This is a genomic window from Proteus sp. MB838, from assembly GCF_054767435.1.
In genome coordinates this window covers 57,672-113,052 of the sequence record NZ_BAABMO010000009.1, presented here as the reverse complement: position 1 = coordinate 113,052, position 55,381 = coordinate 57,672, and the positions used below count along the sequence as shown (strand labels likewise).

At 37.3% G+C, this 55,381-nt stretch carries 54 protein-coding genes and 3 tRNA genes (1 of these 57 running past the window's edge); 24 read left to right on the top strand and 33 right to left on the bottom strand.

Annotated elements, in window-relative coordinates:
- Positions 1-2,064: 2,064 nt before the first annotated feature.
- The 3 genes from ACYUCW_RS06145 to cspE all read right to left on the bottom strand — a co-directional run bounded on the left by ACYUCW_RS06145 (position 2,065) and on the right by cspE (position 3,644).
- The gene (locus ACYUCW_RS06145; protein ID WP_151252885.1) at positions 2,065-2,763 is read right to left on the bottom strand and encodes an MgtC family protein; all 699 of its coding nucleotides are present in this window, start codon (positions 2,761-2,763) and stop codon (positions 2,065-2,067) included.
- 365 nt (positions 2,764-3,128) lie between these two features.
- Positions 3,129-3,323, bottom strand: a complete 195-nt coding sequence (gene dsrB / locus ACYUCW_RS06140) for a protein DsrB (protein ID WP_004243572.1) — start codon at positions 3,321-3,323, stop codon at positions 3,129-3,131.
- A 108-nt stretch (positions 3,324-3,431) separates the two neighbouring features.
- A complete protein-coding gene (gene cspE, locus ACYUCW_RS06135; RefSeq protein WP_004243573.1) occupies positions 3,432-3,644 on the bottom strand; it encodes a transcription antiterminator/RNA stability regulator CspE in 213 nt (70 codons plus the stop codon).
- A 455-nt stretch (positions 3,645-4,099) separates the two neighbouring features.
- Here cspE and ACYUCW_RS06130 point away from each other — a divergent pair, with 455 nt between their 5' ends.
- The 7 genes from ACYUCW_RS06130 to ACYUCW_RS06100 all read left to right on the top strand — a co-directional run bounded on the left by ACYUCW_RS06130 (position 4,100) and on the right by ACYUCW_RS06100 (position 8,207).
- Positions 4,100-4,606: a YlaC family protein gene (locus tag ACYUCW_RS06130; RefSeq protein WP_004243574.1), complete on the top strand. Its 507-nt coding sequence runs from the start codon at positions 4,100-4,102 to the stop codon at positions 4,604-4,606.
- A gap of 165 nt (positions 4,607-4,771) precedes the next feature.
- Positions 4,772-4,847, top strand: a tRNA-Asn gene (locus ACYUCW_RS06125).
- 337 nt (positions 4,848-5,184) lie between these two features.
- Positions 5,185-5,260 (top strand) — tRNA-Asn (locus ACYUCW_RS06120).
- A gap of 248 nt (positions 5,261-5,508) precedes the next feature.
- Positions 5,509-5,584: transfer RNA gene (locus tag ACYUCW_RS06115), tRNA-Asn, on the top strand.
- A gap of 186 nt (positions 5,585-5,770) precedes the next feature.
- On the top strand, positions 5,771-6,823 hold the full coding sequence (pyrC, locus tag ACYUCW_RS06110) for a dihydroorotase (RefSeq protein ID WP_460408278.1): 1,053 nt from the start codon (positions 5,771-5,773) through the stop codon (positions 6,821-6,823).
- Between the two features lie 212 nt (positions 6,824-7,035).
- A complete protein-coding gene (gene bssS, locus ACYUCW_RS06105) occupies positions 7,036-7,290 on the top strand; it encodes a biofilm formation regulator BssS (protein WP_004248355.1) in 255 nt (84 codons plus the stop codon).
- Between the two features lie 314 nt (positions 7,291-7,604).
- Complete coding sequence (locus tag ACYUCW_RS06100) at positions 7,605-8,207, top strand: response regulator transcription factor (RefSeq protein WP_004243578.1); 603 nt, start codon at positions 7,605-7,607, stop codon at positions 8,205-8,207.
- Positions 8,208-8,546: 339 nt separating this feature from the next.
- Here the strand turns inward: ACYUCW_RS06100 and ttrA are convergent, their stop codons facing one another.
- From ttrA to ttrB, 3 genes are read right to left on the bottom strand one after another with little or no spacing between them, the layout of a single operon-like run.
- Positions 8,547-11,630 (bottom strand): tetrathionate reductase subunit TtrA, encoded by a 3,084-nt coding sequence (gene ttrA, locus ACYUCW_RS06095; protein ID WP_163748563.1) that lies wholly within the window; start codon positions 11,628-11,630, stop codon positions 8,547-8,549.
- Positions 11,623-12,651 (bottom strand): tetrathionate reductase subunit TtrC, encoded by a 1,029-nt coding sequence (gene ttrC, locus ACYUCW_RS06090; protein WP_104731699.1) that lies wholly within the window; start codon positions 12,649-12,651, stop codon positions 11,623-11,625. The genes ttrA and ttrC overlap by 8 nt, the downstream gene beginning before the upstream one ends.
- Entirely contained in the window at positions 12,648-13,388 is a 741-nt protein-coding gene (gene ttrB, locus ACYUCW_RS06085) for a tetrathionate reductase subunit TtrB (protein ID WP_004243581.1), read from the bottom strand. Before ttrB ends, ttrC begins: the two co-directional genes overlap by 4 nt.
- Before the next feature lie 163 nt (positions 13,389-13,551).
- Here ttrB and ttrS point away from each other — a divergent pair, with 163 nt between their 5' ends.
- The 7 genes from ttrS to ACYUCW_RS06050 all read left to right on the top strand — a co-directional run bounded on the left by ttrS (position 13,552) and on the right by ACYUCW_RS06050 (position 22,503).
- Complete coding sequence (gene ttrS, locus ACYUCW_RS06080; protein ID WP_163748565.1) at positions 13,552-15,315, top strand: tetrathionate respiration histidine kinase TtrS; 1,764 nt, start codon at positions 13,552-13,554, stop codon at positions 15,313-15,315.
- A gap of 10 nt (positions 15,316-15,325) precedes the next feature.
- A complete protein-coding gene (gene ttrR / locus ACYUCW_RS06075; protein WP_163748567.1) occupies positions 15,326-15,928 on the top strand; it encodes a tetrathionate respiration response regulator TtrR in 603 nt (200 codons plus the stop codon).
- A 74-nt stretch (positions 15,929-16,002) separates the two neighbouring features.
- Positions 16,003-16,944 carry a Kdo(2)-lipid IV(A) acyltransferase gene (locus ACYUCW_RS06070; protein ID WP_004243585.1) on the top strand — a complete coding sequence of 314 codons (942 nt, stop codon included), beginning with the start codon at positions 16,003-16,005 and terminating at the stop codon, positions 16,942-16,944.
- Between the two features lie 284 nt (positions 16,945-17,228).
- On the top strand, positions 17,229-18,392 hold the full coding sequence (gene mdtG / locus ACYUCW_RS06065) for a multidrug efflux MFS transporter MdtG (RefSeq protein ID WP_460408277.1): 1,164 nt from the start codon (positions 17,229-17,231) through the stop codon (positions 18,390-18,392).
- Between the two features lie 466 nt (positions 18,393-18,858).
- Entirely contained in the window at positions 18,859-20,394 is a 1,536-nt protein-coding gene (locus ACYUCW_RS06060) for a peptide MFS transporter (RefSeq protein ID WP_004250754.1), read from the top strand.
- Between the two features lie 806 nt (positions 20,395-21,200).
- Positions 21,201-21,980 carry a PhzF family phenazine biosynthesis protein gene (locus ACYUCW_RS06055; RefSeq protein WP_036895248.1) on the top strand — a complete coding sequence of 260 codons (780 nt, stop codon included), beginning with the start codon at positions 21,201-21,203 and terminating at the stop codon, positions 21,978-21,980.
- A gap of 100 nt (positions 21,981-22,080) precedes the next feature.
- Positions 22,081-22,503, top strand: coding sequence for an acyl-CoA thioesterase (locus tag ACYUCW_RS06050; RefSeq protein WP_004243592.1), 423 nt, complete (start codon positions 22,081-22,083; stop codon positions 22,501-22,503).
- A 229-nt stretch (positions 22,504-22,732) separates the two neighbouring features.
- Here ACYUCW_RS06050 and ACYUCW_RS06045 read toward each other — a convergent pair whose 3' ends face one another.
- From ACYUCW_RS06045 to ACYUCW_RS06030, 4 genes are all read right to left on the bottom strand, one after another.
- Entirely contained in the window at positions 22,733-23,050 is a 318-nt protein-coding gene (locus tag ACYUCW_RS06045; RefSeq protein WP_104731701.1) for a hypothetical protein, read from the bottom strand.
- A 153-nt stretch (positions 23,051-23,203) separates the two neighbouring features.
- Entirely contained in the window at positions 23,204-23,842 is a 639-nt protein-coding gene (locus tag ACYUCW_RS06040; RefSeq protein ID WP_063108403.1) for a CatB-related O-acetyltransferase, read from the bottom strand.
- Positions 23,843-24,110: 268 nt separating this feature from the next.
- Complete coding sequence (locus ACYUCW_RS06035; RefSeq protein ID WP_012368075.1) at positions 24,111-25,202, bottom strand: NADH:flavin oxidoreductase/NADH oxidase; 1,092 nt, start codon at positions 25,200-25,202, stop codon at positions 24,111-24,113.
- 268 nt (positions 25,203-25,470) lie between these two features.
- The gene (locus tag ACYUCW_RS06030) at positions 25,471-25,737 is read right to left on the bottom strand and encodes a DUF2798 domain-containing protein (protein WP_036905573.1); all 267 of its coding nucleotides are present in this window, start codon (positions 25,735-25,737) and stop codon (positions 25,471-25,473) included.
- A gap of 982 nt (positions 25,738-26,719) precedes the next feature.
- Here ACYUCW_RS06030 and ACYUCW_RS06025 point away from each other — a divergent pair.
- Together ACYUCW_RS06025 and ACYUCW_RS06020 are read left to right on the top strand one after the other, a co-directional pair.
- Complete coding sequence (locus ACYUCW_RS06025; RefSeq protein ID WP_004243597.1) at positions 26,720-27,385, top strand: response regulator; 666 nt, start codon at positions 26,720-26,722, stop codon at positions 27,383-27,385.
- The gene (locus tag ACYUCW_RS06020; RefSeq protein WP_004243598.1) at positions 27,386-28,789 is read left to right on the top strand and encodes an ATP-binding protein; all 1,404 of its coding nucleotides are present in this window, start codon (positions 27,386-27,388) and stop codon (positions 28,787-28,789) included.
- Between the two features lie 33 nt (positions 28,790-28,822).
- Here the strand turns inward: ACYUCW_RS06020 and ACYUCW_RS06015 are convergent, their stop codons facing one another.
- Entirely contained in the window at positions 28,823-29,176 is a 354-nt protein-coding gene (locus tag ACYUCW_RS06015) for an AzlD domain-containing protein (protein WP_163748568.1), read from the bottom strand.
- Positions 29,173-29,835 (bottom strand): AzlC family ABC transporter permease, encoded by a 663-nt coding sequence (locus ACYUCW_RS06010; RefSeq protein WP_004243600.1) that lies wholly within the window; start codon positions 29,833-29,835, stop codon positions 29,173-29,175. Before ACYUCW_RS06010 ends, ACYUCW_RS06015 begins: the two co-directional genes overlap by 4 nt.
- Positions 29,836-29,919: 84 nt before the next feature.
- On the opposite strand from ACYUCW_RS06010, the gene ACYUCW_RS06005 reads away from it, so the two are divergent.
- The gene (locus tag ACYUCW_RS06005; RefSeq protein ID WP_004250737.1) at positions 29,920-30,480 is read left to right on the top strand and encodes a helix-turn-helix domain-containing protein; all 561 of its coding nucleotides are present in this window, start codon (positions 29,920-29,922) and stop codon (positions 30,478-30,480) included.
- A gap of 62 nt (positions 30,481-30,542) precedes the next feature.
- Here the strand turns inward: ACYUCW_RS06005 and ACYUCW_RS06000 are convergent, their stop codons facing one another.
- Positions 30,543-31,400, bottom strand: coding sequence for a D-amino-acid transaminase (locus ACYUCW_RS06000; protein ID WP_036971140.1), 858 nt, complete (start codon positions 31,398-31,400; stop codon positions 30,543-30,545).
- A gap of 186 nt (positions 31,401-31,586) precedes the next feature.
- On the opposite strand from ACYUCW_RS06000, the gene ACYUCW_RS05995 reads away from it, so the two are divergent.
- The 5 genes from ACYUCW_RS05995 to ACYUCW_RS05975 all read left to right on the top strand — a co-directional run bounded on the left by ACYUCW_RS05995 (position 31,587) and on the right by ACYUCW_RS05975 (position 38,335).
- Positions 31,587-32,165: an HdeD family acid-resistance protein gene (locus ACYUCW_RS05995; RefSeq protein ID WP_004243604.1), complete on the top strand. Its 579-nt coding sequence runs from the start codon at positions 31,587-31,589 to the stop codon at positions 32,163-32,165.
- Between the two features lie 712 nt (positions 32,166-32,877).
- The gene (locus tag ACYUCW_RS05990; protein ID WP_004250735.1) at positions 32,878-34,134 is read left to right on the top strand and encodes a mechanosensitive ion channel family protein; all 1,257 of its coding nucleotides are present in this window, start codon (positions 32,878-32,880) and stop codon (positions 34,132-34,134) included.
- Positions 34,135-34,487: 353 nt separating this feature from the next.
- On the top strand, positions 34,488-36,926 hold the full coding sequence (locus ACYUCW_RS05985; RefSeq protein ID WP_460408276.1) for a DMSO/selenate family reductase complex A subunit: 2,439 nt from the start codon (positions 34,488-34,490) through the stop codon (positions 36,924-36,926).
- Positions 36,927-36,937: 11 nt separating this feature from the next.
- The gene (locus tag ACYUCW_RS05980) at positions 36,938-37,555 is read left to right on the top strand and encodes a DMSO/selenate family reductase complex B subunit (RefSeq protein ID WP_004243609.1); all 618 of its coding nucleotides are present in this window, start codon (positions 36,938-36,940) and stop codon (positions 37,553-37,555) included.
- A 3-nt stretch (positions 37,556-37,558) separates the two neighbouring features.
- Positions 37,559-38,335 carry a dimethyl sulfoxide reductase anchor subunit family protein gene (locus ACYUCW_RS05975; RefSeq protein WP_004243611.1) on the top strand — a complete coding sequence of 259 codons (777 nt, stop codon included), beginning with the start codon at positions 37,559-37,561 and terminating at the stop codon, positions 38,333-38,335.
- A gap of 115 nt (positions 38,336-38,450) precedes the next feature.
- On the opposite strand, the gene ACYUCW_RS05970 is transcribed toward ACYUCW_RS05975, so the two are convergent.
- Positions 38,451-38,993, bottom strand: coding sequence for a DUF924 family protein (locus ACYUCW_RS05970; protein WP_004243612.1), 543 nt, complete (start codon positions 38,991-38,993; stop codon positions 38,451-38,453).
- Positions 38,994-39,561: 568 nt separating this feature from the next.
- Here ACYUCW_RS05970 and ACYUCW_RS05965 point away from each other — a divergent pair.
- Complete coding sequence (locus tag ACYUCW_RS05965; protein WP_017628013.1) at positions 39,562-39,741, top strand: GhoT/OrtT family toxin; 180 nt, start codon at positions 39,562-39,564, stop codon at positions 39,739-39,741.
- A gap of 192 nt (positions 39,742-39,933) precedes the next feature.
- Here ACYUCW_RS05965 and ACYUCW_RS05960 read toward each other — a convergent pair whose 3' ends face one another.
- From ACYUCW_RS05960 to ACYUCW_RS05875, 18 genes are all read right to left on the bottom strand, one after another.
- Positions 39,934-41,175: a hypothetical protein gene (locus ACYUCW_RS05960; protein WP_239506423.1), complete on the bottom strand. Its 1,242-nt coding sequence runs from the start codon at positions 41,173-41,175 to the stop codon at positions 39,934-39,936.
- A 5-nt stretch (positions 41,176-41,180) separates the two neighbouring features.
- Positions 41,181-41,837 carry a DUF2612 domain-containing protein gene (locus ACYUCW_RS05955; RefSeq protein ID WP_004243615.1) on the bottom strand — a complete coding sequence of 219 codons (657 nt, stop codon included), beginning with the start codon at positions 41,835-41,837 and terminating at the stop codon, positions 41,181-41,183.
- Positions 41,834-43,021 (bottom strand): baseplate J/gp47 family protein, encoded by a 1,188-nt coding sequence (locus ACYUCW_RS05950; RefSeq protein WP_036907817.1) that lies wholly within the window; start codon positions 43,019-43,021, stop codon positions 41,834-41,836. The genes ACYUCW_RS05955 and ACYUCW_RS05950 overlap by 4 nt, the downstream gene beginning before the upstream one ends.
- On the bottom strand, positions 43,014-43,358 hold the full coding sequence (locus ACYUCW_RS05945; RefSeq protein WP_004243617.1) for a hypothetical protein: 345 nt from the start codon (positions 43,356-43,358) through the stop codon (positions 43,014-43,016). The genes ACYUCW_RS05950 and ACYUCW_RS05945 overlap by 8 nt, the downstream gene beginning before the upstream one ends.
- The gene (locus tag ACYUCW_RS05940; RefSeq protein ID WP_460408275.1) at positions 43,355-44,047 is read right to left on the bottom strand and encodes a Gp138 family membrane-puncturing spike protein; all 693 of its coding nucleotides are present in this window, start codon (positions 44,045-44,047) and stop codon (positions 43,355-43,357) included. The genes ACYUCW_RS05945 and ACYUCW_RS05940 overlap by 4 nt, the downstream gene beginning before the upstream one ends.
- A 2-nt stretch (positions 44,048-44,049) precedes the next feature.
- Positions 44,050-44,862 (bottom strand): baseplate hub protein, encoded by an 813-nt coding sequence (locus tag ACYUCW_RS05935; protein ID WP_004243622.1) that lies wholly within the window; start codon positions 44,860-44,862, stop codon positions 44,050-44,052.
- Complete coding sequence (locus ACYUCW_RS05930; RefSeq protein WP_460408274.1) at positions 44,831-45,151, bottom strand: phage baseplate plug family protein; 321 nt, start codon at positions 45,149-45,151, stop codon at positions 44,831-44,833. Before ACYUCW_RS05930 ends, ACYUCW_RS05935 begins: the two co-directional genes overlap by 32 nt.
- A gap of 12 nt (positions 45,152-45,163) precedes the next feature.
- The gene (locus ACYUCW_RS05925) at positions 45,164-45,652 is read right to left on the bottom strand and encodes a phage baseplate protein (RefSeq protein ID WP_004250719.1); all 489 of its coding nucleotides are present in this window, start codon (positions 45,650-45,652) and stop codon (positions 45,164-45,166) included.
- Positions 45,653-45,654: 2 nt separating this feature from the next.
- Positions 45,655-47,046, bottom strand: coding sequence for a hypothetical protein (locus ACYUCW_RS05920; RefSeq protein WP_460408273.1), 1,392 nt, complete (start codon positions 47,044-47,046; stop codon positions 45,655-45,657).
- The gene (locus ACYUCW_RS05915; RefSeq protein WP_460408272.1) at positions 47,027-47,959 is read right to left on the bottom strand and encodes a hypothetical protein; all 933 of its coding nucleotides are present in this window, start codon (positions 47,957-47,959) and stop codon (positions 47,027-47,029) included. Before ACYUCW_RS05915 ends, ACYUCW_RS05920 begins: the two co-directional genes overlap by 20 nt.
- Positions 47,960-48,041: 82 nt before the next feature.
- A complete protein-coding gene (locus tag ACYUCW_RS05910) occupies positions 48,042-48,500 on the bottom strand; it encodes a hypothetical protein (RefSeq protein WP_004243627.1) in 459 nt (152 codons plus the stop codon).
- A 59-nt stretch (positions 48,501-48,559) separates the two neighbouring features.
- Positions 48,560-49,012 carry a phage tail fiber protein gene (locus ACYUCW_RS05905; protein ID WP_460408271.1) on the bottom strand — a complete coding sequence of 151 codons (453 nt, stop codon included), beginning with the start codon at positions 49,010-49,012 and terminating at the stop codon, positions 48,560-48,562.
- A 10-nt stretch (positions 49,013-49,022) separates the two neighbouring features.
- Positions 49,023-50,510, bottom strand: a complete 1,488-nt coding sequence (locus ACYUCW_RS05900; protein WP_004248362.1) for a DUF3383 domain-containing protein — start codon at positions 50,508-50,510, stop codon at positions 49,023-49,025.
- Positions 50,511-50,518: 8 nt separating this feature from the next.
- Complete coding sequence (locus ACYUCW_RS05895) at positions 50,519-51,031, bottom strand: phage gateway protein (protein ID WP_074924010.1); 513 nt, start codon at positions 51,029-51,031, stop codon at positions 50,519-50,521.
- A 36-nt stretch (positions 51,032-51,067) separates the two neighbouring features.
- Positions 51,068-51,517, bottom strand: coding sequence for a lysis system i-spanin subunit Rz (locus tag ACYUCW_RS05890; protein WP_036918597.1), 450 nt, complete (start codon positions 51,515-51,517; stop codon positions 51,068-51,070).
- Positions 51,514-51,918 (bottom strand): hypothetical protein, encoded by a 405-nt coding sequence (locus ACYUCW_RS05885; RefSeq protein ID WP_017628006.1) that lies wholly within the window; start codon positions 51,916-51,918, stop codon positions 51,514-51,516. The genes ACYUCW_RS05890 and ACYUCW_RS05885 overlap by 4 nt, the downstream gene beginning before the upstream one ends.
- A gap of 2 nt (positions 51,919-51,920) precedes the next feature.
- Positions 51,921-52,220, bottom strand: a complete 300-nt coding sequence (locus ACYUCW_RS05880; protein ID WP_004248367.1) for a phage holin, lambda family — start codon at positions 52,218-52,220, stop codon at positions 51,921-51,923.
- A 380-nt stretch (positions 52,221-52,600) separates the two neighbouring features.
- Positions 52,601-53,416: an antitermination protein Q gene (locus ACYUCW_RS05875; protein ID WP_004248368.1), complete on the bottom strand. Its 816-nt coding sequence runs from the start codon at positions 53,414-53,416 to the stop codon at positions 52,601-52,603.
- Positions 53,417-53,661: 245 nt separating this feature from the next.
- Between ACYUCW_RS05875 and ACYUCW_RS05870 the strand changes: the two genes are divergently transcribed.
- A complete protein-coding gene (locus tag ACYUCW_RS05870; RefSeq protein WP_004248370.1) occupies positions 53,662-54,399 on the top strand; it encodes a LexA family transcriptional regulator in 738 nt (245 codons plus the stop codon).
- A 99-nt stretch (positions 54,400-54,498) separates the two neighbouring features.
- On the opposite strand, the gene trpS is transcribed toward ACYUCW_RS05870, so the two are convergent.
- Positions 54,499-55,381, bottom strand: partial view of a tryptophan--tRNA ligase gene (gene trpS, locus ACYUCW_RS05865; protein WP_036907807.1) — the 3' portion only. 137 nt of this gene lie beyond the right edge of the window; only the last 883 of its 1,020 coding nucleotides appear in the window; its start codon lies beyond the right edge, outside the window — the gene reads right to left on this strand; the stop codon is at positions 54,499-54,501.

Below are 55,381 nucleotides of genomic sequence, written 5' to 3'. Positions count from 1 at the left end.
ACATAGTATCAATAAGTAAAAAAAACAGATTGATTTTATTAAAATAATAAATAATTAATTTATTATAAATAATCAGTGTGATTTTTTTATTTCTTATCCGTTATTCTGATAAAAATAGACTACAAATGAAATAACTATTTCATTTTCAGCAAAAAAGTTTTACCGATCTCTTCTTTCAAAATGATTGAGACATAGAAAATTTAGAATGGAAATTCCAACTTACTCATTTGCAATTTGATCAATCCCTATCCTGCTTTAACGCTCACCACCTAAATATTAACATTTGTATAAATCATTTATCCAATGTCAATATTAACAACTATTTTTGATCAAAATAACCTCTTATTGCCTACTCAATCATCATCATTAATAAACTGTAAAATAGCAAATGTTACTTTTTTTATATATGACAGATAAGATAGCTTAATTTACGACCAAAAATAATACGTTTTTTATTTTTATTTGTCTTTTTTTAAGCATGTTTTCCGATGGTTTGAGAAGAGTAGCCTTAGCCATTTCTTAGCGCTAATCAGCTAATATCAATGCTTAACAAAAGAGATGATGGGTTCTTCTAAGAAAGGTATTGATAAAAAGACTGCTTTTTTAAACAAAAAAGCAAACTTATTTTTATCATTTTTATTTATTGTGATATTGATTATCATCAACATTACTCAAATAAAGAGTAGAATTGGTGGGAAATAACTTTTTGACAGACAACACACAATAAGCAGATTGATATAACAAATTTATTCAAAATAGTTATTTATCACTATTTTTTATCATAAAAACAAATAACCTCAGTTACGCAACTCATTACTCAACGATCTCATTTTTATGTAACAAATAAGATAAAAATATTGTTAGCCATCTTTCTGTCACCATCAACTATAATTATTTACGTAACAACGCCCAATAACATGAGCAATAGTTTAGAAGTCGATTAGCCTTTTATCGACCATGCTCTTTTTGATTCTCGCTAACCTTTAGTATTTTCTTTTCCCCGTACTTTTACTTAATCTTTTTAATCATTTTTGTATCATGATATAATACGAAAAATAAGCCTCTAATTATTTCTAATAGAAATTACAATGGTGCATTTATTTCGTTATTCGATGATTTTTTTCTTCTATAAGTCAGACTCATCTTCTTGATAAAGATATAAATAATGTAATATTGAAATAGATATTTTATACAATAAATAGATTAGTATGTTTTTTCAACCAGTATAATAAGATTACTTATTGGTAGCATTTCCCCTACAGCTTGTTTACAAAAAAGAATTTATATCCTAATGATATGTATCAACAATCAACACTTCCCCCCATTCATCAGCTTTACTGTAGCCCCCTGCGGTGTCATCTACACAACTTTTCTCCTCCCCTGACTTGCTTTAAGTGCACTTTTATCAAAAATATTTCTCAAAAAGCAGTAGGTTAACGATCGTCAAATAAAGAATAATGATAAATAATTCATCGAATATATTGAAATTGTTTGAGAATATCATCGAGTGATATGTACGACACCAAAGTTTTCAATAGAGGCATGTAAGTAAATGCATCTTGTCTTAAGCCCTTTAGTAACGATTTTGTGTGCTAGGACAATTAATAGACTCATCAAATGGGTTTTTAGTAGGAAAGCCTACCCGCCTACTCGGCTTAACATAATTTTAAAATGCGTTTTTTGATTTAAAATAAGTTTCCATTGATAAATGGTTTTTTATTATAGATAACTTTATTCTTTCATCTAAACAAAGATTGATGATACATGTTATCGATCTTATTCAGCCATAAACATAGTTTCACAATGAATAATTACACATATGAAATAGGTTACCTTTAACCACCAGTATTAATACTTAGTTAATTTTCTATTATTTATAATGCTAAACTGTATTAAATAGCGTTTAAAATAAGCTAAATTCCCTCGTTTTCAGTTATTGTTTTATATTCTACTTTTGTTGATATTATCCCCACTATTCTTATAAAACACATTAACAAGCTCTATTGCTGTGGGGATAACCTCTATTTATACTCACAAAGTATTATATTTTATATCCATAAAGTATTAAGCAGGATGCTCAGAAGCAATTTTCCAATTAATTGCACTGACACTTTTTTCTAAACTTATCCTGCAAACAATGGCTTCTATCTCTTTTTGCTCAGCTGGAGTAGCCAACACTTCAGCACAAACTTCTAATTGACTAGGCATTGGTGTATCTGCGCTACTTAACGATTGTAATCTCACGTGTAAACCATTTATGGCTTGCAAAATAAGTGTTCTTACCAAAACTTCATCGTGGGTATCACAAACAATACGAATAGAATAGCGTTGTTCAATATCTGTCGCTTGATATTGCGGTTGGGCATTTATTCGTTGAGCCGCTTCCCGTAATAGAATATTGGCACAAAGAATAAGCAATGTCGCTACGGTAGCAAGTCGATAGAGTCCAAGTCCACATAACACACCAATGCCCGCAGAGCACCAAAGTGTCGCCGCGGTATTAAGACCTCGAATATTCATTCCTTCGCGCATAATCACCCCTGCGCCTAAAAAACCAATACCAGAAACCACTTGTGCAGCAATCCGTCCTGGGCTATCGGGTGAAGTTTCAATGGAGCTTAAGATAAATACCGCAGCACCGGTCGCCACTAAAGCATTGGTGCGAAGTCCTGCCATTCTTTGACGCCATTGTCTTTCGGCACCAATCAAAGCACCAAGACACATTGCAACAACCAAATTTAAGATATAAGGAGTCATAGCCATTTTAATTTCCTCCATAAACAATGGCTAAAAAAAACACGCCGTTATACGGCTAATGAAGTAATACAACAACGGATCTTTGGCTACAGCAATCTAGGAGGAGGAAATAAGGAGAAAAAAACATAGCACATAAAATCACCTCTTAGTAATAAGAGCATCTCAAGGTTAGTGCGATTCTATGTAAAACGAGGTTCAAGAAGTGCACTGCCCACCGATAGGTAAGCAGTTTTAGCGGAGAAAACGGCTTACCTATTTATTTTTTGCATTAATTTACTACTTTGCGTATCCATCTGTTTTCTCTTCGTCAAAATTTGGCTGGTAGTATAAATAGACCATTGCACAATGTAAATGAACGCTTCCTAAACCAATCATTTTTGTTGTACTGGTCGAACAAAAGTGCCTTCACCACCTTCTTTTTCATTAAAAAACCAAATACCATTCGGATATTCAGGCAGTGAAACCAAGTACATAATGCCTTCATTAAATTCTTCAATCAGTAAAATGGTTCCTTGACGATCTTCACAGCCGTCCGTTTTTACTACAACATGATCATTAACGTTCATTTTTACTCCTGATAAAAATTCTCATTACCTTCTTTTTATTTTACCCATAAAGAAAAAGCCTGCCACCAGAAGGTGACAGGCTTGAAGAAAATTTTTAAAAGGCTTTTATTACAGAGCTGTTACGTTAGCAGCTGCTGGACCTTTTGCACCGTTTTCAATTGTGAATTCTACGTTCTGACCTTCAGCCAGAGTTTTGAAACCGTTACCTTGAATGGCAGAAAAGTGAACGAATACGTCTTTGCTTCCGTCTGCTGGAGTAATAAAACCAAAGCCTTTAGACTCGTTGAACCACTTAACTTGACCTTTCATTTTGTCAGACATGTGACTTTCCTATATATCAATAAAACGTTGCCTTCTCGGCATCTACTGGCCTGAACTACCTATAACTTATGGGCACACATGAAGAAAACGGTCAAAAAGCGATGCTGTTTAAAACTCATTAACTTAGAATGTCAATCATAAATCAGGTCTGTATTTAGGCCTTACTCATTAACGCATGAGACAGGGTTAATAGCAATAGTTTTATGCATTGAAAGATTAAAAAAATGCAAATTGCACATAAAAAATACAAATTCGCCTCTATTTTTGTCACTGTGTATAAAATTTATTTGATATTTTATAGCAATTATTAACAGCAAGTAGGAATAGTCTTAAGAGACTAACAATAACAGTTAAGCGTCGAATTTAAAAAAACTGTTCTATCTGCTGATCCTGTCTCCATGATAATCTATTCTTAAGAAACAAATTTGCAACATTCATCTTTTAAGGTATTTACAATGAATGTATTAAAAGACATTTTAGAGCGTGATTTAGCACGTATTAATGCCGCAGAAAAGCGTGATGGCAAACCACACTTTAATAGCCAATTTTTAAAAAATCATATTTGGCTTTGCGTCAGTATGGTGTTGTCATATTTATTACTGGCCGCTTTGCTTATTTACTCTCCTTACTTTGGGGTCATTTCGCTGACTCTTTTCACTTTGATGTTTATTGTGATGGCAGGAATACTGCTATTTGATATCAAACCTATTTATAAGTTTGATGATATCGGCGTTCTTGACCTTAGAGTTTGCTATAACGGTGAATGGTATACTTTTGAAAAATTATCTGATGAAGCGATTAATGAGATACGCCAGCACCCGGCTATCCCAGCGCAAATAAAAGAAGACATCAATGACATTATACGCACAAAACAAGAGATACACTTTTATGACGTGTATCTAATCGCATTCGATCCCATCACCAAACCGATTTCGTCAGAAAAATTATCACCCCAAGTCTAATACTATGAGAAATTCTCCGTGTTATTGCACACAACACGGAGAACCTTAATCATTTTTTAGCCATATTGTCCATAAACCAATCAAACAGTTAATTAATCTATTTTTTAACGTTGACACCCTAATATATCATCGCTATTATGCGCCTCGTTCTCAAGAGAACACAATTCCTCCATAGTTCAGTCGGTAGAACGGCGGACTGTTAATCCGTATGTCACTGGTTCGAGTCCAGTTGGAGGAGCCAAATTTAGAAAAGCCCGCTTTATGCGGGCTTTTTGCTTTTTTAATGCCCATTATTTCTTTTCTTATATTTATCACTTTTATTCATTGTCTAATTTTAAGACACTGCTGCAAAATGATCTTTAAGTGACTCTTTTCTTACTTATGATATGGCAGAATGTGGCTTTTTAGGGCGGTAAGAATATCAACACAGTATATATACTGTGCCCAAATAGGTATAATTTTAGATAAAACACATAAATCAGTTATTTTTTAACCACTTAAGCTATTATTTTATTTTTTTTACTTTACAACTGCCCTCTCTCTCGCTATTATTCACCTCGTTCTCAAGGGAACACAATTCCTCCATAGTTCAGTCGGTAGAACGGCGGACTGTTAATCCGTATGTCACTGGTTCGAGTCCAGTTGGAGGAGCCAAATTTAGAGAAGCCCGCTTTATGCGGGCTTTTTGCTTTTTAACCGATAGCATCTCACACTGAGCATACTGAAAAATAAATTTTTCTCTGTTTCATCCTATAAATCCCGGCATCTTTTTCATTATCTTGTTCATTATTCGCTGATAATTGATGCAACTTGCTGTTTATCTATCCATTTAAACAAATATCTACGATTGGCCTTTGACATCTCAATTTTACCACTATATGATACACGCCACTTAATGATGTTCCTCCATAGTTCAGTCGGTAGAACGGCGGACTGTTAATCCGTATGTCACTGGTTCGAGTCCAGTTGGAGGAGCCATTTCTATTAGTATTACCCTCGTAACTATTTGATTTTATTCTCTGTTTTCCCTCACACACAATAAAAAAATACCATTAAAAGGTAGCTATTTAATCGTTTTCGTATTACTATTCATTTCCGGCTTGACTATCCAGTCCAATCCAATCGTTGATCTTTCGATTTTCCTAAGACACACGGAGCCGGTATATGACCACTGCACAACCTATCACCCTCACTATTCGCCGTCCTGATGATTGGCATGTTCACTTTCGTGATGATGACATGCTAAAAACCGTTGTTCCTTATACCAGTCGTTATTTTGGCAGAGCTATCGTAATGCCAAATCTTGTTCCCCCGATCACCACCATTGAAGCCGCCCGTCGTTATCGTGATCGCATAAAAGCAGCTATTCCAAGTGGCGATAAATTCGAACCATTAATGACCTGCTATTTAACGGATAGCACTCTGCCATCAGAAGTTGAACAAGGTTTTTTACAAGGCGTATTTACTGCTTGTAAACTTTATCCTGCCAATGCGACGACAAATTCTAGTCATGGTGTTTCCGATATCAATAAAATCTATCCTATTCTTAGTGTGATGGAAAAAATAGGTATGCCATTGCTTATTCATGGGGAAGTTACTGCATCAGATATCGATATTTTTGATAAAGAAGCTCGTTTTATTGATAACGCGATGGCTCCCGTTCGCAAACAATTTCCTGCCTTAAAAATTGTTTTTGAACATATCACCACCAAAGAAGCGGCACAGTATGTCTTAGAGGGAAATGAATTTCTTGGTGCAACTATTACACCACAACACTTAATGTTTAACCGTAATCATATGCTTGTCGGTGGTGTGAAACCGCATTTGTACTGTTTACCTATCCTTAAGCGTAATGTACACCAAGAGGCATTAAGGCAAGCCGTTGCATCAGGCCATTCGCGTTTCTTCTTAGGTACTGACTCCGCACCTCATTTACAACATCGCAAAGAATCATCTTGTGGATGCGCTGGCGTGTTTAACGCCCCCACCGCTTTAGCAGCTTATGCTAGCGTATTTAAAGAGCTCAATGCCCTTTCTCACTTTGAAGCCTTCTGTTCACTCAATGGCCCACGTTTTTATGGTTTACCGGTTAATGAAGGCTCTATTACCTTAACGGAAAAATCTGTTACTGCACCTGCAAAAATTATGAGTGGTGATGAAGCATTAATCCCCTTCTTAGCAAATGAAGATATTCATTGGGATATTAGTGTCGATTAATCAATTAGTGACTTGATATCTTCTCTTTATGCACCATATAACCCCTTATCTGGGATAGTTATGGTGCATATTTTTTGCTATTCCTCGTTGTACTTTTTCATTTTTCATCAAAATTTAGCTTTTTTATTGCGCCAAATTTCGTATACTGGAAAGTAACCACTTAGTGGGGGCTTCTCTCTTAGTCAAAACCGGTTGTATGATTAGGAGGTATTATGAGTAGAAAAAATGAAGTTATTCAAACACATCCTGTTGTAGGCTGGGATATTAGCACTGTAGATATCTATGATGCGATGATGCTACGTTTACATTATCTTCCTGAAAACGAACACCATCCAGACAATGCAGTGGTTGATAAAACACTTTGGCTTACTACTGATGTAGCAAAACAGTTGATTTATATTCTTCAAGCAGGTATTGATAAAATTGAATCATCTGAAGATTTTGTATCAGACAACACCAAGCATTGATAAAAAGATAAGTTCGAGAAAAGCATTAAGACACCAAGCAGGAGTACTTTCGTACTCCTGTCTCGTTTTTATTGTTATAATCACCTTTCATTTTTATTTCGTTTATCTCTATTATCTATCCCTAACATTTTAATTTTTCATACTGTTTTTTTTAATTAGTTATTATTATAAATTAATTTATATTTAATTAAGTTATTATAATTTTCTTTTTATTCGATATATCTTTCACAAAATGATATATAACCCGAATTGACATAAAACTATGTTATCTTTATTTTAATAACTTGAAAATAGATATCACAAGGAAGTTATTAGTGAAAATATTAATTATTGATGAGTGTTACTTTACTCGTAATGGTATTCGGCATTTCTTCTTAAAAAAAAATGTAAGGCATGAAATTATTGATATGTCTTCTATTGAAGAAGCTAATCATTATATTAATAACTCTATGCCTGATATTATTTTTATTGATCTCACTAAATATTGTCGTGAAGTGGCACATTGTCAGCACTTACAATATTTCTTTTCACTGACTCAAGAGTGTCGTTTATACCTCTATATTGATGCCAACTATCCGGACAAAGATAGACCTATCGCCTTGACAAATAACTGTTTTATCCTTGCTAAACGAGTACTACCTTGGGTATTAGAGAGAACATCAACATTAACTTCTCGTTGCCAAGTTTTTTTCCCCACTTATAAACATTCTCTTTGCTCAATATTTAGCATACAAGAACAAAAAATCATAAATTACTGGATGGGAGAGTTGCCTAACTATCAAATTGCCAAAAAATTAAAAATTAGCAATAGCACCGTTTATTCGCATAAAAGACATATTACTGAAAAAATAAATGTAAAAAATAGAATTGAACTCTTCTTTATATATAATATATTAAAATATATCTATGAGAAATAAATACAAACTTATCGTTTAATGATTGATATATTTTATGAAATAAAATCATGAAGCTAATAGTTTAATTAATTGGAGGAATAACAAATTCCTATTACTTAACATTGAACTCTATAATAGGATTATAAATATGGGTGAACATATCAAAAATTAAAAATATTTAATCACCTAAGAGCAACGTTTTATAACATAAAAAATCTTCTTCATATTCAATATGACACTAAACATATTAATAAGCACAATATGTCATAGCATGACTCACTTCACTCTTACAGCTATCCTAGAGTGAAGTGAGCACCAATAGAGTCATCAACAACAAAAAGACACTATTGCTACATACTATTAGGCGATACGCTCAATCTTTGCCGGTAATCCTTGACGTACAGAGGCACCAGAAACCCAATCTAACCAAGTATTCGTTATTTCTCGTGTTGGATCAGCAAAGCCTAAGTCGTTTAAGTTAATACCACTACCTATTGCTTTATCCATAGCTAATGGTTGCCCATCTAAATAGTGTTGACGTGAGCCTAGCTCTTTATGTCCATAACCATGTTCAATCGCTAACACTCCAGGCATAACCCCCTCTAATAAACTAATTTCAGCCTCAACCTCTCCACCAGGGGTCACTATGCGCACTTTATCACCATGCTTGATCCCCCATTTTTTACCATCTAGCGGATTAATCGCGACTAAATTGCTTGGTTTTACCATTCTTAAACGTTGGATCATGCCCGTTGAGCTACTTACCACATGAGATTTAAAGGACATCAGTTTTAATGGCCATTGCTCTTGTGGAAAATGTTGATGTATATCGCTACCGTCAGATAAACGCGGTGGATAATAAGTTGGGCAACCACTATATCGCTCACCGGTAATAGCATGATGATTCTTCGCTACATTTTCATTCCAGATCTGTAATGGTTTCTTCCATTGCGGGCCTGTCGCATCACCATTCCATGCTTTATCATAAGGGGCAAAACGCCCACCACGAGTATAAATATTCGCCACCCTTAGGACTTCTTCTTCTTTTAAAGTGGCAGTAATAGCAGGAAGAATACGATCGACACCACTTAATAAAATATCTTCATGGCTGGCAGGTGCTACAGGCTGTTCGCCCATAAAGGCAATATTAGCCGCTACACGCAGATAATAATCTTCAGCACTATTAATTGCGTGGAAATGCCCATCTTTATCTTCTAGCGCATTTTCACCAAAACCGGGTAAGTCTAATGCTTTAGCAACCGCAATGCAGAAAGTTTCCATTGATATAGGTTGACCATCGGCTGTTTTCGCCACACGAGGCTCTACAATCGGCCAACGTGCCGTACTGGCTTTGACTTGTACACCAGACCACGGCGCACTAAATCCCCAACTTTCAAAGTTATGCGTATCAGGCACAATATAGTCCGCCTGTGCAGTGGTCTCATTCATAAAAGCATCGATACCAATAATCAATGGTAGATGCTGTGGATCTTTAAGACGCGCTTCCATAACTTGGCGAATACCTGCAATACCGTATAGCGGGTTCGTCATATTGGTTATCCATGCTTTTAATGAATAAGGATAACCCGCTAATGCCGATCCCAGTTGCTCTGTTAATTGCCCTGCGGCAAACGGATACCACGGTGCTTTAGCAGGATAAGGAGACTCCCCTTTCGCGATCCGTTCACGATATTCATCAGATTGTTCATAGGCCGCTTTACTGCGCGATAGCACCATTCCTTTAGGCTTAATTTTGCCTTTAAAGCTATCCATGTTGTAACGAGGGCCATCTATCGCACCATTAAATTTACCTCCACCGACAGATACTCCCCCTTTCAGGTTTAGATTTCCAATTAAAGCGTTTAGCATGATGACACTCCACGCCGTATAGAAACCATTTCCCCCCATCATGCCACCATGTGAGATAACCGCAGCTTTTCGTCCGTAGTCAGTAAATTCACGCGCTAAGGCAACAATAGTGCTTTCAGGTACTTTACAACGTTCACTATACTCCGCCAATGACATGCGACTTGCAGCTTCAGTTAATAATTGGAAACTTGATTTTACTGTAACCTCAATACCTGTTTTTAATGTCACTTTTTGAGTAACAAAAAGCTGTGCTCTGTCTACTTGCGTCGCTGCTGTAAGCTGTCCATTAAGGGCTATAACCATATTTTGCGCTTCGCCATCATCGGCAATATCCTCAAGATGCGCGGCGGTTAACATCTGCCCTGACAGTGGATGATTTTCATCACTAATGACTAAATGTGTCGCATTAGTCCAGCTTCGCTCTCCAACATTATTCATCGACACTTCACTGGGCACCGATAAATACTCAGCATTATAGCGTTTGTTTTCAATGATCCAGCGGATCATACCCATCACTAAAGCAGCATCTGTTCCCGGTTGTACGGGTACCCAATGACCATGATCATTCGCTAACGTGGTGGTTAATGGCAAAGCAGGTGCCACAACTACATAGTTAAACGAACCACGAATACGCGCATTCGCTAATTGGCGACCTTGGCGTTTAAATGGATTACCTGATTGCGCAGGTGAGGTACCTAAAAATAGTGCAAATTCAACATGATCCCAATCAGGCTTCACATGAGCGTTTTTATCCAGATCATTCATTAATGCACCGGAGCCGGCACGATACGCTAATCCACAATAAGAGCCATGAGCACCAAAATTTTTACTACCAAAGGCATTTTGTGCAAAGCGACGAATAAAACTATCTCGGCCATCATCCCCAGCATTAGTAACTAATAACTGATTTGCTTTAGGTCCTAGGGCTGGCTGTTTAGGATCAATGGGTGTTGCTAAATCGCGGATAGCACGTAAGCCATCAACATGTCCTTCACCAAATAAATCGCCCCCCTCAACCACTTCTTTGATCAGTTGCTCAAAGCTAATTCGTTGCCATTTCCCCTCACCTCGTTTACCCACTCGTTTCATGGGTTCAAGAATACGAGTAGGACTATCGAGGCTTTCCATCATCGTCGCACCACGAGCACAAGCCGTAGAGCGGTTAGCTAAACCACTTTCGCCCCCCATTTTTTCAAAGGCTTCTTTTATTGGCATGTTATAACCAAAATGGATATCCTGAGATAATGGGTGATAAGGATTTCCTGCAATACGTAATACTTGATTATTGTTACGATCGACTCTCGCACGCACACCGCACTGAGTCCAACAACCAAAGCACTGAGTCATACAAACAGCTTGATTGGTATTAGGTTGCCAATTCGCTTTCGCCGTGATTTTACCTTCTGGTAATAAAGAGTTACCGTTGATCCTATCCAAAGTAACCTTACCAGAAGTCCCATCAACGAGACCGTCGACAGCACGCTTAGCAACATCGCGATAACTGGCAGCAAATGCGGCAATACCACCGATAACCAATCCACCTTTAAGCCATTGACGTCTTGTAAACTTAGCCATGCTGTACTCTCCTGACAACCCAACGAATACTTTCTCTGAATATAATGGTTAACGCTATCCAAAGCCCAAATGTTCCAACAATCGCTAATAATCCATCATTACCCAGCGGGAACTGATAAGGATTGGTAATAATGTTATATTTGGGAATATATTGGCTTCCCATTAACATTAGCCAACGTAATACCCACGCTAATCCCATTGAAATAAAAGCCATTACAGTAATAAATGCCACTGAGCGTGCCTGTTTTGCCATTAATCCGCCCATAGCAACAGACACTATCCATAAGGTAATAACCCCTATCGCACTCCACCAGCCTAAACTTCCTATTGTCAATTGTTGCCTAATGGCTTGTCCTGAAATAGTATCCCCCGCAATCCAAAAACCTGTACATACAGCAAGTAACATTAAAGATCCGATAAACCACATAGCCAGTTCACGCTGATACACAGGCTCTCGTCGCGTACCTAATGCTAATAGCGTAGGCAATACTTGCATGGCACTAAAAAACAGTAATATCGGCAGCCAGTAGGTATAAAGCACCGGTCTTGCTTTTAAAATAGAAGCTTCACGGCCGGTATAGAGCAATAAACCTATCGAGGTTAAGGCGCAGGCTAAAGCAACCCAACGCGTTAACTTATATTCACGTTTCCACACTAAACGCACGACCATGGCAATAAAGTACAAAATACTAAATGCAGAGAAGAGTGGCAGTAATAGTGATCCCCATGCCATCCACGACCAAGGTGTTGGATAAGCATAAAAATGCCAAACACGTGCGGTTTGATGGAGATCAGCGGTTAATGCTAAAGGGGCGGTGATCCCCGCCGTAACAGCAATAAAAACCGCAACAGCTTCTAAACGAGGATTACCTGTACGCCCTTTCCAACATTGCCAGCATGCATAAAGTGTTGCGCAACACGCAATGCCGATAAAAAAGAAATATTGCACTGCCCAAGGTAACCAAAAGTATTCTTGGGGGATCGCTATCACTTCTTGAATTTGCGAAACGGATGAAATCATGAGTGAACCTCCTGCCATAATGCGGGTTGCCCTTGTCCAACTAATGGCTGCACAAATGCATCATCTAAACCAAGATAAAAAACTTGTGGCAAGGTGCCACTTTCTGGTTTAAGTACTTTTAATTCATGTTCATGCTCGCGGATCATTTTACTTATTGTGCTGTGTGGATCTTTCATATCACCGATAATACGAGCGCCCCCCACACAAGATTCAACACAGGCAGGTAATAACCCAACTTCTAGGCGATGAGCACAAAAAGTACATTTATCGGCTGTCTGAGTGGAATGGTTGATAAAACGGGCATCATAAGGACATGCTTGCACACAATAAGCACAACCTACACAACGTTCATTATCAATCACGACAATCCCGTCTTTGCGTTGAAATGTTGCTTGAACAGGGCAAACAGGTACACACGGAGGCTCGTCACAATGGTTACATAATCTAGGGAGTAAGACGTTCGTTATTCCCTCTTGCCCCTTGATAGCAACTTGATATTGGTTTACTGTCGTCCTAAATTGTCCTTGTGGCGTTTGGTTTTCAATCGTACAGCTCACTGTACAAGATTGACACCCAACACAACGACGCAGATCGATCAGCATGCCATAACGTTTATCCTCTGAGCCTTCACGGCGCTCTGGGGATAGTTTAATGCCTGCTTGAGAGAGAGGAACCAGTGAAGCACCTGCGGTAAGGACCCCTAATTGTTGTAAGAATTTTCGTTTACCAAGATCCATATTTGTCTCCAGTATCACTCAGTAAATACCTGCCACATTGAGCGAAGGGAATAGAAAATAAGTATTTATGGCATTGTAAAAATTACTGAGTCCTCCACCTATTGTGGTTTACCACATACTCGGTGCGAACTTGATCCAAAACAATATTTAACATTAGATAGTTATGACGATAAAACAGACAATTGGGATAAAAAAAATCGCTAGTTTGAGCTTATTACTGCTCTTTTTTCTACTCTCTTCTTCTGCGGTTGCCAAAGAGTGGACTATTGGTGTGTTAGCGTTGCGAGGCGACGCCTCAACACAAAGACATTGGCAACCGCTTATCGATACCTTAGATCAACAAATACCCACAGATAGCTTTCTGCTGTTACCACTTAACTTGTCAGAAATGAAGCAAGCCGTGGCAGACAAGAGAGTAGATTTTCTATTGACGAATCCAGCGCAATTTGTCCAGCTTGATAGTGCATATCCGCTACGTTGGTTACTCTCTTTACGCTCGGGTTATGAGCCTGATAACACAACAAGAAATGTGATTGGTAGCCTTATTTTGGTGCGCAAAGACAGCGCAATCACATCGATTCATGAATTAGTCGGAAAGCGTGTTGGCGCCATTGCACCAGATGCCTTTGGTGGATATCTGTTAGGTTACAAAGCACTGCGTGAAGAAGGGATTGATCCTGAACAGGATTTTACATTACGTTTTAGTGGTTTTCCGGCTGATGCGTTACTTTACTTATTACGTGATGGCGATATTAATGCAGCGATCATCCCAGTTTGTTTATTAGAAAATATGGATAACGAAGGTCTTATTAATAAAGAAGATTATCGTCCATTATTAAATTATTCTACCAATACTTCTTGTTTAACCAGTACTCCGCTCTATCCTAATTGGTCATTTGCTGCATTAGATACTGTTCCTGACACATTAGTGGATAAAGTAACACGAACATTACTCAATGATGAAAGCGACGCCATGAAATGGGGGGCTCCCGCTTCTCATTCTCAAGTGGAAAATTTACTCCGAGAAGTCAACCAACACCCAAGGCAGCGACAACTTTGGCAAGATGCGAAAATTTGGGCTATCCAGCACCGTTTTATTATCGGATTATCATTGGGTGCCATTATATTACTGGTTTTCAACCAAATCTGGATTAGTTATTTGGTCAGAAGACGTAGCCATCAATTAGAACAAGCGCATATCCATTTAAGAGAGCAAAAAGAGGCATTAGAACAAGCTCAGCGTTTAAATATTTTAGGTGAAATGGCGTCAGGCTTTGCTCATGAGCTTAATCAACCTCTTTCTGCGATCAAAAGTTATGCCCAAGGTAGTGCGCTCCGTCTAGAAAAAGAGAACAAAAATCATCCATTACTCCCCGCTTTACGACAGATAGACCAGCAAGCCCAACGTGGCGCAGATATTATTCGCAATCTACGTTTATGGGTAGGTAAGCAATCAGCAAATAGTGATACAGTGCCACTGTCAGAACAAAATATTGCCCAATGTATTGAACATATTTGGCGGTTATTACGTATTGATGAAAAATATCCACAAGTGACTCTGATCACTAAGATTGATAAACATGATACCCTATACTTACCTGAAACATTATTAGAGCAAATATTATCTAATTTGATCACCAATAGCCTACAGGCGGGTACTAAAGTGCTACAGATAAGCACCCATAAAGCGCCAGATAGGTTGTTAATTGTGATCAAAGATGATGCGGGAGGAATGAGCCATAGCCAGCTTGAACAACCTTTCTCCCCTTTTCAAACCACCAAAACAGAAGGTCTTGGTTTAGGTTTGGTGATTTGCCAACGCTTACTAAATTCACAAGGTGCTGATATTCACATAGAAAATCAAAAAGATAAGCAAAATAATGTTGGATTAAAAATCACCCTTATTTTCCCCAATAACAATAATTAGAGGAAGAAAAATGCCAACAATTCATCTGGTTGATGACGATCTCGCCGTCACCGATGCTTGCCAATTTCTATTAGAAAGCTTAGGTTATGCGGCGCAGGTTTGGAATGACAGCGAATATTTTCTCCATAATATTGACCTTTATCAGCAAGGGGTTGTGCTGTTAGACATGAGAATGCCTAAAGCAGATGGTAGACAAGTACATCAATATTTAATTGAAAAACACAGTACGCTAGCAGTGATTTTCTTAACGGGTCATGGTGATATTCCGATGGCGGTTGAAGAAATAAAAAAAGGTGCTATTGATTTTTTACAAAAACCCGTTGATAGCAATGCATTACTCTCTGCACTGAAATCCGCCTTTACTGAAACTGCAACACGCTTTACGGCTGATGATATCCGTCGCCGTTATGCTTCACTCACACCAAAAGAAAAAGATATTGCATATTATGTTATTCAAGGCCTAATGAATCGAGAAATTGCTGAAACTGCCTGTGTTTCTATCAGAACAGTTGAGGTACATCGAGCAAAAGTAATGGATAAAATGGCCGTTAAAAATATCGCAGAATTAGTTACCGCATTACAAGGAATTGATATTGTAGCGCCAAATTTATGACAAAATTTCTGATCTGCGGTAAAAAGTGTCACAATATAGAATATTCATTGGAAAAATAGTAAATAGATAGGCTTATGATAAAGTCACCTCCATTTAAAACATCATTTTTACAGCCCAAATATTGGCTGACATGGTTGGGGATAGGATTACTCTATCTTCTCGTTCTGCTCCCTTATCCCGTTATCTACTGGTTGGGTACAAGGCTAGGTCGTTTATCTAAAGTCTTTTTAAAAAAACGTGTACAAATAGCAGAACGTAATCTTGAGCTATGTTTTCCTGACATGCCTAAAAATGAACGTGAAGCGTTAGTGAATAAAAACTTCGAATCCGTAGGTATGGGGCTATTTGAAACAGGAATGGCTTGGTTTTGGCCTGATTGGCGTGTGAAACGTTGGTTTAAAATCAGTGGTAGAGAAAATATTCAAAAAGTACAAGAAACTGGCCAAGGTATTATTGTCGTTGGTATACACTTTTTAACTCTAGAGTTAGGTGCACGTATATTTGGCATGCTAAACCCCGGTATTGGTGTGTATCGCCCTAATGACAATCCAGTTATGGACTGGTTACAAACTTGGGGTCGTTTGCGTTCTAACAAATTTATGTTAGATAGAAAAGATGTCAAAGGTATGATCCGCAATTTAAAAGCTGGAGAGATCCTCTGGTATGCCCCTGATCACGATTACGGCCCGCGAAAGAGTGTCTTTGCCCCACTTTTTGCCGTAGATAAAGCAGCGACAACAACAGGAACCTATATTCTAGTCAAAACCAGTCATCCGGCTCTGATCCCGTTTACACCAAAGCGCTTACCTGAAGCAAAAGGTTATGAACTAATTATTTCACCTGCCGTAGCTGATTTTCCCATCGATAGTGAAGAAAACACCGCTATCGCAATGAATAAAGTGGTCGAACAAGAAATTTTACGTGCTCCTGATCAATATATGTGGTTACACCGTCGTTTTAAAACCCGCCCACCTGGAGAAGCTTCTTTATATAATGAGATAAAGAAAGTACACTAGTCCCCATCAGTGACTGTTTTAATAAAAAAACAGTCACTGACAAACAGATTGACTCTCTTAACCAAGATTAAAATACAAGACTAAAATCATAAAATTAGCCATACTCACTACTATTATTTCCTGCAAATAAACACATTATAAAGCACTACCTATCGTTGTTATTTTGTATTATGGCGATATTCTTATTTAAGAATAGATAACCAACATTGAGATAAAAAAGACAACGCAAACACCATTATTCTCACTTTATGTGCTTCGTTTACATTCTTAGATAAAGGAGTGACATGAACCTAAAGCCCCGCAACAATTCTTGGAAACGAAATCTCTACATTGTCTGGTTTGGTTGTTTTTTAACGGGTGCCGGCTTTAGCTTGATTATGCCTTTTCTACCATTGTATGTAGAAGAGCTTGGCATTAAAGATCATGAGTCCTTAAACCTATGGACTGGTGTTGCTTTTAGTATTACTTTTCTCTTTTCTGCCATAGCGGCACCTTTTTGGGGAAAATTGTCAGATAGAAAAGGACGCAAATTAATGCTATTACGTTCTGCCTTAGGTATGGCGATCGTCATGGTACTCATTGGTTTTGCTCAAAATATTTGGCAACTGTTAATTTTACGCGCTTTATTAGGGGTATTAGGGGGTTTTGTGCCCAATGCTAATGCTCTTATCGCCACGCAAGTGCCCGTTAAAAAAAGTGGTTGGGCGTTAGGAACCCTTTCTACGGGTGCGGTAAGTGGCGCATTAATTGGGCCATTAATTGGTGGAATGCTTGCCGATCTCTACGGTTTACGTCCGGTTTTCTTTATTACAGCCGCGGTTTTATTTATCTGTTTTATAGTGACCCTATTTTTTGTTAGCGAAAATTTTACCCCTGTTTCTAAAAAAGATGCATTATCCACCCAGCAAGTTTTTTCATCACTCAAAAATAAAAGATTAGTCATTTGCCTGTTTTTTACCACCATGATTATCCAAGTGGCAACAGGCTCTGTTACGCCTATTTTAACACTTTATATCCGTGATCTAGCCGGCTCTATCAGTAATCTTGCCTTTATTAGTGGTGTGATTGCATCTGTTCCCGGTATTGCCGCTTTAATTAGTGCCCCTCGTTTTGGTAAATTAGGTGATCGCATAGGCCCTGATAAGGTGCTTATTTTCACATTGGGTTTATCTATTTTTATGCTTATTCCGATGGCACTCGTCAGTAATTATTGGGAACTAGGCGCATTACGTTTTTTATTGGGTGCGGTAAACGCTGCCATGTTACCTGCGGTACAAACGCTTATTTTATACAATATTACGCCTGCAATTGCTGGTCGAATTTTCAGCTATAATCAAGCCTTACGAGATGTAGGAAATGTTACTGGACCGTTAATGGGCGCGTTTGTTGCGGCCAATTATGGATTTAGAGCTGTTTTTTATTTCACCGCTGCGGTGGTATTTTTTTAATCTTATTTACTCATGGATAAGCTTTCGTACCCCGCAAAGAAAATAGTCAAAAAATCCACCAATAGATTTAGTTAATAGTTTTTTTTCAATAAAAAATTACACTTTCTCTCTTAAAGGTCTAATTGTTAATTTTTTTATTTTATTTTTCATAATTTATTGTTTAATAAGAAAAATATTTACACGCCACGTTTACACCTCTTTACTTTTTCTTGTCCTTTTTTTTCAAAAAATTGCAAGGTTAACTATTGCAAAATGAGATTTTTATCGACTTTTGCACTAAAAAATGGTTTATAAAGTATTAAATATGCTTTTAGTCACTGAAGTTCACTAAAAGTGTGTTAAAAATATATTAATTAAATGTAGTAGCAATTGATAACAGAATGAAATAATTCTGTATTGCCTTCTACTGATATTTTGTTCTTTTTACTTGCAAACGACCTGCAAAGGTTTTTTTTGGGAATTTAAGATGCAATCTACTCACTCAAAATCAAGCCGAACCTTTTTTGGCCATCCATACCCTTTAAGCTCTCTGTTCTTCACAGAAATGTGGGAGAGATTTTCTTTCTACGGTATTCGCCCATTATTAATCCTATTTATGGCTGCAACCGTTTATGAAGGTGGTATGGATATTCCTCGAGAGCAGGCATCTGCTATTGTGGGAATTTTTGCTGGTGGTGTTTATTTAACATCATTGCCAGGAGGTTGGCTGGCTGATAATTGGTTGGGACAACGTCTTGCGGTTTGGTATGGCTCTATCTTTATTGCATTAGGGCACCTTTCTATCGCACTTTCAGCGTTTTGGTCTCAGAACCTATTTTTTATCGGCTTATTGCTTATCGTATTAGGTACAGGCCTATTTAAAACCTGTGTCACTGTTATGGTGGGAACCCTGTATAAAAAAGATGATACACGCCGCGATGGTGGTTTCTCCTTGTTTTATATGGGGATCAATATGGGCTCATTTATCGCACCACTGATCACCGGCTTCTTAGTCCGTGATTATGGCTGGCATTGGGGCTTTGGTATTGGTGGTATTGGTATGCTAGTTGCACTACTGATCTTCCGCTTTTATGCCGTACCGACAATGCGTCGCTTTGATAAAGAAGTTGGCTTAGATTCAAGTTGGGATCGCCCTACTGTTGTGCGTCGTAATGTCGGACAATGGGTATTAGCACTTGCTGTGATATTAATTGCCATTGTTGGTTTAATTATTTCAGGCACTATTCCATTTAATCCGGTTATTGTTGCCAATTTTATGGTTTATGTGATCTCCGGCAGTGTTATCGCCTACTTTATCTATTTATTCCTATTTGCAGGATTAAGTAGTAGTGACCGTTCTCGCCTGTTTGTTTGCTTCCTATTATTAGTTTCAGCGGCACTGTTTTGGTCTGCATTCGAACAAAAACCAACCTCATTTAACTTATTTGCTAACGACTATACTGATCTAAATTTTATGGGCTTTGAGATCCCTGCGGTTTGGTTCCAGTCCGTCAATGCGCTATTTATTATTATTCTTGCCCCTGTATTTAGCTGGTTATGGCCAATGCTAGCACGCAACAATATGAATTTAAGTAGCATGAGTAAATTTGTGATTGGTATTTTATTCGCTGCAGGTGGCTTTACCGTCATGATGTACGCCTCTGAAAGCGTGCTTGCAACAGGCAGTGGTGTTTCACCATTATGGTTAATTTCCAGTATTTTATTGCTGACCCTAGGTGAATTATGTTTAAGCCCTATAGGACTTGCGACGATGACCATTTTAGCGCCAGCAAGAATGCGTGGACAGGTTATGGGCTTATGGTTCTGTGCGAGTGCATTAGGTAACTTAGCCGCAGGTTTAATGGGTGGAAATATTCGTCCTGATAAACTTGATGTTATGCCTGATTTCTTCTCTCACGTCTCTATAGCATTGGTTATTTGTGCCGTTGTTCTTGCAGCATTAATTATTCCTGTGCGTAAACTGTTACAAAGTGCAGATGATAAAGAGAATGCGCAAGCATAATGAGTTTTAGGTAACATTTTTTATTCTATAACTCAACTACGCTCCTCAAATTAGACACTTCTACTCTAATTTGGGGAGTTTTTTTATAAAATTAAAATATAAATGCAAAGTTCTATATAGAGATACACCACAGATATTAGAAATAAAGAAAATAGGTCTCACAGACTATATCCTGAAAGTGACAATAAAAAATGATATCATAGAAGCGAAATTTACGAGATAATGCTTCAATAGAAAATTTTCGTTCTGCTTAAAATGGAGTCTTTTAATTAAATAAATTAAAACATTTAACTTTTAAAGACTATTCAATAAGATAGGACAAGCCATATGCTAAACACAAAAGAAAAAAACATATTGAGAAATATAGAAAAAAGTGTTTTATGTAGGAATATAAAATTTAATATAAAGTGTAATTTACAAACTACTTTCTTTACAATAGTTTTCTCTCTTTTCTTTATTTTTAGTAAAAGTATAACTCTTACACTACAAAGTAAAATATCAATTAGCTTATTAATCGTTCTATTTGTATATTTATTTGGATCATGGCATTCATTCCGAAATATAAAGCTAGCAACAAAATTGACAATTATATATATAAAAATAAAATTAAAAAAACTCGTTAATAATCTTAGTTCTTCATGAAAATTAAATTAACCCTGTACAGATAAAACTTTCCTCATCGAATTGAACTAACGTTTACTAAGAGTTTGCTACCTTCTACTTCTTATTTTTACTTCCAGCCACTTTTTATCACTGTTTTGCTCTGCTAAATTGTTTCTTCTTCCTCTTTCCGATTAAGGTACTTTATGAACACGCTTCCCATTTATTATGTTAACGCTTTTACTTCAACACCTTTTTCCGGAAATCCGGCTGCGGTTATTTTGTTAGATAAATGGCTACCCGATGACACACTACTTAAATTAGCTAATGAGATTGGTTTACCTGAAACGGCTTTTTTAGTTGCCAATCATATTCGCTGGTTTACGCCTAAAGTAGAAGTTCCCCTATGTGGACATGCGACTTTAGCCACGGCTTTTGTATTAAAAACGATTAACAAAGCACCTGCGACAAGCTTTAAATTCCATTCTTTGTCTGGAGAGCTCACGGTATCTTGTCACTCTTCAAGTTTTACTCTCGATTTTCCTCAAGTACCTGCATCATTAAATCCAACTATAAAACCATCATTAGAAACGGCACTAAACATAGATATTGAAGAAGTTTGGCAATCTCACGACAGATATACCTGCTTTGTGGCTGATCCTAACAAGGTTATTGATTATCAACCTGACTTTAATGCTATAACACAACTACCACTTCCCGGTGTAATATTGACCGCGAAAGGTCATGCGCCTTTTGATTTTATTTCACGCTTTTTTGCACCACGTAAAGGGGTTAATGAAGATCCGGTAACTGGCACTTCACATTGTGTATTAGCTCCAATTTGGGCAAAAAAATTAAACAAAGATAAATTAAATGCCAGACAAGTTTCCGCGAGGGGAGGCAATATACAGTGTGAACTCAAACAAGAGCGCTTATTGCTTACTGGTGATGCTGTACTATTTTTAACCGGTGAAATAACCTTTTAAAATTAAAGAGGAATATCATCTATTCCTCTCCTTTGCTTTCATTTTTCTCTATTTTATACTTTAGGATCATCCCTACTGTATAGAAAGATAAGGTTTTATTATGTCCACAACGGATTTATCTCTAGAGTTGCAAGATAAAATTAAACACTCAATCACCCGCGTCTCTAAAGTTATTTTTCCAACCACCACCAATCATCACTCCACACTCTTTGGCGGAACGGCATTAGCATGGATGGATGAAGTCTCTTTTATTACCGCTACGCGCTTTTGCCGTAAACGTTTAGTGACAGTTTCTACAGAGAAAATTAATTTTAATCACCCTATTCCCTCTGGCACCATTATTGAATTAGTTGGTGAGGTAATACGTGTCGGGCGTACCAGTCTAACGGTAAATGTTTCTATTTTTCTCGAAGATATGTATGCCGAAGGACGAGAAGAAGTGATCCACGGCCAATTTAATTTTGTTGCCGTTGATGAGCATGGTAAGCCAACCCCTTTATTCGATAAACCATCGCTTTTATAACCGCTAATCTGTCGTTTTATTCTTCAAATTAAAAACGACAGATTTTATTATGCTGTGGGTTAATTAATATCGTCCGATTTTATTTGATCAGATAAATCTTTGTGGATACTTTTCAATCACATGAAAATATCAAATAAAATCAATGGGTAAATTGATTACTCACATGTAAAGCAAGAGTTATCCACAGTTAATGTGGATAACAAGAAAGACGTTGCAACAACTTTAGCCGTTAAATAACACAAATTTTTATCACTTCAAATTCAATTTGGCATACAGTCAACTTTGCCCCCGTGGTTGCACTTTCAGCCATCACTATCTCTGTTGATGATTGATAACGGCGACACACCTCTAGAGCTAATTCAATACTGGGCTCAATTAATAAAATAGCGCCGATATTTTCAACCGTCGTCGGAAAATCACTCTCTGAGGAGATGGTATAGAGTAAAGATTGCTGATCTTGGGCAATTTGTTGCGCTTTATCTGTTGCGGCTTGATTAACTCTTTGTTGTTTAGCGGAGTCACCGCCACCAGAATGCAGATAGATCATCGTTTCCTCATAAAAATATCAATAATAATTAATTTTTGCTATGTAAACACCCCATCAATATCTGTCGATATAAAGGCCGTTTATATGTAATTAGATAAGACAATGGTAGTCAACAAAAAGCCTTTAATAACAATATTATTAAAGGCTTTAGTTCTATTTCATATCTTGGTTATATTGCGTATGAGCAGTTAACAACTTATCAATTGAAGCTTGGCATAAATAAGGTTTTAATGCGGCAAACTTTTTCTCTGACCAACTATAAATATTTAAAGATAAAAGTTGCTCTATCACTTTTGGTTCAAAGCGGTATTTAACATGCTTAGCCGGTATTCCACCAACGATACTATAAGGAGCAACATCTTTTGTCACTACACTATTTGCTGCGATAATAGCCCCTTCACCAATAGTAACGCCAGGCATAATCATGGCCCGCATACCTATCCATACACCATCGTGAATATAAGTATCACCTTTACCAATATAGGCTTCTTTAATATTGTCTAAAAATGGATAAAGAGAAAACCAATCCATACGATGAGTATGATTGCCCCCCATCAAAATAACCGCTTCAGCACCAATACAAACATAGTCACCGATATATAATTTATCGATTTCCCATAAGGGTTCCCACTGAAGGCTAATTTCATCGCCATAAAGGTAACGCACTACAGATGCTTCAAAGCCATTATCCCAACAATCACTGTAATAGCTATGCTGACCTTTAATAATAATATTCTTATTTTTTACTGTTTCGTGTAAATATTCGACACGTGACCAATGTTTCGTGTTCATACTATGACTCGCTATAAATTAATGAGCCATCAAAGAATGCTGTATTCTTTGATGATGTGTCCGCATTCCAAAACACATCATGACTAAGCAATCCGTGGTTGTAACAATAACGGATTTTGAACCTTATCCATTCCTTACACTCCTTCACCATTATTATGAATATCTATAATAATGTGACATAGAAAAACCACAAAGTTGCAACTTGTTAACTATTTTTCCAGCAACTCTGTGGTTTTAAAAATACATTATCTTCTAGCTATCAACTATGCTATTTAAAAAAATCTTTACTACCATGTGGCGCACAACGTAAATATTGCGGAGCGACTTTAATGGTCTGCTTTAACTTTTCAGCCGCATGCCAAGGCCAACGAGGATCATAAAGTATTCCTCTGCCTAATGCGATAAAATCAGCTTGTTCAGTCAGTAAAATAGCTTCTGCTTGCTCTGGCTCTGTAATTAATCCAACCGCAATTACGGGTAATTGTGTTTCATTATAGATGGCTTGAGCAAAAGGAACCTGATAATTAGGTCCTAGCTTGATGGCTTGTTTGTCTGATAAGCCACCGGAAGAAACATGAATATAGTGGCAACCGAGATCTTCAAGATGTTGAGTTAATGCGATAGAACTTTCCAGATCCCATCCTCCCTCAACCCAATCAGTCGCCGATATTCTTACTCCCACACACATTTTGTCAGAGACTGCTTTTTTGACTGCAGTAAAAACATCAATTAACAAGCGACTACGATTATTAAAATCACCGCCATACTGATCGGTGCGATGGTTTGATAATGGTGATAAGAATTCATGCAGTAAATAACCATGAGCACCATGTATCTCAATAACATCAATACCTGCTGACTCAGCTCTTTTAGCTGCTTCAACAAATGCGTTTTTTATCTTTTCAATCTCATCAATTGTTAATGCTTGAGGCTGATGATATTGACCAAAAGCAATACTAGAAGGCGCTACTTTTTGCCAGCCATTCTCATCATCAGGAGCCAATGATTTTCCACCTTCCCATGGCAACGATGTTGATGCTTTTCGCCCCGCATGAGCCAACTGTATACCTATTTTAGCATTAGTATGCTGTTTTATATCGCTAATAAGCTGTTTTAATGCGCGACCATGTTCCTCAGACCATAATCCGAGATCTTTATAACTAATTCTACCTCGAGGCTCTACCGCCGTCGCTTCTATAATAACTAAAGCGGCACCTGATAATGCTAATTGCCCATAGTGCATTGTATGCCAAGATGTGGGTATTCCATCTTGCGCAGAATATTGGCACATTGGTGCAACAATAATACGGTTGTCTAATTGATGAGGTCCTAATTTATTAGGCGTAAATAATAAACTCATGCAAAGCCTCCTGCTATATAAGCAATGAGACAAAAATCATTTTTATCTTATGGTTACGATTAAAAATAATTATTTGCCCTCTATCTGGTTTTAAATGAACCATCACTATAACTTAATAAGGCTAACGCATTAAATGACATAACGCGATAACCTATCTCACAGTGTGATAAGAAAAACAGACTTCAATGGCTGATCCTAATACAACATCTAATAAAATAGCGGTATTAGATGCCATATTAGGTTATAACGCATTATAGGATATGAAATATTAATGTGGTTTTACTAATAAGAGTGATAGCTTTCTTGCAAAGGGTAAAACGAATAAAACGGTTGGAAACGCAATCATCCAAGATACCCCCCATGAAGAGAACCAAGGTGCAAACATAAGGCTATTTAAGCCCATTGTTTTTGCTGTACTAATAAAAGAAACAATGCCAGACATCACAAAAGATAGGAAAAACGGAACCAGAAAAATCATGGCTCTTGGCGGCAATTTAGGTATACCCAAAATATTATTTTTATCTTGAAAAAACATAGAAAAGACCCCAATAAAAACGTGTACTACGGCATATAACCGCCAATACAACAGGCGAATACCCATAAAGGTAAAAAAATTAAGTTATATGCGTTGATTAACGTAAACGCTTACGAGTCTTGTAGACTAGACCGATGCTAGTATATAAATGAAAGTATTTTTGTCAAGTAAACTATTATCATTATCATTTGATAAAAACAATAGAATTCATGAATAACTTAAGTGAATCTTTATCTTTCAACAGAACTACACCAAGGGTATAACATTATTACTCATATTTTGAGTTAATTTTTACCCAATACATTTTATCGGTGAAATGCTCCCTGAGGAGGGGAGCATTTCTGACACAGAACGATTTAATTAATATTAAAAGTTATCATCTAATTGCATATTAATTCCTTTTAATAACAGTGTTTATTCCAATTAAATTGCATAATTTTATTTAGAATATTGAAATGTATAGGGTAAATAAATTAATTAACTCTGATACAACATGCTTATCTTACTATATTGTTTTTTATCTAATAGTAAGAAAAGATCACCTCTTATCTCATATTCAATATGATAAAATTATATTTTCTATATTATTCATTTTCATGCAAAATATTTATTTTCTGTTTATTTATAATTAATACCTTTATTTTCTATTATTAATAGAATTAATATTATCAATTTACGTTAATGCATTACTTTCTATGAGTTAACTCTTTGGTTATATTGAAATTTAAAACAATACAGTTCATCAATAAATGTCATCATCATCATAAAAGCAAGTATTTATTTATCACCTCTACAAAAAATTCATGTAGAAAGTGATTATTTTATTACTTAAACACCTTACTTTCAGTAAAAATACATATTTAATAATATATTATCTAATATTAAGAGTTGATTAATCACACTTAGCTTTATCTTTTATTATATTGCTCAAACTTTATTTGCCTTTTATACTTTCTTAAAGCATATTTTGATAGGTGTTATTATGAATATTTTATTAGTTGAAGACGATCTGCAATTGGGAAAGGCACTCTGTCGCGGTTTAGAAATTGCTGGTTTTCAGCCCTGCTGGGTAAGATTGCTTGCGGATGCACGTGTTCAATTAAACCAAAAAGCCTTTGATTTAATGTTGCTTGATCTAGGTCTTCCTGATGGTGATGGTCAAGATGAACTTATCGCACTAAGAAAAAGTGGTGAAAAAATACCCATTATTATTTTGACGGCTCGTACTCAAATAGATAACCTAGTACAAACATTAGATTCAGGTGCTGACGATTTCTTACCAAAACCTTTTGCTATGCCTGAATTAATTTCTCGTGTAAAAGCCGTAAGTCGCCGTATGGCCGGTTTCTCTTCACAGATTTGGTCTATTGGTGATTTACAGCTTAATCCCTCGAATCATCAAGTCACTTTAAATGGTGAACTATTGTTATTATCAGGTAAAGAGTACCAGCTATTATATGAGCTGATGCGCAATACAGATAATGTAGTACGTAAATCTGATTTAGAACAACGCTTATTTGGCTTAGATGACAAAATTGAAAGTAACTCACTTGAAGTTCATATGCACAACTTACGCCGTAAAATAGGCAAAGAGCGTATTATTACGGTTCGCGGTATCGGTTATCTCTTAAAAAAAGAAGTGAACTAAATGAAGATCCGCTCTTTCTTTATTTATACTATCTTTCTACAAACGATATCTATCGTGATGTTATGGGGCGTTTGGTTAGCTTGGATAGAATTTGATTATCTTGCTGACTTTGAAACTATCTACAATAAGCAACAAGAAATTATTGCTGAAGGATTTGCCAATACACTCGAAACGGTTTCCTCTCAACCCGAGACAGTAAAACAGATAGCTCACCATTTACAAAATATGTATATCGATACCATGCTTAATGGTGAAGATGATGATTTACACTATTTACCTTGGTTTATTGTCTTAAATAAAGATAATGATCTGATTTATACCAATAGACCGGAACTTTCTCTGCCTAAACGGGTACTGTCGCTTGCCTCTGAAAAAATCTCTGTGGCTGGGGAGAAATGGTATTTATCTTATAGTTGGGGAAAACAACATAAAATTAAAGTTTTTATTGGTGAATCCGTCGAAGATAGAGGACATGTCATTGGTAACCCTATTTCCGGTACTTTTGTGCCCTTCCTATTTATTTTAGCGACGGTGATCTTGGCTATCTTAATTACTGCTTATTTTAGTTTGCGCCCTTTAAGACAAGCCGCAGAGCTGATTTCTAACCGAAAACCTCGCAATTTAACGCCAATTAATGTCGGACAACAATTTAAAGAGATCCGCCCTATCTTTAAAGAGCTTAACCAATTAATGGCAAGAATAGATGCGGCTAATATTAGAGAAAAACAATTTATGGCTGATGCGGCTCATGAGCTAAGAACCCCGATTGCCGCAGTGATTGCCCAATTGCACATTCTCTCTTTAGTCGATGAAAAGCAGGAGCGAGAAGAAATTATTGAAGATATGAAACAATCTCTGGATAGAGCCGCCGCACTTTCCCACCAGCTTATTGATTTAGCGAGATTAGAGTGTGATGATTTCCCTATAAAAATAGAATCCTTTGATGTTTATAATATTATTGGTAATGCTATTGCTCAGCGCGTGCCTTATGCCTTAACAAAAAATATTGAGCTATCTTTAAATGAAGGTATGTCACTTAAAATAGAAACAGATAAACAAGCACTACTGTCTATTTTTAATAACTTATTGGATAATGCAATCAAATATTGCCCCAATAATAGTCAAGTCGAAGTGACTATTGAACATAAAGATACCCATCATCTCAATATTATTTTGCGTGATAATGGACCTGGAATTGCACCAGAGTATATTAGCTCACTATTTTCCCGTTTTTATCGTGTTCCGGGATCACAAGGGACGGGCAGTGGTTTAGGCTTATCTATTGCACAAAATCTCGCTGAAAAAATTCAAGCAACCATTTCCATTACTGAAGGGCTACACAATAAAGGTATTGGTTTTATTATTACCTTACCGTTAAAAATTAAACCACTAGATAATGAGTAAATATATTATAGGAGGCCTTTGCCTCCTATAATTTTAGTTAAAACTATTAGTTATGCTTATCCCCACAAAGTGGGCTATCCAACGTAGCATCGCGGTAATAATAGCAGCACTTAATACCACCAAAATAAAAGGTTTCTTTTTCCAGGTTAAAACGCCCGCAACACCCACACCAATAATCTTGGCAATATCAGCGAGTTGGTCACCATCAAAAAAAGTAGATGTCATTGCAACCGAAAATAAGATCACGATTGCTGAAAGTGAAAACATTTCTTTGACCCGCTCAGACATCCCCGTTTTATTATTTAATAAGATACCGGAGATGCGCATGGCATAAGTTCCTACGGCTAAAATAGCGATACCTGCGATAAGTGAAGTTGTTGAGATCATATTTTTCTCACCACAAATAAAACGCCTAACAAGGATAATAAAACCGGTATTCCCGCAGGGAGAAACAGTGTCGTTGCTAAGGCAATCACACTACCAATAATAGCGGCTTTTCGTGTTAATTTATTTTTCAATGCCGGTAAACTTAGTGCCAAAATAATCGCTGGGAACATCGCATCTAAACCAAGCATTTTTATATCAACAATAAAAGAGCCTAAATAAACACCTAGCATAGTACCTAACGGCCACATCAGTAAAATGCCTAATCCACAAGCCCAAAATGCTAATCTATTTTGCTCAGCAGTCGATTGAGATAACCCAAAAACCACACTTTCATCATTTAATATATGAAAGCCTAATAGTGATTTAATCCCTTTTCCGGGTAATTCTTTCACCGCCATACTAAAAGGGATGTGCCTTGCATTGACCATTAAGCCAGCGAGTGCCGCATAGATGGCGCTTCCTCCCATCGCAACCACTCCGATAAATAGAAATTCAGAAGCTCCTGCTAAAACAAAAATCGATAACGAAAGAGGTACCCAAAAATCGAAACCTTGAGTATGTGCTAAAGCACCATAAGATATTCCAACGATCCCATCCGCTAATGAAACAAGCAGAATATCTCTAAGTACGTTATTATCTAGACGACTGTTAATATGCATAAAAAACGTATTATTTATTGAACGATTTGTTCATTATGTTGAACGATGTATTTTTTTGCAAGCTGATTTTTGAAGGAAACTATGATGTCATCACCTTCGGCACCCATTGAAATTATTTCTCAATCTATTGCTAGAGAAAGAAAAAAAGCAGGTCTTTCACTTGCAGAAATCGCAAGGCGAGCGGGGATCGCAAAGTCAACGTTATCCCAATTAGAAGCGGGACAAGGTAATCCAAGTATCGAAACTTTATGGGCTATTTGCGTCGCACTCAATATTCCGTTTTCACAACTGATTTCCTCACCTAAACCAGAAGTTAAAGTGATCCGCAAAGGTGATGGATTTAAAATTAGTGCAGAAAAGGCCTATTACCATGCCTTTTTATTGTCATCTTGCCCCAATGGCGCTAAGCGCGATATTTATACGGTTATTGCTCAACCGGGTAAAGATAGAGTGTCAGATCCTCATAGTAAAAATGTCACAGAACATATTCTTATAATTAGCGGTCGTGCCATTGTCGGTACTTTAGATAATCAACAAGAGTTATCTCCCGGTGACTATATTTGTTACCCTGGTGACGTTACTCATGTGCTACGTGCATTAGAGCCAGATACTACCGCTGTCATGATCATTGAACATCACAATTAGTGACAATGGTATTATCGCACTGATTTTTCGGATAAAGTCAAAATCAGTGCGATAAAAATTTACTATGGTTTAACACCGGCTTTCTCAAGATAAATCTCTCTTAAGCGTTGTGATAACGCCCCTACCTTACCTTGATTTATTTTTTCATTATCAATGGAGATCACCGGCCAAATTAAGGTAGTCGCTGAACTAATAAAAGCCTCTTTGGCTTGTTTCGCTTCTTCGAGTGTAAATAAACGCTCAATGATGGTGAGTTTTTGTTCTTTGGCTAACTGAATAATCGCTTGTCGCGTGATCCCCGGTAAAATATCTTGGCTTAATGGGCGAGTGATAATTTCATCTTGCTGATTAACAATAAAGAAATTGCTTGAACTCCCTTCGGTGATATAACCCTCTTTGATAAAAATAGCATCATCAGCACCTTGCTGATGCGCATGATGTTTAGCTAGACATGCAGCAAGTAATGCCACCGTTTTAATATCACAGCGTTGCCAACGAATATCCTCAACACTTACGACAGAAATTCCTTTGCTTGCATTAGGATGATTTACCACCGTTGAGTGTTGAACAAATAGCACCAATGTAGGAGCGACTGATGAAGACGGGAAATCAAAAAAACGTGATGAATCGGCGCCACGAGTGACTTGTAAATAGATAAGTCCTTCATGCAGATGGTTCTTATCTATCAATTGCTCGTGGATCTCTTTTAATTGCTCTTTGGTTAATGAAAAAGGCATTGATAATGCTTTGCAAGAGCGCTGTAAACGTTGAAAATGCCCTTCAAAATCAATTAATTGTCCGTTAATAACAGCGGTAACTTCATAAACGGCATCAGCAAATAAGAAACCTCGATCAAAAACAGAGATATTAGCTTGTTCTTTAGGTACAAATTGGTTATTTAAATACACAATCTCAGACATTTTACCTCCGTGATAAATTGTATTAACCTTGATAACTTTTCACCACACTACTCTTTCACATTACTATTTCAAATGCTACTGACTTTCTAATACAAATCTTTAATGACCTTTTTCTTTAAAGAATTCCTGTTATATAGCTAAAAATTGCTATAATTTGCGATAAGGATTACAAATTAAGAGGTTGTTATGTTAGACATTAATAAAAATAATTTATCTCAGCTAACAGAGAAACTCGTTAAAAAGCAGTGTACTTTAATGAGTATCATTGCCATGCTGGGATTACTTGCGGGTATTATCTGTATTATTAACCCTTTTTCTTCAGGGGTCGTGGTCAGTGTTTTCCTCGGTGTGGTGTTTTTTGCTTGTGCAATAACCAGCATAATGGCGGCCTTTAATAGCCGGATCTCTTCTGGTTGGTCGATGTTAATTACTTTACTTGCTGGTTTTATCTATCTATTTTTAGGTTATATTTTTATTACCGATCCTTTAAATGGCATGTTAAGCCTTGCATTTATTATCGGTTATTTATTTATCTTTGCAGGAATACTCCGCTTAGTCCTCGGCTTTAAGCAAATTAAAGATAGCTTTTATGGCTGGTTTAATATTTTAGTGGGCTTTTTAGATCTTGTTTTAGCCTATTTCTTACTAGCTTTTGGCCCTGAAACTTCTATAACACTGGTGATGGCATTGATTGGCATACAACTTATTTTAAGTTCTATAACTATTCTATCAATAGCCAGTGCAATCAAGCGGATGACTCGTTAATTGCGTCTTAGTTTATAAGCTGTAGTTGAATATTAGAGCCACTTAATGTGGCTCTAACAGTAGCGGTGTATATATTTTATCCCAATTCGACAAAGCCAACCGAGACTACTTGTCAAATGCCCTTCCTTTTACTACCTCATTTCTCTACTGCAATAGTTAGTTTAAAAAGACAATATCGCGAAAGACGCAATAGAAAAAGTCAACTAAGCGTTATAAGTATGAAAATAATTATAAAACAAAGAGATAGATATAAATTCAAACGTTCTTAAGCTATGGTTACCAACAAAAAATGCTTTCAATATAAAAAATAATTTAAAATTTAAAATATTTTTGTATAAAGCTATTGACTGTTATGAAAATGTGATTAGAATCAGTATCAGAAAATATTTGTGACGAGAATCACATTTTATTAATAGGATACTTAATATGAAATCAATGACTTCTTTTATTACTCATCTGCACCAAGTTGTTGTTAAATTATCTTCAACTCGTTTATTGTAATTCTTTGTATTAAAAAGAATAACTAGCGCATAAAGCCAGAAAATGCACTCTATATCGCAAGAGGCACTATCTGGCTTTTATTTTCTATCCCTTTGATTTTTTCTTACCTTATTCTTCGCGCATCTTTAGTAACAAAAATTTCACTTGTTTGAACTAAAATCCCTCTTCTTGTACCCTAGTATTAAATCACCTTTTATGATGAGGATAGTTTATGCAGCAGCAACTGCTTACATGGATACGTCAGTTTAATGAAGAGTACGCTCAAATCACTTCTCTGTTACTTGTTTTATTGATCATTTTTGTTGTTGCTCTTGTTCTCCACTTTATTTTGCACAAACTTGTGCTCCCTAAGCTTTCAAAAGCTATCAGTAAATACGATCAAAAGTGGCAACTCTCTTTTGAAATTAATAAGTTATTCAGTCGATTTGCCTTTCTTATCCAAGGTGTAGTCATTAATATCCAAGCCTTATTATGGATGGGACCCGGTAAAACACAGGAGATATTAACCACCACAGCTCAAGCATGGTGTTTACTTTTCGGTTTATTGATGATTTTCTCAATTATGGATCTCTGTTTGCAGATCATGAGAAATTCCCCTTCTTTTGGCCGATTACCCCTTAGAGGTATTTTCCAAAGTTTAAAATTAGTCGCCAGCGTGCTGATTGGTATCATGATTGTTTCATTACTGATCGGTAAATCACCGCTTATTTTATTAAGTGGTTTAGGTGCCATGACTGCCGTGTTGATGTTGGTATTTAAAGATCCAATTATGGGACTCGTTGCCGGTATTCAACTCTCCGCCAATAATATGATTAGCTTGGGTGATTGGTTAGAAATGCCTAAATATGGTGCTGATGGTGCCGTAGTGGATATTAGCCTCACCACAGTAAAAGTACGTAATTGGGATAATACCGTTACGACCATTCCTACTTATTCTTTAATTTCTGATTCGTTTAAAAACTGGCAAGCGATGACACAATCAGGTGGGCGTCGAATTAAGCGCAGTTTATCTCTTGATATCAATAGTATTTACTTTTTAGATCAAGAGAATATTGATAAATTAGAAAAGGCACAGCTTCTTGAACCTTATATAAAAAGCAAAGTAGGTGAAATCTCCAGCTATAACGCTAGCCTTTGTCATGAGCATCAAATGCCACTTAATCAACGTGGTATGACGAATGTCGGTACATTTCGCGCTTACGTGGAAGCTTATCTAAAAAATCATCCGAAGATCCATAAACAGATGACCATTATGGTAAGACAGCTTGCCCCAACCTCTGAAGGGCTACCTATCGAAATTTATGCCTTTACCAATACAACCGTGTGGGTAGAGTATGAAGCTATTCAGTCCGATATTTTTGATCATATATTCGCTATTCTTCCTCAGTTTGGTTTACGAATACACCAATCACCAACAGGTAGCGATGTCAGAGCATTAAAATTCCCTACCAATATCGACACACCATAGCCCTAGCGTTCATTATTTAAAAGGGAGATTAATTCTCCCTTTTTTCTATTAAATAGATTAACAAATATTTATAACTATCGACTTTGTTATCATATTAACAATCTTGTTTTAGCCTATTTTTTTAAAATCGATATGTTATTTTTTATATATCGAATCACTGTTTCGACCTATATATTTGATATTTTATTTACCACTAAAGTAGTATTAACCGCAAAATGTAACCAATTGTTTAATAATTATTTTTTTAGATAACCTTATTAACATTTTTTATATTGATATAAATCATTATAGGTATAGGTGTAATAACTTAACATAGATATACAACTTTATTTGTTGTGAAAAATGTTAGGGTAATGTCAATGTCAAAAATTAAAAATAATGTTTCTATCACTGAAATGAGCCGGCGTGGCTTCATTCAGTCTGCAGCTGTTCTTTCTGGCGCTGCTGCTGTAGCTGGAACGGTATCATTACCTTTCTCTGCTAATGCTCAAACACCCCAGGGTATTCGTCCTGATGAGACGTCTGAAACCATCAAATACAGTGCATGCTTAGTGAACTGTGGTAGTCGTTGCCCATTAAAAGTTCATGTTAAAGATGGCGTGATCCGCCGTATTTCCAATGAAACCATGTTTGATGACTCAACCTTTGGTCTTCATCAGATCCGTCCTTGCTTACGTGGACGTTCCGTTCGTTGGAAAACTTATAATCCAGACCGTTTAAAATACCCCATGAAACGTGTCGGTAAACGTGGTGAAGGTAAATTCGAACGTATCTCTTGGGATGAAGCGACTTCGATTATCGCTGATAAGCTAAAATATACTATCGATACCTATGGTAATGAGGCTATTTATTACCAATATGGTACTGGATCTACCGGGGCGAATTTACATGGTAGAACAGCCTGTAAACGTCTATTAAGTACAGTCGGTGGCTTCTTAAGTGACTACGGTACTTACTCTTATTCACAATTAACCGGCATCGTCCCTTATGTGTATGGTGATATGCTGGAATCTCTGTTAACAGAAATCGAAAACTCAGATTTGGTTGTGATGTTTGGTCATAATCTTGCTGAAACTCGTATGTCTGGCGGTGGTCAGTTCTATGAAACACTGAATGCGTTAGATAAGAGTAAAAGTAAAGTAATTATTATCGACCCGCGTCGTACTGATAGTGTCACAACATTAGGTGCAGAGTGGATCCCTATCTATCCGGGTACTGATGCTGCATTAGTGGCTGCGTTAGGTTATGTGATGATCCAAGAGGGTATCACTGATGAGGCATTTTTACGTGAATATTGCATCGGTTGGGATAAACAAACTCTGCCAGCCTCAGCACCTGAAAATGGCTCTTACAAAGACTATATTCTCGGTAATGGTCCTGATGGAATTGCTAAAACCCCTGAGTGGGCAAGTCAATTAACCGGAATTTCCGTTGCGCGTATTATTCAATTGGCACGTGAAATTGGTAATGCCAGAGCGGCGTGGATCTCCCAAGGCTGGGGTATTCAGCGTACCAGTAATGGTGAACAAGCTTGCCGTGCAATTATGATGTTGCCATTAATGTCTGGTCATATTGGTCGTCCTGGTACTAATACCGGATGTTGGGGCGGTAGCATTGAATACCCTGTCGCAAGTTTTGCCATACCAAATCCAGTAAAAACCCAGATCCCAACGTTTATGTGGTCTGAAGCGGTTGCTCGTGGTGAAGAGTTAACCAGTAAAAATGCCGGTGTCAGAAATAAAGATAAGCTGGATACGGGCATTAAATTTATGTGGTGTTACTCCAGTAATGTGATTGGTAACCAGCATGCTGATCTCAATAAAACACATGAATTACTGCAAGATGAATCAAAATGTGAATTTATTTTAGTGTGGGATAACCACATGACACCATCAGCAAAATATGCCGATATTTTACTGCCTGATGTCACTACTGTGGAAACTAACGATCTTATCAATAACTCTTATGCTAGTGGTGCGTATCATTATATGGTGCGTTTACAAAATGCCATTGAGCCGTTATGGGAAAATCGTCCTAACTATGATGTATTGGCAGATATCGCTGAAAAATTAGGTGTTAAAGAGAAATTTACTGAAGGTAGAACCTACCAAGAGTGGATTGAGTATTGCTATAACCAAGTAAAAGCAAATAACCCAGCGCTTCCTTCTTTTGCTGAAACTAACGATATGGGGATTGTGGATAGAAAACTTCCTCCTCGTAGCGCTTATGTGGCATTAGAAGCATTTCGCCAAGATCCTATCGCCAACCAACTAAAAACAGCATCAGGTAAAATTGAAATCTATTCTGAGAAATTAATGCAAGATACTGAAGGTTGGATCTTACCAGAAGGTGATCGTATTCCTGCAATTCCAGAATATTGTAAAAATGAAGAAGGTGTTGAAAACGTTACCTTAAAAGAGAAGTTCCCACTGCAAATGACGGGCTTCCACGATAAAGGTCACGTCCACTCTACCTATTTTAACGTCGCAATGTTACGTGAAGCTATTCCTCATCAATTTTGGTTAAACCCCGTTGATGCGGCACAGCGTGGATTAAAATCTGGCGATATTACTGAGATTTATAACGAACGTGGTCGCTTGCATATTCGTGTCAAAGTGACAGATCGTGTATTACCTGGTGTGATTGCAGTACCACAAGGTGCATGGCGTTCACTTGATACAACAGGTGTAGATACCGGTGGATGTATTAATACATTAACAAGCTGGCACCCATCGCCGTTTGCTAAAGGAAATCCACAACATACTAACCTTGTTGAAGTGAAACGTGCATAAGGAGTTAACTCATGAAGCAATATGGTTTTTATTTTGACTCCACTAAATGCACTGGCTGTAAAACCTGTCAAGTCAGTTGCAAGGACGAAAAAGATTTAGATTTAGGCCCTAAATTCCGTCGTGTTTATGAATATGGCGGTGGTAGCTGGGCAAAACAAGACGGTATCTGGACACAAAATATTTATAGTTATTATTTATCAATTTCTTGTAACCACTGCTCTAACCCTACTTGCGTGGCAGGTTGCCCTACTGGCGCGATGCATAAACGTGAAGAAGACGGTTTAGTGGTTGTTAATCAAGATGTTTGTGTTGGATGCCGTTATTGTGAATTACGCTGCCCTTATGGCGCACCACAGTTTGATGAAAAGAAAAAATTGATGTCAAAATGTGATGGTTGCTATGAACGTGTCGCCCAAGGTATGAAACCGGTCTGTGTTGAATCTTGTCCACAACGTGCACTGGATTTTGATGATATTGAAGTGATCAGAGCGAAACATGGTACAGAGTGTGGTATCGCCCCAATGCCAGATCCAAGCTTAACTAACCCAAATATCGTGATAAAAGCACATAAAGATGCAAAACCTTCTGGTGATAAAACCGGCTCAGTTCAAAATGCGGCGGAGGTATAAACCATGCATGAACTTCCTCTTGTCTTTTTTACTGTTTTAGGCTCTAGCGCAGCAGGTCTGTTTCTGATCGCTTATATCAGTAAAAAGTTAGGTCAAATTGATGAACAACAACTGCGTAATGCCAATATTCTTGCTCTGATATTAATGCTTGTGGGCTTAGGTATTGGTGGATTACACGTAGGTCAGCCACTACGCTTTTTCAATATGTTATTAGGCGTAGGCCGTTCTCCAATGAGTAACGAAGCTTTTCTAAGTGGTGTATTTACTGGTTTTGCTTTTGCAACAGTGGCACTCACTATTATGAAAAAATGGCGGGGATTACGTGAAATTTGTAATCTATTTACCGTTATTTTTGGTTTAGCTTTTGTTTGGTCAATTCCGCAAGTTTACCATATTCCAACAATTGCTAACTGGAATACAGATTACACCACGTTACAGTTTTGGATGACGCTATTAATTGGCGGTGGAGTACTTGCAATGGTCAGTGGTGCAAGACGTTTAGGGGCATTGTCCTTTATTATCGGTGCCATAATTACCTTTGCCGCACGCTCCGGTTATGTCAGTTTCCTAAGCTTTAATGGCCCAGAATTAAGTGCTGAGCAATCACTGTTTTGGGGTTTCCAATTAGCAGTATTAGCATTAGGTATTGTGGTTGTCGGGTTTAGCGCATTAAAAGCGCAAACCTCAAAAGTGACCTTAGCAACTTGTGCCGCAGCGGTCGTAATTGCTGAATTATCCGGTCGCATTGCCTTTTATAACTTATGGCATATAACCATGTAATATGGGGTTTCTGTGCGATGACCCTTTATCATTATTGATTTATCATCATAAGCATAGTCATCGGCAAGAAACGAAAAACAAAATGCATATCTTTTTAGATATGCATTTTTTCTTTTTAGAATGAAGAGCCGGGTTGTTGTAAAAACGCTAACTCTTCTGGTGTGGAAGTACGCCCTAAAATTTCATTACGATGAGGATAACGACCATATTTATCGATAATCTCTTTATGGCGTAATTCATATTGATACGTGTCGTCATCATTTAATTGTGAAAACAACGCAATGGCATCTTGATGGATTTTTTGTGATTCTGAGTGCATAAATGGCATGATCAGAAATTTGCGTTTTACTGGTGTCAGGGTGAGATATTCGGGTAATCGAATGGCTTCTTGAGCAAGAATTAACGCCATATTATCTTGGGCGAAAGCCTTTGGTGTATCACGCCAAATATTACGTGAAAACTGGTCTAGAATAATAATTTCCCCTAACCGCCCTTCAATGCTCTCGCGCCAAGAGGCAAGCTCTGCGCGACTTGCGCTAATACATAGCTCACCAAATCTATCCTTAATTTCTTTATCAAAAGCGCTATCTTTTTGAAACCACTGTTTTGGGGTACATTCTTCAAACCAAAAGGTTAATACGGGTTGGTAAGGAACCATAGCGATAACCACCTTATATAAATTGATAAGAAATATTATCTCTAAAGTATACTGATTTTTAACCTATGAATAGTATGAAAAAGGTTACAGGGATCGAGCTTCTTTAAAAAAACAAAAAAATAAATCCTCTTTAAAGGCAACAAGAGGATTTTAATCACGTCCTAGTTAACACTTAGCTCCTTTAAGTGTTACCCATCCATGAGCAAGTTATACTCTAAACAATGTTGTTAATGATATATGTAACTTAGTAATCAATATAATAAGGATGTTGTTACTATAACCCCCTTTGGGATCGTTAATAGAATAGATAAAAGCCTAAAAGGGATAAAGCTTAAAAAATAGTGTTAGGGTATTAAAAAGACTTACAGTAGCAAAGGCTACGGCAAAACAAGAAAAGTTGTTATAAGCTTGTTGGATGTTACTTAAGTAAAATATGCGATCAATAATGAAATAAATGCTAAAAAAACACCAATTGCTAATGACATTTGTTGAAAATTTTTTCTTCTTAGTCTGTTTCTTTAACAAAATTAGCGTACAATTACTGCAATTTTTTTACTGAAGATCGACTATGTCTGTTATTGCAACTATTGGAATAGGCTACCTAATTGGGGCTGTACTCTCTTTTATTATCACCTTCTTTTTAACCAAAGATCCCAGTTTGGCTATGCGCCTACTGAGTGCTTTTCTTATCGCAATAACATGGCCATTGAGTTTCCCAATGGCCATTATATTTTCTATTTTTGGTTAGTTATTTAAATTTAAAAAATATTTATCTATAATGAGTGCATATGTTATTTAATTACCATCTAAAAAGATAATAATTTATCACTCATATATAATTACTTATAGATTAATATTAAAGCTTTATTAAATCACTAAGCTTTAATTTTTATTTTACTAATATAGAAATATATTAATATAAAAGAAATAATAAAATCGATTAACTAATAACACAAACTCTTACTATTCCCGTATTCCCTTTACCAAAAGCGCGATGTATTTTTTTACCATTATTAGATGTTTTGAATGCACACCAATTATTATCAGAGTGACCACACCACATTGGAATATCATCTATAGGAGGCATAGTAAATGAACTCCATTGATTACCACCAAGATCAACCCATACTATTTTACCTCGAATATCTTCATTTATATTAACACCCTCACCACTTAGCCAATTACCATTATATAGTTCTTTCCAACCTGTTACTTTTTGTTTCGAGTATCGACTATCACTTTCCGCTTTAGTATAGCTACTCCCAATAACTGCATAATTCCCTTTGGGTTGATAATTCCCCTTAGGCTGATATTTACCATCTGACTCTGATTTAGAATAACTATAACCTGTCGCTAAATAATTGCCTTTAGGTTGATATTTATTATCAGATTCCGTTTTCGTATAGGATGCACCCACTAATGCATAATTCCCTTTGGGTTGATAATTCCCTTTTGGCTGAAAAGCATCAGTAGCGGCTTTTTGGCTAATAACATGAGCCGTTGAGGTTCCGGTCGCTTGAGCAATATTACCTTTATCAAATTTTTTATTAAGCTCATTTTTTAAATTGGTATTGGTGGCATAATCTCCTGAAGCTTGATAATTGCCTTTAGGTTGATATTTCCCATCAGACTCCGCTTTGGTATAGCTATCGCCTTTATTCGCATAATTTCCCGCAGGAGCATAATTGCCTTTGGGTTGATATTTAGTATCAGATTCCGCTTTTGCATAGCTATAACCTTCCGCTTGATATTTGCCCACAGGCTGAAAACGCTTATCAGCCTCAGCTTTGTTATAAGCACCCACTTCATTCGCGGTGATATCAGCTTTTAGCTCAGCCCATGCATTACCGGCAATAGGCTCAATATTATTATTCTCAATTTTAGACTGCCATACCTTATTGTTATGATAAACCACACTACGAATAGCATAGGGTTTGCCCGCTTCTGACCATTTAGCAAAACCTTGTAATTGCATTTCACCAATAGACTCGGTGATATCGTGAAATAGGCTGTTCATTTTTTCACGTTCAATATCTTTTGCCGCCGGATCAGTGACTTGGTCACGCTCATAATCATAACCGTAACCTTGAGTATAAGATACTGAGCCATCTGTTTGGATCTCTACAGGCACAACTGTTTTATCCCCTTGCGTGGCAAAGGGGATTTTAAATATTTTAGTCATAGGATTTATTCTCCGAAATTACTCTTTAAGAAATTTTTACGATATGAACCATAACCAAATGCTTTTTTAGTTATGATGCGATATTTGACGCCTACGCCAGAAGGACGTGGCATTAAATCGAAGTTTTCTAATAATAAACGTAAGCGTTCATCTGGATTAAAATTAAAAACGTAATACATATACGTCATATCAAAGGGATCGAGTACAAATACTTTACTTTCACCCCGCCAGAAAAAACGTTTTAAAAATTGATTAATATTGGTGACCGTCGGACTTTGGGTGAGATTGAAATAACGCATTCTTATCAACATTCTTTTTTGATCTAACGTCAGTGATAAGGTGTAATCGGTATTGCGTCGAAAATTTGCGTTAAAATTAGCTTTCTTTTTACCAAAGCCAAAACCTATTTTTGTTTTCTCACTTGGGGAAATATCAATGCCTAAAGGCACATCTAAAATACGCGCCCAGACTGCTAACCCAAAGTCGTTGGCGGTATCAATATTAAATATATCGCGATACCAATTTTGCCAAAATAACACGGTGGATTGGTGAAAATAGTCTGCCTTAAAATGAGCCAGTGATTTTAATTTATCGGCATTTTCATATTGCCAAAGTATCGCTTGTAAAAGATCGGAATGATAATCAAACTGTTGAATATTCATACCATCACCACTTGTATCGCCCCTTTAGGTAAGCGGGCAATTTGATTAATGGCAATGGGAATTAATGCTACATGCCAATTTTTTCCATCTGTTGATAACTCAACTTTTGTGACAAATAAATGTGGCTCCACAGCATTGACGGCAGCGGAAATCTCAAAAGGAGAGACATCTCGCCCTACCACCAGCCCATTATCCCCCTCTATCTCTCCATGACTCCATTTTTCTAGTGCATCAGGAATAATGGTTTGTGCATCAAAAGAGGATTTTTTAACGGTAACTTTGCAAAAAATCGTCACTTCTTTTGGTCGTGAAAATTTAATCGGATATTCTTGACCACTTGCTGGCTCTAAGAGATTTATTTCAATATCACCATTAAACGCCGCACCTATTGTTTTCGTTCTTAATAAAACATTGGCAATTTCATGGCTGTCTCCCCCTTCAACACAGACATAAATGCTATGTGGCAATAAGGAAATACCATCGATAGTTAATGTTTTATCAGTGAAATTTTCTCGAAAAGAGAGAGAGTTAACCCCGGCTAATTCATAGAGGGACGATGTAATAGCTTGGGCAACACTGATGGTATTTTTAGCGAGAGTCTGTTTACGCCGACGCCTGGCTTTAATATCAGATTCTGCATAACGGCCAATAATAGCGTGCGTGGTATTATTGACTTTTTCCCAGCCTAATACCGAACTTGCCACTTTATTTAATTGCCCAATACCACAAGTGATAGGCCCGTACTCTTTAGCGCGCATATCCCCAGTTATTTTTCCAGTGTCTGCGATAATAAGAGAGGTTAATGTTTCAAATACTGCGCCATTTATCGTTAGAGCTTGTGAACCTTTAGGGATAATGGTGCCGGGCACCCCCATAAATTCCACATCACTTAAATAGGAGTGTGTGGCATTAATACGCTCTCCTCCCATTAACGCCCATATTGCATCAAGAAAAATCCCCCCAGCAATATCGGGATTAATTTGATTAGCAAGTTCGGCATTATTACGCACAATGGCATCGCGATTTTCAATTTCCATTGTTGCCAAAACCCCTTGGGGCGTTTCTGGCGATAAATTGATTGATTGCCCAAAGACAGTGCGAAATTCGTCTTCTACCTCCTTTCGTAGCGCTGCCGTATCAGGAACAATAACGCCTTTATTATTAATATATCGATAATCAGCCATGTAATGTAAATCCTCCATATATCGTGCGTATATCCGCCTGATATTTCAGTACGCCATTATCTAAAAAGGCATTAAAATGGCTGATAGCCACAACTTCCTCGATTTCAGCCAGACGTTGTCGAAAAGCCATTTCAAATAAAGGAATATCAACTTGACGGCTAAATGTTGCTGACCAATAAGGAATACCTTTATCTTTTTTATGCAACATCTCACCACGAACCGCTTTAATAAAATGCTGACAAAGGTTTTTTACTGCTTCATCGTTATCACAAATTTGCAGATCACCTTTAGCATCAATCACCAGATCATTATGCTGGTTTATAGCAAATGTCCTCATATTGGACTCCCTGTGTTATCTTTGCCTGCTTGTACGCCACTATGGCGATGGGTTGAACCGATATCTTTCCCGTTGTGACGCATCACGCCCCCTTGAGAATCACTATTTCCATTTACCGCATAATTACCATTTACTGTGACATTGCCGGTAAATATCGTTTCTCGGGCATTGATTTCATACTTGGGGGTTTCCAGTACAACTTTATCGTTATGAAGAGAAAAGCAGACAGAACCATCCATTGACTGAATAACCAAAGCATCAATATTTTTTCCGTCGATCACCCAACCTTTTAAGGTGCCAGGAAAAAACATCGCATCACTAAAGGTATGTAATCGGGTGGTATTAGGTCTATCCTCTAGACCACCGCGTTGAAAAATAAGGCTAATATCACGATCATTAGCTTTTAACCAACCAAAATCTCCCGCTTTAATCGGTGCTCTAATAAAAAAACCTCCGCCACCAAAGCGAAATACGGGAATATTTGCAACGGGTGCTCGTGAAATAGTTTGATTATCCGTGGTTAACATCATCACCAGTGGTTTGATCACGGCTCGATTGCTTTTTTCATCATAATCAATGACTGTTGCGGGCAACATATCATCCGTATTCATCATCAAATGGCGAAATGCGGACGAGAAAGCCCCTGCCAGTGAACCAACACTCGCAATATCGTTATTGGGTTTACTCATAATTAAGCTCGTTTACAAATTGCGGTATAGTTGAAATCAGCCTCATGTGAGGCAACACTAAACGCCAATTGCTCAATGATATAATCACCATTTAATGAAGGGTTTAATTTACTCTCAAGGCGAAGCATTCCACCAAGCTCCGAGGTGCTATCAATCAAGTAACTTACGGTTAACCCACTTTCTGTCGCTTTGGGAATGCCAATCATGCCTGAATTCATATTTAAAATACGCAAACGGCTTTTTAGTGCTTTGTCGTCATCTTTTACAAATAACGTATCATCATCAATAAAGGCTTTAACGTCCCCAGCTTCCTGTAAACGTTCTATTTGATGCAATGCTGAGCCGCAATAATACCAATTAGCAATATTCTTATCGGTAGCTTGAAAATCTAATTTCACCCCACAATCATCAGCAATAGCCAAGGCTATTTCACTCAGCCTGCGCATTGTGCCGCCACTGGAAGAAATAATTTTTCCCGCGCTTTGATGACTGGTTTTTGCCGATAAAGTTAACGTCACATCAGGAGGTGAATCTATTTCAGCACTGACAATATCGCCAATAAACAAAGAGAGTAATCCGGTATTAACTCGGCCGACCTCCAAATAGAGTCGTCGCGTTTGCTTATTGTTATTATAGGGACTGGTTTCTGTCAGCAGATAATCTCTTGTTTGTGCATTTAGCCCTGAGATAGTGACATTACATTCATTTTGTAATGGATTGGCATACTTTGTTCCACTGGCTGAAATACGTAATCCTTCATACCATTGAAGCCGTTCTCCGACTTCAATTCCGAGCCTTATTCGTCGAAGGTCCATCTTCCTCACTCCAATACACTAATGATTGCGTCTTGGTAAATTCCTCATACCAAGGTAATGCATCATACTCTGTTAAAAACATTAAATTAATTCCCTGATTTAAATAGCGATAAGGAATTATCGGTGTATTAGCAACAAGGCGCATTCCTGTAATAAGTATTTCGCCTTCTCGCTCGATATCACAAAACATGGTTTGATTAGCCACTTTAAGCGTTAATTGCCAATTCACACCGGCTATTGCTACAGAAAATCGTTGATTAGGAATGGCTTGTAATGGTATTTCTTGCATTTTTTCTACCTCCTAGCCCTGTTTTTTTCCTATTGGCATGGATTTTTTACTTTTCACATTTCCTCGATTAATCGTTGAGGATTGCTTAGGTTTTTTAGTCGATTTAGCTGATTTTTTATTGTATTCAGGCTCAATGCTTTTCCATTCAATAAACTTCAGTTTTAACTCAATAGCGTCTACTTTTGACGGATCTTCATCATGGCTAAGACTTTCTAATAGCATTGGTTGATAGGTACTAACACGAGTTTGAATACCCACTAACGTATTTTCGTCATATAACTGTTTTATAGTGGCATAAGCATTGGCAATATCGCCCGTTAACAATAAGCTGATACTGATACTGATGGGGTTGATCACCACATGGTCACTGCGGCTTTCCCCATTTTCTACCGTAAATGTAATCGCTTGGTGGCTATCGTCTATGGTGACTTGAGTTGGGTTAACACTATCAAACAATGTGGTAAAAGAGGCTAAATCAAAAATTCTAACTTCCGTTATCATAATTACACCCTCCAGCCACTAGAGTGATTCTGCGATATATTTTTAGCTTCTTGCTCTGTATAAGATTTCTTGATTTCTTTAACCACCTCCGCACCATTTGTGGCTTGAGTTTCAATTTTGATTTCACCAATTTGCACATTACTTTCGTTTTTAATGCTTGATTGATTACTGATCATTTGACTGGTCATCGGGTTTAAACTGTTATTTGACGATATTGCTAATCCGTTATTTAACGATTTAACCTCCTGCATAGGACTATAATATCGTGTCGCTGTTTGAGATTGTGGCAAGATATAGTCAAGCTCCCCCTCATTTGTTAATCGCCGCTCTACCTTTTGCACCACACGAATTTCTTTTTCTTCGTCGTCCATACCGAAAAAGCTTTTGGCTGATTGCCATATATCTTGTATTAGGTTGATTTTTTCATCGACAAAATCCAATATCTTTTCAACACAGCTCCACATCCATTCAAATAGGCTCACCACTGAATCAGAAACAAAAATAAAGATATCAATAATGGATTGCCCCCAAGCAATAAGATTATTAATCCCTATTTCTAGAGTCTGTATAAATTGGTTAAATGAGTTAGATATTAGATCCCATGCAGCAATAACAAAATCAGCAACAACAGTGACAGCCTCTTTTAAATATTCAAAGAATGATTGCCATGCCTGCCATATCGTCATGATCACACTTTTTAATACTGGGTATTTTTCTAATATACGGCCGATCATGGAATCGTTACCGTTAATAAAATTCATAATATCGTCATAGACGAGTTTAAAGGCGACACCTAATAAACCAATCACCGTTGCAATAGCAATAATAGGTAATGCCATGGCAAGTGTCGATGTGGCAGCAGAGATCATGACGGGTAAATAATAAATAGCAACAGCGGCGCCGATGGCGGAGAAAAAGCTAATCACAATATCTTTATTTTTCACACAAAAATCGACTAATTTATCAAACCATTCCATACCTTTTGCTAGCGTAGGAATAATCATATCTAAAAAGTTATTTTTGAATTGTGCCGCTAATTGACTAAATTTATGTATTGTGGCATTGAGTTGGATCGCACTTTCAATACTGTCGTCGTTGATACCTGAGAATTGTTTTTGTACCCCCATCGTACGCTCTAGCTCTTGACGACCTTTCATCATTAATTCGATGGTTTTATCATCAACAACACCTAATTTTTCCAGCTCTTTTTGGGCATCATCAAAACTCATATTTTTAACGTTATCAGCGACCTGTAAAAGCTGCTCTATGGGATCTTGCGTATCATCAAACGCAGTTGCCATAGCGGCTAAATCCGCTTGAGCAGCTTCTTTCGTGCCACCAATTGCAGCCATCGCCCCTGAAAAAGCGTCAATATCAATCGCCGCAACACCCATTTTTTTTACTGAGTTTATCTAATGATTCGATTTCTTGAGAACGTTCAAGTGACGCAGAAAATACCTTTTGTAACGTCCCCATAATATCCGTTGCACCTATGGCGTTTAGGATAAAATCTTTCATTTTATCGACGGTTTGCTGATAACTTTTCCCGGTTTCATCAACACTACTGCTTAATCGACGTTGAGCTTGAGCTTCTTCTATTGCCGCTTTAATACCTTGGGTTTGCATGGTGCTGATAAATTGATCGTAATCGGCACCTAGATTTTTAATCACCTCATCAATAACTAATTTATTTTCTTTATTTTTCTTTTCTGTCTCAGTTAATAAAGTTAATTCATTATTTAATGAAGCAAGCTGATCTTCCATTGCCTGATATTCAGCATTTAAATTCGCAAGATGACTTGCATCACTATCCACATCATTGCTAAGCAAATTTCTCGTGTAATTTAATACTGACATCGCATCTTTTAGAGCGTCAATGCTTGACGTAATTGAATGGATCTTCTCTTGTGTTTCACCACTATTTATTTCAATATTTATGGGCTCATCAAGCGATAAACTCGTCAGCCCCGTTAAGATATTTTGCAAAAAAGTATCAAATTCTTGAGTACTACTAAGTGCCGTTTTAACGATTTTTTGTATCGAATTTTCAACAGTTTCAGAGGCTTGAATAATTTCTTGGTTGTCCACCGAAAGGTTTATTTCAGGCTCCAGTGATAATTCGTTAAAACTGGTGGCTATTTCTTGAACAAAGGCAAAAAAGCGATTAATACCTGCTGATGCGCCCTGCTCTATTTTCTTCATTTCCTCAAGAATTTCGTTGGTCGATTTCCTGATATTATTTAATGCGTTATCAGATACCTCCGCGTCTAACGTCAGTACCTGACTAAATACGGGTAATAGCGACATTATCTCTCCTTGGACGCCGCTAGCGCCTCGTTATAACGATTGGTAATCGCAATTTCCCACAGATCAAAAGCTTCCTCTAAATCTATGGTTGTTTTGAGTTCTGTGAAAGAGGCGAAGCCGGCTGAGATGATGACGGCAAAGAAGCCATCAGCGTTTTTATAATCGACGGGAGAGAACCGCTGAGCTTGCCTAATAGGTATTGAAGGAAATTTTGGCTCCCGCCGTTGCCGAAAAAACTGGTGTTGTACTTTAACATTTCTAATTCAAGACGAATTAACGCTTCCCCATCAGGGACGTGATTATCAATTAATGTACTGGTTTTTAAATAAATTTCTTGGCCTTCTTTTTCTACAGCAACATACGCCATCATCTTTAACATGGCCTCTTTACTGACTTCATAATCACCGATTTTAGGGGCATTTGATAATGGGTATTTAGCCAAGATCTCTCGTCCAATTGTGGCGGGTAACCGGCTAATAATAAAGGTATGCTGTTGACGATCACTATCAATCACCGTGATCTCTTTTGGTTTAATCAACATATAAAAACTCCATAAAAAAAGGCGACCGAAGTCGCCATGATAAAAAGTAAGATTAATAATTAACGCGCTCTAACACAGTCAAAATCTTGGAAAATAAAAGTGTACTGCTTAGATTTAAGGCGTCCTACCCCTGCGACTGAATTACCTCGGCAACCGCCAGTAATACGTCCATTACGTGCCGTGGTAATAGAGCCATCTCCATAAGAAGCGACTAAAGTAATCACATCACTGGCAGGACGTCGTCCCCGTCTTGCCGTATTAGCATCAAACAAAATAGCTAGATTTTCGTCTTCTTCACTTCCCGCTAACACATTAATGGTGACCGTTTGAGGTGTTGGTGAAGACCAACTGACCAAATTACCATTAATATCTACCGCTGTTTGTGTAATATTAACTGTCGGTAAATCTAAAGGATCACCTTCATCAGAAAAGGTGGTGATCGGAATACCCGCTGGAAATGTTTTACTTGCTTGAATAATAAGGCTTAAGCCTGTTGCTGAAATATCGTTCATTGTTTATTCCTTAAACTAAATTATGTGAGCCTTCAACTTTACGAACCCAATCGCCTTTACCGTAAATCAATACATATTTCATGGTGTATTCCGGTAAATTCCCTGGCCCTGTTTGTTCAACGATTTCAGCGTTGTACCAATAACCTTTGTTTTGTACATCGTGCCACGCTAAATCATCACCTGCCGCATCTGTAATTGCGATTTTTTGTACTTCTGTTAATGCCTTACCCGTTTGAATAGTGCCGTTATTTAATGCCTTTGTTACTGCCCCAGCAATGATCATCATCGCTCTTGCTTCACCATCTTTATTCGCAGGAATACCGCGTGTTGACAGTAGTAAACTAAGCCACTGCTGTGCAATATACGCTTTTAGCCATTGCTCATTGGCATGTACGCTCATATCTACTGGATTAGCACCATTACCACATAAAAAGCCACGTTGATAGAAGCTGATCTCAGAGCCAGATACCGCCGTTTCACCATAATAGTTCACGCGCAATTTATCTAAGCGATCGGCCGCCATATCTGTGGTAACTTGCGATGGGAATGTAATACCAAATTGTCGATACATGTAATTGGTGGTGGCATTAGTACGCTCAAAATCTGTTGCTGCCATAATCGCCATAGGCAACGCTTGCACAAAAAAGTTTTCCTCGGTTTTTAAATTCAACCCTGTCGATGCGGTATTCATTAATGCCTTGCTGTACATTTCAGCTTGTTGATCTGGCACCGATAAATAAAGTTGGTATTTGACATTTTCACCTGCTACGTATTCAGCCAGTTCCACACTTTGCTCAATAGATAGTTCGGTTAAAAATGTTGCACTACCAAATGAGTCAGAAATAGCTTCTGCAGCCATAAATGCTTCAAGGGCAGTCTGTGATGCATTACCCTCAGAAGTTTGTCCCTGACTTAACCCTAAGGCATCAGCAAGAGGTGAGTTGTTGACGCTAATCTGCGCTTTTTCTTGCACACCGCCGCTGATTAAGAAAGCACTATCCATAGCATTAAAAGTCACATAACAACTGGCAAATTGTGGCTCACTTTCAGCATTGAGTTTTGCTTGAATTAAAGATGCAATATCACTATAGGACGTCACGTCTTGAAGAGAGAGCTTGCTGATTTTTTTGGTCACATCGCCAATCACCAGCGTTAACTCACCCTCTTCAATCAGCTTTAATTTATCCAGTGTGGCAACCGGCCCACCAAAGAGTGTTGGCGCTCGTCCCATTGGCTCATAAGAGGCAATCTGTAGCTCTTTAGGCTTGCTGACGGGAGCCGGACTCACATAACTAAAATATTGGCGGGCAAATTGCGCTTCTGGAGAATCAGCTCCCAAAAACGCATCAACTTGACCAGAAGTAAATTCGAGTACTTTCCCTGCTGGAATTTTAGGGTTTGTTGAAAAAATACGTGCGGTCAGTTTACGCATTGGTGCAGTAGAGGCACCAATCACCGCACTCGCAATATCAACATAGCGTGTTTGTTTAATAGACATATTTATCCTTAAATACGAGATAGATTAGATATAAGTAAATGTGTAGCTGCAGTGTTTAGAGATAACGAGCTGGGAAAAGTGACATTAAAATCAAATGAAGGATTATGTTCATAGCTATTTCCTTCATTAATTATTGGCGCACGCCTAATTTCTGTCGCACGTTGTATTCCTATTCCTTTTTTTCTCATTGATTCAATAAAAGGCAGCGAATGAATGATCATTCGCGTTGTTCTAATTAAATCACCTGCAGTAAAATCAGATTGTTTTTTAGTAAAGCTCTGAACTTGATAAGTTAACTCAACAAGTTGTTGTTCAGTGTGATTGGCATTATTACCTTGAACATCATAACTTCTTTTCTGCCAACCTTGGCTCACCTCCTTAATAGGAAAAAACATAATAATATTATTATCAGTGATTCCTTCCGGTTGATATCCTGTAATAACTTCAGCATTGATATCTGTTTTTATTAATTGTTTTATTAATTGCTCTCGAATAGCTTTATTAATATCATTATCATTCATTTCATCTCCTTTATTTTACACTCCTTTTTAATCACTTTAATTAATACACTCTTGGCGAATATAACCTTGTAGACCTAAGATGATGGACTCTGACTGAGCAATTCTTTCTCTGAGTATCCAATAATTTCGGATAGCGGCGTCAGTAGGTCTGGCGCGGGTTGCATCATCCACGCGGGGGGTGGAATTGGCGTCGTTTGTTGCACAACTGGCTCTGATGTACACCCGCTCAGGATCACGCTCAGCATAACTACGCAACCGGTTAATTTCGCTCTTGGCACTGGCTAACTCCTGTAAACGTTGAGTATCCATTTGATATAATTGCTTTATTCTTAATTGATAGTTTTTGTTTTCTACAATCTGTTGCGTCAGTGTTTCATTAATTTTCACATATTTTTGTTTTAATATTTTATTTCTATCAATAACCCAAAAAAGTCCAGCAATTAAACATAACATAATGATTATTATGATTTTTGTAAGATAGTTCATAATAACAACCAAGCATCTTCAAATACTTTTTTGGCATAGGGTTGATAACCCAGTTCAATATTAATAATGGCTATAGATAAAGATATACAAACTTTTTTTATTTGGGTATCAATAGGTTTATTACTTTCAATCCCTATTTCTTTTGATACGCGCTCAATATAACCTAATGTATTATTCTCATTAGGTGGTGCATAGCGATAAATAATAGATTTAATTGTATTTAAACCATATTTATTTTGATAGGTTTGAATTAATTTATAAATTGCTCTGATGCCATATTCTGGTGAAATAAATTGACAAAAATCTTTATCTGTTTGCGTGCTTGCTAATCCTTGCCATTTTGCACCATGGCGTATATTACCTGGGTTATTATTACGTTCACCCCGCGCTATTTTAGCCATTTTTAACTCCTATTTTTCCTGATAAGAAGTTTGCTTACAGGTTCAATGCCTACATAACCAATAAAGACACTGGCTAAGTAAGCAAATTGATGATTAATACTAAATAAAAGGAGAATATCTTTGATAAACCAAGCAAACATTGCACACATCAGTCCATCTAAAAAAGTTTTTTTCCATCCTCCTGCGTTATATAAACTTCGAAGAATAGCCATTCCCCCAGCGAGTAAGGCTGATATACCTTGCTCTTTCATTGAATAAAGAACAATGCATATTTGTTCCCATAGATCTGGATTTTCTTTCATTATTTCTTATGGCTTACCTCCAATCAGAGGAAATGTCATTAATAATATATTCATTCTTCATATCTAATTTTAATCACAAGGCTAATATGAATATATTGACGGTTTTATTTATCTAATAAATTAGATAAAAGCGTAGTATAAAAAATGCCATAACATAAACCTATTGGCAGTGAGATCGATTAACTCGCCAAGCTTATATAATGGTCAGTGTGATAGTGATAAATATTGAAAACAAAAAAGCCCCACTTCAAAAGTGAGGCCTCTTAGATTTTGCTGAGAGCTTGTTAGATACAAATCTCTCACTGTGGAGTTATAGTATGCTTATTTTTCCTTTAAGTCAACAATATTTTTTCATAAAAATAAATAAAAATAGAAAATTATTATTTTACAGTAACTTCTTGTAGAAATTTATCTGATAAAGACTCTTCTTTAAAGCATTCCGCCACTAAAAAATCAAATAGCGGTTTATAATGACTATAAGCAGCCGTTTTTGAAATACTCACCACATGTTGCAATTGTTGTAAGACTTCGCTGAATTTAAGGCGAGGATAACCGCGTCCAGCACATTGGCGACAAGGTTTAAATACGGCAACTCCTTGTAATTCAGTCTGTTTTTTATCAACAATTTTTCCACGTCCATGGCAACGGCATGCTAAACGAATTTCCGCTTTACCTTTGCATGTAGGGCAAATAACGCGTGTTACTTCCCTTACCTCTCGAAAAGAAGGTTTATTTGATGAGGTTGTTTTTAGATGAGGTTTGGCATTTTGAGTAACCTGCTGGGTTGTTTTTCGACCATGGCATTTGGTGGTAAAAACTTCAACTTCGATAAAGCCATCATCACAATCAGGACATGCTCTCTTGCTGGCTGCACTTCTGGCATAATCCTGAAAAGCATATTCAGCGATAATATGTAAAACTTTAGCTTTATCATGTTCAGCTAACTTATCAATCATCTTATATTGGTTAACTTGAGTTAATGCACATTGATACAGGCTTTCTATCGCTTCTTCGGGACGGTTAATGTGGTGTTTCGCTAAAAATAGCTCTATTCCCATTCGCCCTTTACGTGTCGCTAAGCTTATTGAAGCCATTACATCCGTAATGGATAATGAATCAACAGCTTTAGGCGTCCTAACATCACTTAATACAACACTTTTTGGAGAAAAATACTTAGGTAAGTCAGCTAATCTCATACAATATTCCCTTTGATTTACTGTCACGATTTATTTGCTTATCCATATCCCACAACAAGTTAGGGGCACTTACATGCCTGCTTAAATCACCATTAGCGTATTGATGCACTCAATGCTATTTTATACTCAACCTATCCGTTATGGTTAATTTAGTTAACAAATCATGTTTAACATACTTTTATTAACTGTTAGTTAATGCTAGTATGTAACTAAAGTCACGTCAAGATAGAAAAGGAAATTAACTGGTGGTTAAAAATGACTATAAGTTAGCATTCACAAAAAGACTACAAGAAGCCTGCCTAGACTCTGGGATTGCGGGTAGAGGGTTAGGTAAAAGAATTACAGAGGCATTGGCTAAACAAGGAATAAAAGTCAGTGCGCCCGCTGTCTGGAAATGGTTAAATGGTGAATCCGTTCCTGACTCAACGAATATTTTAGCCTTAAGTCAGTGGCTAGATGTTCGAGCCGAATGGTTAGAATATGGCAGAGGTGCCAAGAAAAATGATGGCATTTCAGTTAATGAAATAATGCCTGTTAATGATTGGGATAATAGTACTCCTATAGAGCGAGATGAAGTGGAGATCCCATTTTATTCAACAATTGAATTGGCCGCAGGTTTTGGCAGTTGTACCACTGATAATCAAAAGGTGGAATTATTGAGATTCTCTCGTTCTACATTTAATCAATATGGTGTACAGCCAAGTGATGCTGTTGCTTTTAAAGTGCATGGCGACAGTATGTCACCGGTTATTCCTGACAGCTCCATTGTAACCATCAGTACAGGGCATACTAAAATTATTGATGGTGGTATTTACGCTATTCAGCAAGGTGACTTGTTAAGAGTTAAAATCTTGCACCGCCTACCCAATAATAAAATCATTATTCGTAGCTATAATACGATTGATTATCCTGATGAAGAATCAACCTTAGAAGAAGTAAAAATCTTAGGGCGTGTTTTTAATTGGTCGGTGATGGGCTGGTGATCGCTTTAGGAAAAGTGAATGAAAAAGTGAATAGTGCTAACACTAGGCTTACTGCTATTCACCGTTAAGCCTAATGTTAGCTTTTTTAAATACAATAGCTCACAAGATCAATAATCCTAGACCACGTTTTACTTCATCAAGCTTTTGTTGAGTCACTTCTTTCGCTTTATCGCTCCCTTCTTTGATCACTTGTAATAAATAAGCTTTATCATTAATAAGTTGCGCTCTTTTTTCACGTATTGGTTGCAGAAGCTCTTGTAAGATATCATTAAGCATAGCTTTGCATTTCATATCACCAAGTCCTCCTCTTTGGTAATGAGCCTTCATTGCTGTCACCATGGCTTTATCTTGGCAAAAAGCATCTAAATAGGTGAACACCACATTACCTTCAATATGACCTGGTGATGCAACATCAATATGTTGCGGATCGGTATACATCGAATAAACCGCTTTTTTAATTTCATCGGCTGTGGATGATAAATTAATCGTATTACCTAAGGATTTAGACATTTTCCCACTACCATCTGTACCGGGTAAACGACCGACTTGCCCTACTACGACCTTACAACTTGTCAATACGGGTTGTCCTATTAAGCTATTTATTTTGGTGACGATTTCATTGGTTTGCTCAATCATAGGCAATTGATCTTCTCCTGCGGGCACAATATCTGCACTAAATGCAGTAATATCCGCCGCTTGACTGACAGGATAGGTTAAAAATCCCGCCGGCAATGAACGAGAAAGATTTTTTTGCAAAATCTCATGTTTTACTGTTGGATTACGCTCTAAGCGAGATACTGTGACAATATTTAAATACAGCATAGTCAGTTCTGATAAAGCCGGTAGTGCGGATTGTAAGCATAATGTGGAAAGTTTCGGATCAATACCAACAGCTAAATAATCAGCCACCACATCAAAAAGAAATTTACTGACCTTTTCAGGTGTTGAGCCATTATCGGTTAACCCTTGCATATCAGCCATT

Excerpts from the sequence above, each read along its gene's own strand:
- ACYUCW_RS05980 (WP_004243609.1), top strand. The coding sequence starts at position 36,938 with ATGAAGCAATATGGTTTTTATTTTGACTCCACTAAATGCACTGGCTGT.
- pyrC (WP_460408278.1), top strand. The coding sequence starts at position 5,771 with ATGACCACTGCACAACCTATCACCCTCACTATTCGCCGTCCTGATGAT.
- ACYUCW_RS05930 (WP_460408274.1), bottom strand. The coding sequence starts at position 45,151 with ATGCAAGAAATACCATTACAAGCCATTCCTAATCAACGATTTTCTGTA.
- ACYUCW_RS06070 (WP_004243585.1), top strand. The coding sequence starts at position 16,003 with ATGATAAAGTCACCTCCATTTAAAACATCATTTTTACAGCCCAAATAT.
- ACYUCW_RS05905 (WP_460408271.1), bottom strand. The coding sequence starts at position 49,012 with ATGAACGATATTTCAGCAACAGGCTTAAGCCTTATTATTCAAGCAAGT.
- ACYUCW_RS06045 (WP_104731701.1), bottom strand. The coding sequence starts at position 23,050 with ATGATCTATCTGCATTCTGGTGGCGGTGACTCCGCTAAACAACAAAGA.
- cspE (WP_004243573.1), bottom strand. The coding sequence starts at position 3,644 with ATGTCTGACAAAATGAAAGGTCAAGTTAAGTGGTTCAACGAGTCTAAA.
- ttrR (WP_163748567.1), top strand. The coding sequence starts at position 15,326 with ATGCCAACAATTCATCTGGTTGATGACGATCTCGCCGTCACCGATGCT.
- ACYUCW_RS06015 (WP_163748568.1), bottom strand. The coding sequence starts at position 29,176 with ATGATCTCAACAACTTCACTTATCGCAGGTATCGCTATTTTAGCCGTA.
- ACYUCW_RS05955 (WP_004243615.1), bottom strand. The coding sequence starts at position 41,837 with ATGAATATTCAACAGTTTGATTATCATTCCGATCTTTTACAAGCGATA.
- ACYUCW_RS05915 (WP_460408272.1), bottom strand. The coding sequence starts at position 47,959 with ATGTCGCTATTACCCGTATTTAGTCAGGTACTGACGTTAGACGCGGAG.
- ACYUCW_RS05925 (WP_004250719.1), bottom strand. The coding sequence starts at position 45,652 with ATGATAACGGAAGTTAGAATTTTTGATTTAGCCTCTTTTACCACATTG.
- ACYUCW_RS05985 (WP_460408276.1), top strand. The coding sequence starts at position 34,488 with ATGTCAATGTCAAAAATTAAAAATAATGTTTCTATCACTGAAATGAGC.
- ACYUCW_RS05975 (WP_004243611.1), top strand. The coding sequence starts at position 37,559 with ATGCATGAACTTCCTCTTGTCTTTTTTACTGTTTTAGGCTCTAGCGCA.
- ACYUCW_RS06000 (WP_036971140.1), bottom strand. The coding sequence starts at position 31,400 with ATGTCTGAGATTGTGTATTTAAATAACCAATTTGTACCTAAAGAACAA.
- ACYUCW_RS05965 (WP_017628013.1), top strand. The coding sequence starts at position 39,562 with ATGTCTGTTATTGCAACTATTGGAATAGGCTACCTAATTGGGGCTGTA.
- ACYUCW_RS06145 (WP_151252885.1), bottom strand. The coding sequence starts at position 2,763 with ATGGCTATGACTCCTTATATCTTAAATTTGGTTGTTGCAATGTGTCTT.
- ACYUCW_RS06040 (WP_063108403.1), bottom strand. The coding sequence starts at position 23,842 with ATGAACACGAAACATTGGTCACGTGTCGAATATTTACACGAAACAGTA.
- ACYUCW_RS05960 (WP_239506423.1), bottom strand. The coding sequence starts at position 41,175 with ATGACTAAAATATTTAAAATCCCCTTTGCCACGCAAGGGGATAAAACA.
- dsrB (WP_004243572.1), bottom strand. The coding sequence starts at position 3,323 with ATGAACGTTAATGATCATGTTGTAGTAAAAACGGACGGCTGTGAAGAT.
- ACYUCW_RS05890 (WP_036918597.1), bottom strand. The coding sequence starts at position 51,517 with ATGAACTATCTTACAAAAATCATAATAATCATTATGTTATGTTTAATT.
- ACYUCW_RS05875 (WP_004248368.1), bottom strand. The coding sequence starts at position 53,416 with ATGAGATTAGCTGACTTACCTAAGTATTTTTCTCCAAAAAGTGTTGTA.
- ACYUCW_RS06055 (WP_036895248.1), top strand. The coding sequence starts at position 21,201 with ATGAACACGCTTCCCATTTATTATGTTAACGCTTTTACTTCAACACCT.
- ACYUCW_RS05935 (WP_004243622.1), bottom strand. The coding sequence starts at position 44,862 with ATGGACCTTCGACGAATAAGGCTCGGAATTGAAGTCGGAGAACGGCTT.
- ACYUCW_RS05995 (WP_004243604.1), top strand. The coding sequence starts at position 31,587 with ATGTTAGACATTAATAAAAATAATTTATCTCAGCTAACAGAGAAACTC.
- ttrS (WP_163748565.1), top strand. The coding sequence starts at position 13,552 with ATGACGATAAAACAGACAATTGGGATAAAAAAAATCGCTAGTTTGAGC.
- ACYUCW_RS06030 (WP_036905573.1), bottom strand. The coding sequence starts at position 25,737 with ATGTTTTTTCAAGATAAAAATAATATTTTGGGTATACCTAAATTGCCG.
- bssS (WP_004248355.1), top strand. The coding sequence starts at position 7,036 with ATGAGTAGAAAAAATGAAGTTATTCAAACACATCCTGTTGTAGGCTGG.
- ACYUCW_RS05950 (WP_036907817.1), bottom strand. The coding sequence starts at position 43,021 with ATGGCTGATTATCGATATATTAATAATAAAGGCGTTATTGTTCCTGAT.
- ACYUCW_RS05990 (WP_004250735.1), top strand. The coding sequence starts at position 32,878 with ATGCAGCAGCAACTGCTTACATGGATACGTCAGTTTAATGAAGAGTAC.
- ACYUCW_RS06025 (WP_004243597.1), top strand. The coding sequence starts at position 26,720 with ATGAATATTTTATTAGTTGAAGACGATCTGCAATTGGGAAAGGCACTC.
- ttrC (WP_104731699.1), bottom strand. The coding sequence starts at position 12,651 with ATGATTTCATCCGTTTCGCAAATTCAAGAAGTGATAGCGATCCCCCAA.
- ttrB (WP_004243581.1), bottom strand. The coding sequence starts at position 13,388 with ATGGATCTTGGTAAACGAAAATTCTTACAACAATTAGGGGTCCTTACC.
- ACYUCW_RS05880 (WP_004248367.1), bottom strand. The coding sequence starts at position 52,220 with ATGAAAGAAAATCCAGATCTATGGGAACAAATATGCATTGTTCTTTAT.
- ACYUCW_RS05920 (WP_460408273.1), bottom strand. The coding sequence starts at position 47,046 with ATGGGTGTTGCGGCGATTGATATTGACGCTTTTTCAGGGGCGATGGCT.
- ACYUCW_RS06050 (WP_004243592.1), top strand. The coding sequence starts at position 22,081 with ATGTCCACAACGGATTTATCTCTAGAGTTGCAAGATAAAATTAAACAC.
- ACYUCW_RS05910 (WP_004243627.1), bottom strand. The coding sequence starts at position 48,500 with ATGTTGATTAAACCAAAAGAGATCACGGTGATTGATAGTGATCGTCAA.
- ACYUCW_RS06130 (WP_004243574.1), top strand. The coding sequence starts at position 4,100 with ATGAATGTATTAAAAGACATTTTAGAGCGTGATTTAGCACGTATTAAT.
- ACYUCW_RS05895 (WP_074924010.1), bottom strand. The coding sequence starts at position 51,031 with ATGAATGATAATGATATTAATAAAGCTATTCGAGAGCAATTAATAAAA.
- ACYUCW_RS05885 (WP_017628006.1), bottom strand. The coding sequence starts at position 51,918 with ATGGCTAAAATAGCGCGGGGTGAACGTAATAATAACCCAGGTAATATA.
- ACYUCW_RS05940 (WP_460408275.1), bottom strand. The coding sequence starts at position 44,047 with ATGAGTAAACCCAATAACGATATTGCGAGTGTTGGTTCACTGGCAGGG.
- ACYUCW_RS06020 (WP_004243598.1), top strand. The coding sequence starts at position 27,386 with ATGAAGATCCGCTCTTTCTTTATTTATACTATCTTTCTACAAACGATA.
- ACYUCW_RS05945 (WP_004243617.1), bottom strand. The coding sequence starts at position 43,358 with ATGAGGACATTTGCTATAAACCAGCATAATGATCTGGTGATTGATGCT.
- ACYUCW_RS06060 (WP_004250754.1), top strand. The coding sequence starts at position 18,859 with ATGCAATCTACTCACTCAAAATCAAGCCGAACCTTTTTTGGCCATCCA.
- ACYUCW_RS05900 (WP_004248362.1), bottom strand. The coding sequence starts at position 50,510 with ATGTCTATTAAACAAACACGCTATGTTGATATTGCGAGTGCGGTGATT.
- ACYUCW_RS06035 (WP_012368075.1), bottom strand. The coding sequence starts at position 25,202 with ATGAGTTTATTATTTACGCCTAATAAATTAGGACCTCATCAATTAGAC.
- mdtG (WP_460408277.1), top strand. The coding sequence starts at position 17,229 with ATGAACCTAAAGCCCCGCAACAATTCTTGGAAACGAAATCTCTACATT.
- ACYUCW_RS06005 (WP_004250737.1), top strand. The coding sequence starts at position 29,920 with ATGTCATCACCTTCGGCACCCATTGAAATTATTTCTCAATCTATTGCT.
- ACYUCW_RS06010 (WP_004243600.1), bottom strand. The coding sequence starts at position 29,835 with ATGCATATTAACAGTCGTCTAGATAATAACGTACTTAGAGATATTCTG.
- ACYUCW_RS05970 (WP_004243612.1), bottom strand. The coding sequence starts at position 38,993 with ATGGTTCCTTACCAACCCGTATTAACCTTTTGGTTTGAAGAATGTACC.
- ttrA (WP_163748563.1), bottom strand. The coding sequence starts at position 11,630 with ATGGCTAAGTTTACAAGACGTCAATGGCTTAAAGGTGGATTGGTTATC.